Genomic DNA, 55,598 nt, shown 5'->3' with positions numbered 1-55,598 from the left:
TGCACGCGCGGGTCGCTGTGCGAGGGCGCGGCGACGAGCTCATCGAGGGGCACCCCGTACACCCGCGCGAGCGGCAGCAGGTGCTCGAGCGAGGGCCGAATCCGGGCTCTCTCGAGCCGCGACAGGGTGCTGGGCGTCAGTCCGGTCTGCTCGGCCAGCTGCGTCAGCGTCAGGCCCGCCACCTGCCGAAACGTGCGCAGCCTCGGCCCCACCCTCTCGACGATCTCCGCTTCGTCCGCCACCACTCCCCCGATTTGCAGATGTGACACGAGCTTTGCCCATCCGCATGACGCCCCGCAACGATCGAGGGATGACCCCCACGAGAGGAGAACCGGATGCCACACCCCCACGTCGATTCCGGATTCACGACACGCGACGACCTCGACACCCGCATCGAGCACTACCGGCAGCTCATCATCGGCAGTCTCGACGGCCTCTCTGACGACCAGGCCCGCGCCGTCGTCGTCCCCGGCAAACCGTCGCTGCTCGGTGTCGTCCGTCACACGGCCTACGTCGAGGGCGTGTGGTTCGGCGAGGCCATCACGGGGCGACCCCGCTCGGAGCTGGGACTGCCCGTCGCCACGGCGAACTCGTGGAAGACGCGCAAGACCGACACCGTGGCATCCGTCATCGAACACTGCCAGCGGATACACCAGCACTCGCGCGACAACCTGGACGGCCTCGACCTCGACGACGTCGTCTCGGGGCGCGGTCGCCGCACGGTGCTCAGCCTGTGCACGCACGTGCTCAGCGAACTGGCGTGGAACACGGGCCAGCTCGACATCCTGCGGGCGCTGCACGCGCGATGAGGCGCCCGTCCGCCGGGGCAGAGGCGCCCGGGGGAAGTCGCCTCAGGCGGCGCGCAGGGCGGTGGCGAGGATGGCGGCCGCGAGCTCGGCCGGGGCGTCGATCGGGACGATGTGGCCGCTCGACGCGATCTGCGTGGCGACGACCACCTCGGCGACCCGCTCGAGCTGCCGAGCGGGCGCATCGCCGACCGTCGATGCCCCCACGGCGCTCGCCGGCAAGGAAAGCGTGTGCTTCTCGGCCCATCGCCGATTGGCTGCGGCGTTCGCGGGCATCACGCGGTAGTGCGCGAACGCCGCGCGCAGCCGCTCGTGCCCGGTGTACGCCTCGACGAGGTGGTCTCGCAGATCGCGGGGGACGCCCGTTCGCGCCCCGGCCGCGAGGAAGAACTCGATGTACCGCTCCTCGCTGCCGGCGACGACGTCTTCCGCGAGTCCGCCGGGCGCCTGGTGGAATCCGAACCACCACGGGACGCCCGCCGAGAAGAAGTCCTCGGCGCCGTCAAGACCGCCGATGACGGCCTCGACGATCGTGAGGCTCAGGACCCGCTCCGGATGCCGCGTCGCCATCGCGAACGCCGGCGCAGCGCCGAAATCGAAACCCACCACATGGGCCCGCGGTAGACCGAGCGCATCGAGGAGGCGCACCTGATCGATGGCGAGTGTGTCGGCGTCGTATCCGTCCAGAGGGATCTCGGTGGCGCCGATCCCCCGCAGATCCACGGCGATCGCCTCGTAACCCGCCCCCGCGAGAAGAGGCACTACCTCTCTCCAGATCTCCTTGGTGTGCGGAAACCCGTGCAGGAGCAGAATCGGCGCGCCCGCGCCCGTTCGCTCGATGGCCACGCGCAGGTCGGGCAGCTGCACGAACTGCTGCGTCTCGTCTCGTGGCATCCGGTATCCCATCGTTACAGTTGGCTACCTGGTAACGATAGGAGAGCGCCTATGACCGCGGAAGAAGGCACTTCAGCGAAACAGGGGCACTCCGAGGAAACCTCACCGAGGGGCGATCTCTTCGACCCCACGTGCCCGACCAGAGGGCTGCTCGATCGGGTCGGCTCGAAGTGGACCGTGATGACCGTGCTGCTTCTCGCCGAGGCGAGCGACCTGCGTTTCTCGGAGTTGCGTCGTGCGATGGCCGGGGTGTCGCAGAAGATGCTGTCGCAGACTCTCCGCCAGCTCGCACGGGATGGACTCGTCAGCCGACGCGTCGACGCCGACATCACTCCCCCCGCCGTGCACTACGCGCTCACCCCTCTCGGACGCTCGCTCGTGCCGGCGCTCACAGCCCTCAGGTCGTGGGCGGAAGAGCACATGCGCGAGGTCGACGACCACGGCGCGCGAGCGGGCTCGCGCTGATCGAAGACCGGGTCGGTGGGGTACGGGATCTGCCCCCATCAGCCCGACCCCCGGCACGCGTGATCACCCCGCAGGGGCACGTCCGGACCACTGTCGAATGGGTGCCCCACACCTCTGCCGAGCGGAGGTCACGGGCAGATTTGGTAGACGTAGTCCGCGTCGTCGGGCGTGGTGAGGTCGTGGTCCCGCAGGATCATCACGGGCGGGCGCTGGGGGTCTGCGCAGGCATCGACGAAACCGTCCTCGCCGAGTTCGTCGGTGTACTCGATGTCGAGCACCACGGGATACTCGTCGGTGTAGGCCGCGCACTCCTGGAACTCGTAGCAGGATTCGGTCACCGCGAAGTCGTACCCGAGGGCGCGAAGCGCGGACACCTGGTCGGCCGTGTTCTTCTGCGCGATCGCGAGCCCCGCGGCGTGGGCGCGCTGTGCGTAGGTCGCGGCGAGATCGAGATTGTTCTCGGCGGTGAGAGCGCCATCGGAGCGCGTGTACGAATCGAGATTGTCGATCTCGACGGCCGCGAACCCGTCGGCCGCGCATTCGTCGATCCACTCCCCCACCAGGTCGGCGAGCGCGGCACGTTTGCCAGGGGTCGAGGTGTCGAGGATGTACTCGTCGGGCCACCCCTCGTCGACGAGCGGACCGGAGCTTGTCTGCACGACCAGGTCGGGGTGGGCCGCGGCGAAGCCCTCGGACTCGCCAGGCTGGGTCTGAAAGCCGTTGACGTAACAGATGTCGTATCCCGCGCTGGAAGGCTCGACCGTCCGATCCCGCTCCACGACGGTCACACCGGACGGGGGCGGGTAGGGTCCGCCGAGCTGGTAGTCGAACCCGCCGGACGTGTCGGGCAGGCGCACGGACGCGCGCGCATCACCCGTCGACCCGTCAGCGACGGGGTCGCCGCTCGGGGACGAGCAGGCGGCCAAGAACAGAACCAGTCCCAGCACAGCGACGGCCCGCACCAGGGGCGGGCGGCCGGTCATGGCATCCCCTCTGTCCGTCGGCGCCGACGTCGCGGTGATCGGTCGCCCCCGTGTCACTGTGGACCAAACCGATGCAATGGGTCGAGATTCTCGCCGAGAATCGCGGTGATGCGCGAGAGGTGGGCGAGATCCTCCGGCGAGAGCGCGTCGATCACGAGCCGGCGCGCCGTGGCGATGTGTCGAGGCGTCGCGCGGATCAACTCCCGGCGACCCGCCGCGGTCAGGGTGGCCATGCTGACGCGGCGATCGGCGGACGAGATCGACTTCTCGACCAGCCCGCGCCCCTCCAACCGACGGCACACGTGCGACACCCGCGGGAGAGTGGCGTTGGTGGCCTCGGCGATCTCGCTCATGGATGCCGTCGACTCGGGCATCGCTCGAAGGTACGACATGACGGCGAACTCGTAATGCGTCATCGCGGAGTCGCGCAGCAACTGCGCATCGAGCTCGCTCGGCAGCAGGTTGCTCACGCGCAAGAGCCCGAGCCAGGCTTCGCCCTCTTCGGGGGTCATGCGCGGAACGGCGTAGGTCATGAGGTGCTCCGAACGTCGTGCGGAGGAGCGCGAGGCGGTTACCGCGTCTTCACGCTACCCCGAGGTCGAGGTGGTGCCCGGTGTGATCGCGCTTCGCCTGCAGATAGCGAGCGTTCGCCGCGGTCACGTGCACCCCGGTCGGCACGACGCCGTGGACGGTGATCCCGAGCGCCGTCAGCTGCGCGACCTTGTCGGGGTTGTTCGTCAGAAGCCGGATGCCACGGAGCCCGACCGCATCGAGCATCTGCGCGGCCGCCGTGTAGTCGCGTTCATCCTCCCCGCGTCCCAGGGCGGTGTTCGCCTCGTAGGTGTCGAGGCCCGCATCCTGCAGCGCGTAGGCGTCGAGCTTCGCGTAAAGCCCGATGCCACGACCTTCCTGCCGCAGGTACAGCAGCGCTCCGCCCTCGACCGACAGGCGCTCGACGGCTTCACGCAGCTGAGGGCCGCAGTCGCACCGTTCCGAACCGAACACGTCGCCCGTGAGGCACTCGCTGTGCATCCGGACGAGAGGCGCCTCCTGGCTTCTCGACGTCCCGTCGAAGGACAGCAGCAGGTGCTCGGCGCCGTCGGCGAGGTGACGGAAGGTCGACACACGCGCGTTCGCCTCGAAGCCGTCGGCGAAGCGCAGCGGGATCCGCACCTGGGTGCGGACCTCCGCGCGCGGCACGACAGAGATGGCCGCGTTCATGCCGCGCCCTCTTCCGGCGTGACGGTCAGCAAAGTTCCCCAGGGGTCGCGGAGCCGGACACTCCGGCCGTCGTCCTCGGCGAGGATGCCGCTGTGGCGGGCACGATCGGCGAGGGCGAGCACGTCGCCGCGCTCCGGCATCCGGAGACGTACGTCACCCAGGCCGAGCGACACCGCCCGGGGGCCCGCTCCGGCGCTGTGCCACGTGTTCATACCGATGTGGTGGTGATAGCCACCGGCGGAGATGAACAGCGCGGACCCGAGATCCATGACGACGTCGAAGCCCAGCGTGTCGACGTAGAAGCGGCGCGCGGTCGGGATGTCGCCGACCTGCAGATGCACATGACCGATCGTGGCCTCGCCCGTCCTCTCGCGCGACGGGTCGAAGTACTCGCGGAGGAAGGCGTTCGGGTCGATCGCCACGTTCTGCGGCATCCATCCGGCGGGCTTGTTCTGCCAGACCTCGACCGGCAGATCCCAGTAGAGCTCGATGCCATTTCCCTCCGGGTCATGGAAGTAGAAGGCGTTGCTGAACGTGTGATCCGTCGCGCCCTCGTACAGGTGCCCCGCCTGCCGGGCCATCGACATGACCGCCGCGGCGAGCGCCGTCCGATCGGGGAACGCGATGGCCGTGTGGTAGAGCCCGGCGTCGTGGCGGCGGAAGGGCGGCAGGTCGGGCGTGTGGGTGAGGGTCACGATCGGGATGCCGTCCCGCCCGAGGGTCGTGCGCGGGCCGGACTGGTCGAGCACGTCGAGAGTGACGGCGCGGCGGTAGAACTCCGTCTGCGCGTCGAGGTCTCCGACGAGGAGTTCGACGGTGTCCATGCGCGTGGCGTCGGCCGCGGCACCGGCGGTGTGGAGAGGAGACGGACGCCAGGTCAGCGTGGGAGCGGTCATCGGACTCTTCCTTCGTCCTGCGGAGCGGACGGTCCGCCCGCAGTTAGTTGACGCAACAACCAATCGGCCGATGTCATTCCTCGACCTCTCCTCGTCGTGTCGCTGTCGCCTCACGCGAGGTCACGCGCCCGTCCGGGGCCCCGCCGTAGCGCGCAGATTATGGACTCATCCGTCGTGATAACGTCGGCGCACTGCGTGTCCTATCAACCATGACGCTTCGCGACAGGGCGGGGACTGCGGCGATACCCATCGTCACATTTCCCACCGGAGGTCGTTTCATCATGTCCAGCGTCGTCGACAAATCCCAGGCCGGTCTCACCGCGCGTCAGTACCACATCGGCATTGCGCCCGGTGAGGTGTCATCCGTCGCCCTTCTCCCCGGAGATCCTTTCCGCGTTCCCTTCGTGGCCGAATTCCTGACCGACGTGAAAGAGGTCGCGCACAATCGCGAGCACCGCACGATGACCGGCTGGTACAAGGGCCGTCACATCACCGCCACCTCCACCGGAATGGGGTGCCCGTCGACCGCGATCGCCGTCGAGGAGCTCGCCCGCGTCGGCGTGACGAGCTTCATCCGCGTCGGCAGCTCCGCGGGCCTGCAGCCCGGTATCGCCCCGGGCGACCTGCTCGTGAGCGAGGGGAGCTTCCGCAACGACGGCACGACGGATGCCTACGTGCCCAAGGGGTTCCCGGCTGTTCCGGATGCCGCGCTCACCCTCGCCCTGACCCGCCACAGCACCCGTCTCGCCGAGGCGTCCGGCACCACCGCGCACGCGGGAATCAGCGTGAGCGACGACGCCTTCTACGCCGAGACCCCGGACTGGATCGACCAGCTGCACCGCATGGGCCTGCTGAACGTCGAGATGGAGGCATCCGCTCTGTTCGTCGTGGCGCGACTCCGCGGGCTCCGCGCCGGCATGGTGTGCGCGTGCTCGAGCAACCTCGTCGACGGCGCCTCCCTCTACGACGAAGCGAACACCGCCCTGAAGGACGGATGGATGCGCTCGATCGAAGCTGCGCTGGAGACAGCGGTCGAGCTCGAACTCTGAGGGGCCTTCCGCGACATCTCGATCAGATGCGGCTGCGGGCGGCGCTTCAGCTGCCCGCAGCCGTCTGCTCACGCGCGCTCAGCAGGGCATGCAGCTCCCCTGAGGCGGCGAGAAGCGCGACGCTGCGACGGCTGAGGTCGGCCAGCCGCTCATCGAGAAGCGTTTGCGCGTCCGCCGTCAGGCGGTGCTCACGAAGCTGCTCCAGCACGCGGGAGATGGGCGGGATGCGGTATCCGCCGCTTCGCAGGGCGGCGACGATGCGTGCTTCGGCGATGGCCCGAGCGTTGTAGCGACGGCTCTTGGTCTGGTTGATCCGGTCGGGAGTGACGAGCCCCTCGTGTTCCCAGTGCCGCAGTGCCGACGAGCGAACGCCGAGGGCTTCCGCGAGTTCGCTGATCGTCAGGGAATCGCGGTCGTCGAAGACGTCGGTGGTGTCGGCGAGGACGGCGTCGAGACCGCGGCGTGCTTCGCGAATCCGGTCTCGACTGCGGGCGAGGAGAGCGTGCAGGTCGTCGATCCTTTCCGCGGCGGTCTCGACGGTGTCGTGCAGGAGGGTGGGCATCATCTGTCGCGCCGGGACAGGCCCGATCGCTGCCGCGAGGGCGCGATAGGCGCGCAGCGCGAGGAGGTGGCGCTCGTGGTAGTGCCGGTACCCGTTGGCAGCGCGCTCCGCGACGGGGAGCACTCCGAGCCGTTCAAGGTCGCGCACCTGCTGCGTGGAGTAGCCCACCATCCGCGCCACGGCAGCGGTCGTCCACCCCGGCTCTTGAGACTTCTCCCGCGGCATTCCCACTCTCCTTACGCCGAAGTCCACATATACACGTGAGGGTGACGATTGAGCGATGCAGATGAAAGAGGTCGTCGAAGCCGTCAGCCGATTCGAGGGGGCACTCGTGGTCATACCGGGAGACGAGACCCTCGCGCTGTTGCCCAGTGCACATGGCGCAGCGCGCGCCCGCGCCTCTCGACGTTCCGGCCTGTCGTGATGGCCTCACCGCAGGCGCTGAGCGAGGCAGACCGGCGGGTGGTTGCCGCGTGGGCGGCTGACTGCGCCGAACGCGTGCTCGCGATCTTCGAGTCGGAATCGCCCAGCGATGCGCGGCCGCGCGACGCGATCGCCCGTGCACGAGCCTTCGCGCACGGGAAACTCGATGCGGCGGGTGAGATCCGTCGTCGTTTCGTCGCGGGACGCGCGGCACACGACGTCACGACCCCGCCGGCCATCGCGGCTGCGCGGGCAGCGGCGCAGGCCGCCGGCGTCGCCCACATGGGCGCCCATGCCCTGGGAGCCGCCGCGTACGCGGCGCGGGCTGTGGAACTGTCGCGACCCGGCCAGGCAGACGCCGTCCGCGGCGAGATCCGGTGGCAGCTCGAGCAGCTGACTCCGCGTGCCCGCACGGCGCTGCGGCGGCTGCCTCTCCTCGGTGAGGACACGAGCGGCCCGCTCGGACCGGGCCTCCTCGCGAGAGGCGCTCTCGCCGCGAACATTCGGGCAGTTCAGGCCGGTCTCGCGGGGGTCACTGGGGGTCACTAACATGCTGACCGTGAAACCTGCTCGGCAATGGATCGTGGTCGGTGCTCTCCTGTCAGCCGCGCTGCTCGCGGGATGTGCTCCCCTCGGGTCCGCGACACCCTCAGCTGCGCCAGCGACCGAGGCACCCGATCCAGGAAGTCTGTCCGAACCGTCACAACCCACCGAAGCCGGCGCCGTCCACGCCTTCCCCAAGATCACCAGCTGTGATCAAATCGCCGCGGCCGCGCCCGACTACGTTGCGGGAATGCCTCTCGATGAGGCGAACTCGTTCATCGAGCAAGACGCGATCTCCTGCGTCTGGAAGCCCGCCGAGGGAGATATCTCGGCGCTCACGGACATCCAGATCTTCTCGGTGAGCATCACGGCGGACACGTCGGACGTGCCCGACCCGGCGGCAATGGAGCAGTACGGGATCAAGGGCTACTTCACCGACCCGCGGCTAGACGCGCTCGGGGGCGTCGGACTGTGGCTCGGCACGGAGTCCGCCCCCGTCGACGGGGGCTCGGGAACGGTGATCGTCCCCGGCGTCCACGTCCAAATCGGAGGCGGGCACTGGGGCCAGGACACTCAGCTCGGGAAGGACAGCACGGTTACTCTCGCGCTGAAGCTGCTCGACATGTGAGACCGCAGCGGATCGCGTCGGCGTCGTTCACGCGCCGCAGTTGCAACCGCTACCCGCATACTCACACTGCGGTTGGCAGTTCCGCAAAGAGATGTCCAGGCTGCGCCGGTCGGGGGCCCTCCCCATGGTCGCGAGAACGGCCGATCGGAAAGCAGTTCGACGTCGACTTCCTGCTCCGTGTGGACCTTGGAATGACCACCGCCGCACATGCACCAGGCGAGCCGTCGAAATGGTGGACACCTACATCAGATGATTACATCCCCGGCGCCATATCCGCGAACCGCGAATAGTGGCCCTGGAACGCCACCGTGATCGTGTCGGTCGGCCCGTTACGGTGCTTCGCCACGATCAGGTCGGCCTCGCCCGCGCGGGGGCTGTCCTTTTCGTACGCGGCCTCGCGGTGCAGGAGCACGACCATGTCTGCATCCTGCTCGATCGAGCCCGACTCACGGAGGTCGGAGAGCGCGGGCTTCTTGTCGGCGCGCTGCTCGGCACCACGGTTCAACTGCGACAGGGCGATGACGGGAACCTGCAGCTCCTTGGCCATCAGCTTCAGCGCACGCGAGAACTCACTGACCTCCTGCTGACGCGACTCCACGCGCTTACCGCTGGTGAGCAGCTGCAGGTAGTCGATGACCACCATCTTCAGACCCTCACGCTGCTTCAGCCGACGGCACTTCGCACGGATCTCGACCAGCGTCATGTTGGGGCTGTCGTCGATGTAGAGGGGCGCGTCGTTGATGCGGCCACGGGTCGCGGCGACGGTCGTCCAGTCGCGCGAGTCGAGCGTTCCCTTGCGCATGCTCTGCAGGGGGATCTGGCCCTCGGCGCTGAGCAGGCGCATCGCGATCTCGCTGCGCCCCATTTCGAGCGAGAAGAAGATGCAGGGGGCGTTCGCCCGGATCGCGGCGGCGCGCGCGAAGTCGAGCGCGAGCGTCGATTTACCCATGGCGGGACGCGCGGCGAGCACGATCATCTGGCCCGGGTGCAGACCGTTGGTCAGCTGGTCGAGACCGGCGAAGCCGGTGGGGATACCCGTCATCGAGCCGTCGCGACCGCGAGCTGCTTCGATTTCATCGACGGCGGCATCCACCGCCACCGTCAGGGGGATGTAGTCCTCGGCGCTGTCGTCGCCCGAGACGTTGTAGATCTCGGCCTGGGCGCTGTTGACGAGCTCGGTCGGGTCGCCCTCACCCGCGTACCCCATCTGGACGATGCGGGTACCGGCCTCGACGAGGCGGCGCAGCAGCGCTCGCTCGGCGACGATCGACGCGTAGTAGCCGGCGTTCGCGGCCGTGGGGACGATCGAGGTGAGGGTGTGGAGGTAGTCCGCTCCCCCGGCGCGCTGCAGCTCGCCCGTCTTGATGAGCTCATCGGTGACGGCGACGACATCGGTCGGCTCACCGTGCGAGTAGAGCGTGAGGATGGCCTCGAAGATCAGCTCGTGCTTCGGCACGTAGAAATCGGGACCGCGGAGGGTTTCGATGACATCCGCCACCGCGTCTTTGGACAGGAGCATTCCACCCAGCGCGCTCTGCTCGGCCAGCATGTCGTGCGGCGGGGTGCGCTCCGGGCGCGGGGCTTTTCCGAGACGCTCTTCGGCGATGTCAGCGATCGACACAGGCTCTCCTTCTGTTCTCGGACGCACTCACCTCTCGCGGCTCGAGGTGGGGCGCGATGACGGCCTCGAGAGCATCGAACCAGGGGGTTCCGACATCGACGCGCGCGGGGGAAAGCGGGTGTGCCCGAGGGGCTGCACCCACGTTAAGGACGGCGCTCTCCCCGCGCAAATGACCCTGTGGATAACTCTGTGGAGAGATTGCGAGAAACGCCGTACAGGCTGTGCACAACTTCTGTGGACAACTCGGGGCAGAATGTGGAAAGTCTTCACGGGCGAGCATTCTGACCTGGGGTTTTTCTCTCCACAGGTCGTGGGGAGAAATCCGGGTTGAAGTGGGAGTTGAAGGTTGCACGACTTGACAAGAAGGTGTGCACAAGTCCGGGGATAACTCGGGCACGGCCTATCCACACGACGTCTCGGTGTCAAGTTCACGTGCGCGTGGGCGTGTCGAGCGGTCAGACTCCCGTCACCGTCTGTTCACGCGTCACACGCGTCTCACGAACATCGCTGGTGACGCCGCCACACGCAGATGCCGGGAGCCCCGCACGAGGGGGGCTCCCGGCATCCGGAGTCTCCTCAGCCGTCGTGACGCTCGCGGGTGTCGCTCGTCCAATTGGGGTCGTCGACGTCGGACCGCGGCCCGACGACGCGACGGGACAGCTGGTCGAGCACGCCGATCTCATCCTCCGTGAGCGCGATGGCGGTGGCACCCGCGTTCTCGTCGATACGCGACACACGCCTGGTGCCGGGAATGGGGACGACAGGCAGGCCGAACCGCTCGCCCGTCGCGTATAGCCACGCGAGGGCGATCTGCGCCGGGGTTGCGCCGTGCTCGGCTGCGATGGTCGCGAGCACCGTCACGATGGCCGTGTTCGAGGTGAACGCGTCGCCGCTGAAGCGGCTCAGGCCGGCGCGCCAGTCGCCGGCGAAGGCGGCGGGGTCCGACAACGCGCCGGTCAAGAAGCCTCGCCCCAGCGGCGAGTACGGAACGAAGCCGATTCCGAGCCGCGCCGACGTCGGGACGACGGAGCGTTCGACGTCGCGGCTCCACACCGACCACTCGCTCTGCACGGCCGCGATCGGGTGGACGCGATGCGCCGCCTCGATCTCGTCGGCCGTGACTTCCGACAAACCGAGGTGCCGGACCTTTCCCGCGGCGACCAGGTCGGCCATCGCACCGACGACCTCCTCGATCGGCACCGCCACCTCGCGCCGATGGAGGTAGTACACGTCGATGGTCTCGATGCCCAGTCGAGCGAGGCTCGCCTCGGCCGCTTCGCGCACATAGGCCGGGTCGTTCCGGGCGAACATCGTCTTCTCCGCGATGGAGCCGGTGATCCCGAACTTGGTCGCGATCGTCATCTCGTCTCGACGGCTCCTGGCCACCTCGCCGACGACTCTCTCGCTCTCGCCCCCGCCATAGATGTCGGCGGTGTCGATGAAGGTGACGCCCACGTCGAGGGCGTGGTTCAGCGCCGCGAGGTTCTCGGCGTGGGTACTCTCCCCGTAGACACCCGTCAGGGCCATCGCTCCGAATCCGAGGCGGCTGACGGTCAGACCATCGCCGAGGGGCGTCGTGGGCACACTCATGATTGCTCTCCATCTTTTGCGGTCGGGGGATTCACCGGTGCGGGTCGACCGTCGCAGTCCAGGCCGGCACTGATGAGGAATCGGTAATGCGCCGCCTTCTCTTCGAGCGACGCGAGGTGCTGATCGAGTTCGGCTCGACGTCGGAGGATGCGATCGCGATGCCGCTCCAGAATCTCCAGCCGTTCCTCGTGGGTATCGGCGCCACCGCTCACGAGACGCGAGAACGCGCGCATCTCGTCCGTCGGCATCCCGCTGTCGCGCAACCTCGCCAGCATCTCCACGAGCGCGGCATCCCGACGTGTGTAGCGTCTTCTGCGGTCAGCGCCGCGACTCACCGCGGGCAGAAGGCCCTCTCGTTCGTACCACCGCAGGGTGTCTTGGCTCAGTCCGCTCAGTCGAGCGACTTCGGCAATCCCGAGGCGTGCATCGGGGTCGTCCAGTACCTCGAAGGCGGGCTGCGTGCTCATGACGCAACGGTAAGTCCTGGAGTTCACTCCAACGCAAGAGCCTCCGTACCGCGGCCGTGGAGCCGCGAACCCTCAGCTCGCGTCGACCCGGCGCGCGTGGCGCTCGACGAGATCGAGAGCGAGCTCGCGAACCCGCTCGCGCGCGGCACCCGGAGCCAGAATCTCGATGTGGTCGCCGAACTGGAGCAGCTGACGGACCGCTTCGATCTCGGGATACCCGAGCGTGACGGTGCACCACCCATCGGCGAGAGGCTCCACCGATGTGATGCGGGCACCGAGGATGCGGCGAGCGAGATCCAGCCGACTCGCTCGCAGCCGCGCCGTCACGATGATGTCCCCCGGTGAGTCGGTACGCTGCCGCAACGCGGCCCAGACCGTTCGGAGGGTCTCGCTGTCACGCAGGATGGCGGGGGCGTCGAGCATCTCGTAGCCCGAGAGTCGTTCGAGGGAGAACAGCCGCCCCTCCCCGTCGGAATCGGCGACGAGGTACCAGCGCCCCGCCTTGGCGACCAGACCGTAGGGGTCGACCATGCGCGCCGAGGCAGTGGCATCCGCGCTTCTCCGATACTCGATGCGCAAGCGACGACGACTGCGGAGTGCCCAGGCCAGCTCCGCGACGTCGACCTCCGCCCGAGCACCCGACAGCCACGGGGTGCTGTCGACGAGGATGACGTCGCTCAAGCGCGCGTCATCGGGGGCTCCCGCTGTCGTGGCCTCGCGGGCGGCGATCTTGCGCGCGGCCGCGTGGCGAGCAGCGGTCAGTCCGAGCCGGTCGAGGAGCGCCTCGTCGAGCCCCGCGACGGACAGCGCCTCCAACTCGCCCGGATCCAGGTGCGAGGCATTCAGTCGCGCGCCGGCCACGAGCACGATGCCCCCGGCGCGACCCCGCTCAGCGTAGACCGGCACTCCCGCGGCGGAAAGCGCCTCGACGTCGCGCAGGATCGTGCGCCGGGAGACCTCGAGCCGCTCCGCCAGCTCCGTCGTCGTCACGCGCTGGCGGGTCTGCAGCAAGAGCAGCAGGTGCAGCAGCCGGGATGCCTTCACGGAACAAGTCTGATCGAAAACATGACAGGTTCTGTCGCCATTCGGTGATCGGCTGGATCCGTCCTGTCATTGACCACCGAAGGAGCAGCCCATGTCCGCACCGAACCTCTTCCTCATCTACGTTCAGGATGCCGAGGCGGCGACCGCCTTCTACCGCGACCTCTTCGAGATCGAACCGACCTTCACCAGCCCGCCCTACGTCGCCTTCGAGGTCGCCCCCGGCGTGCTCTTCGCCGTATGGACGGGACGCGCCGAGCACGCCGTCCCCGCCACCCCTCGCACCAGCGAGCTCGGACTGATGGTGCCCGGCGCAGCGTCGGCCGTCGACGACCTCTTCGCGCGCTGGACGGCGAAGGGCGTGCACGTCGTCGAGGAGCCCCACGACGATGTCTTCGGACGCACGTTCGTCGTGGCCGACCCCGACGGGAACCTCATTCGGGTTTCGCCGATCGACTGATCGCGGGACGCTTCCCATCGCTAAGCCATGTGGCTTACAGTAAGCGGCATGGCTGAGGATCTGAGTGAGGTCACCTTCGGGACCTATTACGTCCGAGCGGATGCCGCGGACGAGTTCGAACGCGTCATCCCCGAGAGTTGGGCGGCACTTCATCGACTGGGATTCATCGCCCCCGAGACGCCGCACCTGTTCCGCTCGGTTGCGGAGCCGCTGCGCTACATCGAGCTCGCTCGCTGGCGTCCGGGGGTGATGGGGCCCGCGCACGAGCACCCCGACCTCATCCCGATCTGGACACGGCTCGCGGCCCTGGTCGAGCCGCACACGCCGGCGACCGTGGATCGCGGCCTGGTGTTCGACGAGTTCGTCCCGGTGACGGTGCATGCCGGCGCCTGAGCCGATCCCGGGGCTGGCGGATCTGGATCGCCTCGACGCGGTCTTCGCCGCGCTGTCACACCGAACGCGTCGCGCCATACTGGTGACGCTGCGGGCAAACGGGGGGTCGCAGACGTCGGGGAGGATCGCGGGCCGGATGGACCACAGTTGGCAGACGACGAGCCGGCACCTTCGTCAGCTCGAGGAGGCCGGCCTCATCACCGTGGGGCTTCACGGGCGCGAGCGCGTTTACACGCTCAATGACTCGTTCATGCTCGACGAGCTCGACCGCTGGAGCGAACGGTTCCGATCCTGATCGGCACGCGAGCGGGATGCCGCCGCCAGCCCCTCAGTCCGCGAGGCGCCAGTCCGCGAAGCTGAACCCCGGGGAGACGACACAGCTCACGACGACCTCCTCGTCAGCCGCGAGGCGAGCCGCCTGCCAGATGCCCGCGGGCACCGTGTACTGGAGTTTCTCCCCCGCCGCGAGGTCCGGACCCAGCACCACCGTGTGATCGAGCTCGGGCGCCTCCCCGTTCCCCCCGAGAGACAGCACGAGCTTGCCCGGCCCGTGCCACAGCCAGACCTCGTCGCTCGTCACGACGTGCCATGCGCTCTCCTCCCCCGGCGTCAGCAGGTAGTGGATGCACGTGGCGGCGGGACGCTCCCCTGTCGGCGTCTCGACCGCATAACCGCCCGTCCACATGCGACGGAACCACCCGCCCTCGGCGTGCGGCTCGAGGTCGAGGAGAACAGCGGTGGCGGGGCGGTCATCGGTCATGCGGGGCGCTCCGGTCTGCAGAGGGTCGTCGATTCGGTCAGCCTAGGGCGCGGACGATCGACCAGAGAAACGCAGTCCCCTGCCGCGGCACGTCGCGCCCCGAGCCCCCGACTCGGCCGTCCGCCCCGGAACGCGAAAAAGGCCCCGCCCTGCCGAAGCAGGAGCGGGGCCTTTTCGTGCGTCGCGAATTACTTCGCGGCGACCACCTGGAGGGTGATCACAGCGGTGACGTCGTCACGCAGGCGAACGGTCGCCTCGTGCTCGCCGACCGACTTGATCGAAGAGGTGATCTGGATCTTGCGCTTGTCGAGGTCGCCGAGACCGGCAGCCTTGACGGCGTCGGCCACGTCGGCGGTCTTGACCGAACCGAACAGGCGACCCTCGTTGCCGGCCTTGACGGCGAGCTTGACGGTGTTCGACTCGAGCGTGCTCTTCAGGGCCACGGCCTCTTCGTGGTCGTGGATCGCGCGGGACTCGCGAGCGGCGCGGATCGACGCGACCTGCTTCTCGCCACCACGGCTCCAGGCCACGGCGAAGCCCTGCGGGATGAGGTAGTTGCGGGCGTACCCGTTCTTGACCTCGACAACGTCACCGGCGCTACCGAGCCCGGTGACCTCATTCGTGAGAATCAGCTTTGCCATCGGGTGCTCCTTAGCGGCCGGCGCCGGCGTAGGGCAGGAGAGCCATCTCGCGCGCGTTCTTGATGGCGCGGGCGATCAGGCGCTGCTCCTGCACGGAGACACCGGTGATACGACGGGCGCGGATCTTCCCGCGCTCCGAGATGAACTTGCGGAGGGTTGCGACGTCCTTGTAGTCGATGACGCCGACGCGGATCGCCTTCGCGGGGGCAGCGTTCTTTGCGCCCTTCCGCGGCTTGCGGCGGTCGCCAGTGGCCTTTCCAGCCATGCTTCCTTCTTTCGTGTGGTTCGGATGCCGAGCCGGTCACGCGGACCGGGGTGTGGCATCCGGAATTTCGGGGGTCGTCGCGCCGAGAGGCGCAGCGAAGATCAGAACGGGGTGTCGTCTCCGTAGGAACCAGGAGTGCTCCACGCGTCGGCGCCGCTGTTGCCGCCGTTCGAACCGGGCGTCGACCACGGCTCGTCGTTGGACTGCTGCACCTGCGGGCGCTGACCGCCGCCGCCACCGCCACCGCCGGAAGCGGCACGGGTGACCTGGGCGGTCGCGTAGCGGAGCGAGGGGCCGATCTCATCGACTTCGAGTTCGATGGAGGTGCGGTTGTTGCCCTCGCGGTCCTGGTACGAACGCTGCTTGAGGCGGCCGGTCGCGATGACACGGCTGCCCTTCGTCAGCGAACCGGCGACGTGCTCGGCGAATTCGCGCCACACCGAGGCACGCAGGAACAGCGCCTCGCCGTCTTTCCACTCGTTCGCCTGACGGTCGAACGTGCGGGGAGTCGACGCGATGGTGAAGTTCGCGACCGGGAGACCGTTCTGCGTGTAGCGCAGCTCGGGGTCGGCCGTGAGGTTGCCCACAACGGTGATGACGGTTTCGCCGGCCATCGTCGTTACTTCGCAGCCTTCTCGGCGGACTCGACCTTGCGGGGAGCGGCAGCCTTGCGGGCGGCCTTCTCCTCGGAGCGCTTGGCCTCGGCGGCGACCTGGGCGATCGCTTCTTCGGCGCGCAGGACCTTGGTGCGCATGATCTGCTCGTTCAGCTTCAGCTGACGGTCGAGCTCGTTCGTGGCCTCGCTGGTCGCGACGAAGTTGACGACGGCGTAGATGCCCTCGTTCTTCTTGCGGATCTCGTAGGCGAGACGACGGCGGCCCCAGATGTCGACCTTGTCGATGGTTCCTCCATCGGCCGTGATGACCTTGAGGAAACCGTCGAGCTTCGGAGCGACCTGGCGCTCGTCGACCTCGGGATCGAAGATGACCATGAGTTCGTACTGGTGCGTCACTAACCCACCTCCTTCGGACTAGAACGGCTGACGGGCATTTCCCGGCAGCAGGAGGGTGTGGTGCACGTTGCCTCGGGCTTATACGCGCATGGGCGTCGCCAGACAACCTTCATAGTCTAACGGATGCCACCTCGCTCGGCGGAATCGTCATCGGTAACGTGGAGAACAGCGCGATCGCGAGCCAGACCGTGGGGGGACGGATGCCGGGAATTCGACCGTTCGATGCACGAGCGCTGCTGGATCCGGTCGATCCGGCGGCGGCGAAGGCGTTCACCGCCCGCCTGCGGAACGAGGGGGCGATCCGCGACGGGAACAACGTCGTGGGGATCGTCGTCCTGGTCTTCCTCGGGGTCTTCGTCCTGGGGTTCGCGGGGGTGGCCCTGAGCGTGCTCGTCGTGTTCGCGTCGGTGCTCAAAGAGGGCGCGATCCTGCTCGGCATCCTGTTCCTTCTGCCGATCGGACTGTGCGTCGCCGGGATCGGCGCGGCGTTCTTCCTGGGTCTGCGCGGCAACCGCCGGCAGATGGAGCGGCGCTGGCGCCTCGCGCACTTCTCGCAGGCCGTGGGCATGGAGTACGTGCCCGCGATCAGCGACCCGCCGCTGCCCGGTTCGATCTTCCACCTCGGCTCCGGACGCATGGCCACCGACGTGCTGCGCGGACGCCAGCCGCGCTTCGTCGAGGTCGGCAACCACCAGTACACGGTCAGCAACGGCAAGAACCAGACCACTGTGCGGTGGGGGTACATCGCGATCAAGCTCAACGTGCCGCTGCCGCACATCGTGCTCGACGCCTCGGGCAACGGCATCACCCTCGGCACGTTCCAGCGCGACCAGCACCTGAGCCTCGAGGGCGATTTCGACCGGTACTTCCGGCTGTACTGCCCGCAGGGATATGAGCGCGATGCGCTGTACCTGTTCACCCCCGACGTGATGGCGCGCTTCATCGACAACGCCGCCGTGTTCGACGTCGAGATCGTCGACGACTGGCTGTTCCTCTACTCGTCCGACGAGATGTCGACCATCGACCCCGGCCGCTGGGCCTGGACGTTCTCCTTGATCGCGGCCCTGCTCGACAAGCTCGACCAGTGGGAGAGGTGGCGCGATGACCGGCTGCTGCCGACGGCGGTCGACGCCGGAGTGCCCTGGGTGTCGGCCCCGGCGGGCGCTGTAACCGCCGGATCCGGGATGCCGGGGGCCGTGGCATCCGCTCCCGCCCCGGTCGCGCCCGTGGCGCTGTCGGCACCTCCCGGTGTCGCTCCTCCGGGACGACGCCTGCGCCGAGGGGTGCCCTGGGTGGCACTCGCGATCATCGGGGGCGTGCTCGCCCTCGGCGTCGTGGGGGTGGGCGGGATGATCCTGCTCCCGTTGTTCATGATGCGCTGACGCCGCGACCCGGCGACCGCGGCTCGGTAACCTGGGCGGCGCACGACGAGACCCGCTGAGGAAGGTGAGCCCGTGGCATCCGAGACTCTCCCCTTCGACCCGACGCCCCTGACCGCGCCGGTGGACCGCGCCGAGGTGCGCGCGTTCACCGCCGAATTGCGGCGGAGAGGTGCACTGCGGACGCGGTGGGTCTCGGGAGCCGTGCTGGCGATCATCGGGGGAGGCCTGGTGCTCTTCACAGTCCCGGCGGTGATCGTGACGGCCTCCACGATCACGTCCGGCAGGAACACGGTCAGCCCCGTGTCGGTCTTCGTCGTGCTGTTCTTCGTCACCGTGCTCGCGCTGATCGTCGTGGCGGTGGTGCGCGCTTTCCGTGGACGCGCAGAGAAGCGCTTTCGGCTCGACCGCTTCGCCCGCGCCAACGGACTCGAATGGCGAGGCGACGTCGACAACCCGCTCCACCCCGGAATGATCTTCACGCAGGGACACACCCGCGAGGCGAGCGATGTGGTGAGCGGATACCGCCCGCGGTTCATCGAGGTCGCGAACTACTCGTACCGCACCGGAGGCGGCAAGCACGAGACCACGCACAAGTGGGCGTACGTCGCGATCCGCCTCGACACCCCGCTCCCCCACATCGTTCTGGATGCCGTGGGCAACAACGGCCTGTTCGGGGGGTCGAACCTGCCGATCACCTTCACCCGCGGCCAGCGCCTCGGCCTGGAGGGCGACTTCGACACGCACTTCGCGCTGTACTGCCCCGAGGGGTATGAGCGCGACGCGCTGTACCTGTTCACCCCCGATGTCATGGCGCGCTTCGTCGACAACGCGGCCGCCCTCGACGTCGAGATCGTCGACGACTGGCTGTTTCTCTACGCGCGACGCGACCTCTCCACCCTCGACCCCCGAACGTGGGAGTGGCTGTTCACGACGGTCGCGGCCATCGAGGAGAAGGTGGATCAGTGGGCGCGGTGGCGCGACGAGCGGCTGTCATCGTCGGCCGCGGCCGTGGGCGCGACAGCTCCCCTGCTCACGCCGCCGCCCGTGGGCGTGGCCCCTCCGGGCCGGCGCCTCAAGCGAGGGGTGTCGTGGGTGACGGTCGCGATCGGCGTCTTCGTCGTCGGGTACTGGGTGCTGTCGATCGTGTCGGACATCTTCGGGCGCTGACCCGCGGGGTACCCGTGCCGGTACCGTGGCGCTCGGTTGAGTGTCCACAACACCCGGGGGGCCGCGAGAAACGTCCGGGTGTTGTGGACACTCGATGCGATCGCGGGGTGCCGCACCGCCCGGACCAGCGGTCCCGGGCAACGCCGCGGGCCCCAGACCTCAACGCCGCGACGGGACCTCGGGCTCGCCCAGCGACAGCATGAGGCGGTTCGCCCAGCTGAAGAACGCCGCCCCGTTCACCGCGTCGACGATCGCGGCGTCGTCGAGACCCGCGTCGCGCAGCCGCGTGACGTGAGACGCGGTCAGAGCCGGGGGAGTCGCGGCCAGAGCAGCGGATGCCGCCGCCACGGCGTTCCACTGCTCGTCCCCGAGCTCGGCCTCAACGCCCTCATCGAGCAGGCGCTGCACGTCATCGCGGCGCCCCGACTCGCGCGTCGCGAACGCCGCGTGCACGGAGGCGCAGAATACGCAGCCGTTCAGCCTCGAGGCCGTGGCGGCCGACAGCTCGCGCGCAGCGCGGGGGAGGCCGCCGTCGGGGTTGGTGAAGATGTCGAGGTCGGTGAGGGTCCGTGCCTCGAGGGCATCGGGGTCGCGAGCGAGCAGCCGGAAGTACGGCATCGCCGCGCGCGCCGGCTCGATCAGCGCCTCGAGCTGCCGGGGAGTGAGAGCCTCCCGCTCGACGGGCGCGAGCCACGGCACCCAGCCCAGCCCTTCCTGTGTGAAGGCGTCGGGACGACGGATGCCGTCGTGCTCGGTCACCCACTCCGTCTCGGCCGCGGTGGTGTGCGGAGTACCCGGGGCCTCCGCGTCAGGAGCCGCCCACGGCTCGGTGCCGCGACCCGACACCACCCGGAGCCCCGCGACCGCGCGCAGCTGGAACGCGAGGAACGACACGAGTTGCGACAGCGAGACGATCTGGTCGGCGTTCCATCCCGCGGCGACGAGCCGGCGCAGCGCGTCGGCCGAACTCTCGCGCGGACGGAAGACGAGAAGGTGCGTGTGCTCCAGCGCGGCCGTGAGGCGCTCACCGAGGGCGGGGGCGACGGCATCCGGAACACCGTATGCCTCGGTCGGAATGCTTTCGTCAGCAAGGCCGGGTTCGCGGTACACGCCGACGGGACCCGCCGAACGCCCTGCCGAAGCGGCCGTCAACACCGCTGCCCGCACCGCGTCGTCTTCGTCGGCGAGGAGGTCGCCGTAGAACTGCACGGCCGCGTCGTCGTCATGGAGCGCGGCGACGAAGGTGGCGACCGCGTACCGCTCCGCGAGCGTGAAGCCCCGGTCATCGGTCGGCTCGAGGAGGGCGGCGAAGCTGCGCTGGGCGTTGTCGCGCGCCTGCGTGCGGCGGTGGCGCACGGCATCCAGGGGTCCGTCGGCGGAGAGTCCGGCGAGCAGGTCGATCACGTCGGTCATGCGAGTACTCCTGTGGTCTGAGCGGTGGGGTTCTGCAGCTCTGCGGCGGCCTCGGGGCCGGTGCGCAGACCGAGTCGGGGAGCGACTTCCGTCGCGAGCAGCTCGATCGAGCGCAGCGTGATCTCGTGCGCGGGATCGACCGAGTGCACCTGGAACGCGACGTCGGTCGCGCGACCGAGGGTGAGGTCGGCGGAGAGCGAGGCGACGACCTCGTCGACTGTGCCGAGGTGGGTGTCGGTGAGCCGGGCAAGCTCGCGCAGGTCGCCCGTGGCCTCCTGCTTGAGGAAGGTGCGCGCGAGCCGGCGAAGGCCCGCGTCCGCCGATCGCCAGGCGGTCTCGAGGTCGCCGGCGTCGACGACGACCGCCGTCCGCGACGCGAGGATCCTCGGCTCGACGCCCGCCGGCAGGGCCTCGAGGTACGCGTCGATGATCGGCAGCTGCACGTCGTGCAACGTCTGACCGGGCTCCTTCGGCTGCGTGCGCGAGAGGAGCAACCCGTCACCGTCGAGACCGGCTCGTCGACCGCCCTCGACCGAGAAGGTCGCCTGCCACAGGCGCACCGCGAGGTCGGGCGCGGGCGGGTTGAGGACCGAGGACGTGCCCCGGATGCCACGCCCGCCGAAGGCATCGCGCAGCACCTCCACGTGCTCGGCCTGGATCGCGCGGCGCTCGTCGGAGGAGCGCTGGAAGGCGGCGAACGACGAGGGCGTGCCCCCGGTGCCGATGCCGAGCTGCACACGGCCGCCGCTCAGGGCGTTCACGACAGCGGCGTCTTCGGCGACCCGCACGGGGTCGTCGATGGGGAGGGTGACGATCCCGGTGCCGAGCGCGATGCGCTCGGTCTGCACCGCGGCGGCGGCGAGGAACGGGAACGGCGACGGCAGACCGCCCTCGTCACGGTCGAAGTGGTGCTGAGCGATCCAGAGCGAGGCGAAGCCGTGCTGTTCCGCGGCACGGACCTGCGCGAGGGCTCGACGGTATCGCTCGCCATCGGTCCCGGCATCCAGCAGCCGCGTGAAGAATCCCAGTCGTGCGCCGCTCATCGCGTCGTCTCCGTTTCCGCCTCGTGGGCCGTCTCATCGTTGTATGCCGTTCCCGGAATGGCCGCGAGCAGCTGTCGGGTGTCGTCGGTACGCGGATCGCTGAACACGCGCGCGACGGGTCCGGTCTCGACCTGACGCCCGCGCCGCAGCACCGACACGGTATCCGCGATCTGGCGCACCACGGCGAGATCGTGGGAGATGAACAGGTACGTCAGACCCAGTTCTTCCTGCAGGCGCGCGAGCAGCCGCAGGATCTGCGCCTGCACGGTCACATCGAGGGCCGACACCGCCTCATCCAGCACGACCACCCGCGGATCCAGCACGAGCGCGCGGGCGATCGCCACGCGCTGGCGTTGCCCGCCCGACAGCTCCGCCGGGTAACGCGAGGCGAGCGCGGGGTCGAGGGCGACCTGCTCGAGCTGATGCTGGACGCGCTCGGAGCGCGCGGAGGCGTTCCCGAGCCCGAAGTTGCGCAGGGGCTCCTCGATCGCCCGCCCGACGCGCTGACGCGGATCGAGGGATGCCAGGGGGTTCTGGTACACGAGCTGCACGGTGCGCCGGTAGTCACGCAGGCCCCGGCCCGACAACGCCGTGACATCGATCCCATCGACCCGGACGGTACCCGCGGTGGGGCGCTGGAATCCGGCGACAGCCCGGCCCGTGGTGGTCTTGCCCGACCCCGACTCTCCGACGAGCGCGTGGGTCGTTCCCGCCGCGACCGTGAACGACACGTCGTCGACCGCGACGAAAGGCTCGGCCCCGCGGCGCGCGAACTCCCGACGCAGACCCTCCACCTCGATGAGGGGGCGGGCGGTCGTGGCATCCGGGATCCGTCGTTCGACCACGCTCGACAGCGACGGCGCGTCGGCGAGCAGTGTGCGCGTGTACTCCGCGGTGGGGTGAGCGAGCACCTCGGACGCACGGCCGGTCTCCTGCACGGTGCCGCCGCGCAGCACGACCACGTTGTCGGCCCGGTCGGCCGCCACCGCGAGGTCGTGCGTGATGAGGAGCACGCCGGTGCCGCTCTCACGTCGCAGGCTGTCGATGAGGTCGAGCACGGTCTTCTGCACCGTGACGTCGAGAGCGCTCGTCGGCTCATCGGCGACGATGAGGGCGGGTTCGAGCGCGATCGCCGAGGCGATGAGCACGCGCTGCTTCATCCCGCCCGACAGCTCGTGCGGGAACTGGCGCGCGCGGGTCGCGGGGTCGTCGATGCCGACGCGCTCGAGCAGCTCGAGCACGCGCCGGCGGATCTTCGCGTGATCGCGGTCGCCGTGCACGCGGAAGGTCTCGGCGATGCTCGCCCCCACCGTCCGGACGGGATTGAGCGAGCCGGTCGGATCCTGGGGGACGAGCCCGATGCGCGCGCCACGCAGGGCGCGAAGGCGCCGCTCGGGGAGTCCGAGCAGCTCGAGCTCACCGAGACGGATGCTTCCGGATGCCACCCGCGCCGCGTTCGGCAACAGCCCCAGCACGGCCTGGCCGAGGGTCGACTTGCCCGACCCCGACTCCCCGACGAGCGCAGTGACGCGACCGGGACCCACCGCGAGCGAGACGTCGCTGACGGCGGTGTGACGACCCCGGTCGGTGACGTAGTCGACGCTGAGCCCCTGGATGTCGAGCAGTGACTCGGTCACGGGGTTCCTCCTCGGCGGATGGCGCCGCTCAACCGGTTGGCCGAGAGCACGACGAGAGCGATCACGATGCCGGGAAGCGTCGTGAGCCACCAGGCGGTGGCGATGTAGTTGCGCCCCTCCGACACGAGCAGTCCCCACTCGGGCGTGGGCGGGGGAGCGCCGTAGCCGAGGAAGCCGAGGGTTGCGATCTGCAGCACCGCCGAGCCGAACTGGAGCGCGGCGAGGGCGAGCACCGCGGTGAGGGAGTTGGGCAGGATGTGTCGCCACAGCACCGTCCAGAACGTGCCGCCGCTGCCGTACGCCGCTTCGACGAAGTCGCTCACGCGCACGCTCACCACCTGGGAGCGTGCGAGACGCGCGAAGGCCGCGATCGAGGTGACACCCACGGCGAGCGCCGCGTTGGCGGTGCCGAAGCCGAGCAGGATGATGATGCTGAGCGACAGCAGCAGCCCGGGGATCGCCAGGAGCACGTCGACGCCGCGCATGAGGACGTCGTCGACCGGCCCGGGTCGCGAACCCGCGATGACGCCGACCGCGGTGCCCGCGACGAAGCCCACACCGACCGCGATCACCGCGCCGAGGAGCGACTGCGACGCCCCGTGCACCACACGCGTGTAGAGGTCTCGGCCCGTGGCATCCGTTCCGAACCAGTGCGCGGCGCTCGGCGGCTGCAGGGCTTGCGAGCCGATCCCGGCGGTCGGGTCGCCCGGCGCGAACAGCCCCGGCACGATCGCCCACGCGATCGCGATCGCGAGCACGAGCAGAGAGAGCAGGATGCCGACAGCCGGACGCCGTCGCCGCCGTTCGGCGCGCGCGGGGACGAGGGGATCCGTCAGCAGGGCAGCAGCGGTACCGGTCATCGGCGGGCTCCTCGCAGGCGCGGGTCGAGTACCGGGTAGGCGAGGTCGACCAGAAGATTGATGACGACGAAGGCGAGCGCCGAGAACACGACGACCGCCAACAGCACGGGGGCGTCACGGGCGGCGACCGCCTGGGCGGTGAGCTGGCCGACGCCGGCGCGTCCGAAGACGCTCTCGGTCACGACCGCCCCGCCGACGAGCTCGCCGAAGATGAGCCCCGCCATCGTCAGGGCGGGCAGCACCGCGTTGCGGGCGACGTTGCGCCAGAGCAGCCACGACGTCGACGCACCGCGTGCGCGGACCACGGCGATGAAGGGCTGCGCCCGCACCTCGTCGATGCTGCGGATGAGCACCTGAGCCAGCGGGGCCGACAGCGGGATCGCGAGGGTCGCGACCGGGAGGATGAGCGCCTGTACCGGGCTGGCGTTGATCACAGGGATGAGCCCCAAGCGGAACGAGAACACCTGGATCAGCACGATGCCCACGAAGAACACGGGGATCGAGACGAACAGCGGCGGCAGCGACTGGAAGCCGCGCCGGATGAACCGGGGACCGAAGGTCGCGGCGACGGCGATCCCGATCGCCAGCAGGATCGAGACGCCGAGACCCCACGCCGCGAGGACGAGGGAGGAGGGCAGGGCGGTGGCGAGCAGTGTCGAGACCGCGGCGCCCGACTGGACCGAGTACCCGAAGTCGCCGCGGATGAACGCGAACACCGACTCCAGATAGCGCTGCCACAGCGGCCGGTCGAAACCGTAGGCCTCGCGGATGGCCGCGAGCTGGTCGGGCGACAGGCCGAGCTCGGGGCTGGCGAATCGGGCGACGACGGCGTCGCCCGGCAGCGCCGCCAGCAGCACGTACGCCACGGTGTACGCCAGCAACAACACCAAAACCGCCTGTCCCAGGCGGCGCAGCACGTAGATCATGGGGGTCCTTCGCGGGGAGTGGGGCCGGCCTTGCGACCGGCCCTTCGCGGGAGGGGCCGACCTCGGGTCGACCCGTCGCGGATGGGGCCGGCTCCAGGCCGGCCCCAGGCGCTTGTCAGCGGTCGAGCCACACCTCGGCGAAGCTCGGGCGACCCACCGACTCGGTGTGGAAGCCCTTCACGTCACCACGGAGACCGAACACCTGCGGCTCCTCGAAGATCGGCAGGATGTACGCCTGCTCCGCGAGGTACTGCTGCGCGGCGGCGGAGGCGGCGGTGCGCCCCTCGACGGTCGGGGTCGACGCGATCGCCGCGAGCAGCGTGTCAAGCTCGGGGTCACCCACCGAGCCGTCGGCCGGGTGCAGGTTCAGCAGCGTGTTGCGGTTCTTCGAGAAGTACTGCGACTTGAGGACGTCGAAGTCGGCGCGACCGACCATCGAGTGGTACACCTGCACGACGTTCTCATCGAGCGAGGCGGCGGTCTGCGCGGCCATGTCGCCGGGCACGAGCGACACCTCGATGCCGAGCTTGGCGAGCTGCTCCTGGATGATCGTGACCACCTCGGCCGAGCGCGGCTGGGGGAGTGCCTCGTTGAAGGCGATCGCGAGACGCTGACCGTCCTTCACGCGGATGCCATCGGAGCCCGGCACCCACCCGGCCTCGTCGAGGAGCGATGCGGCCTTATCGGGGTCGTAGGCGTAGAACGAAGAGGTGTCGGTGTAGCCGAGCGCGGTCTTGGCCAGTGCACCGGTGGCGAGCGGGTAGTTCGCGGTGAAGAGAGTGTCGACGATGTCCTGCCGGTCGATGCCGGCAATGATCGCCTGGCGCACGCGGATGTCGTTCAGCAGCGGGTTGCGGAACCGGAAGCTCAGGCCGTTGTTGACACCGTTCGTGGGAGCGGCGACGAGTGCGAGGCCGGGGGCCGCGAACTGCGCCTCATCGGGAGCCTCGATCTGGCGCGCGGCATCCGCCTGCCCCGCCACCACGGTGCCGACGCGCACGCTGTCTTCGGCGGCGACGATCAGATCGATCCCGTCGAGGTAGGGGCGCCCCTGGTGCTCGCGCGACGGGGGAGCCCACGCGTAGTCGTCACGGGCCTTCAGCGTCACCTTCGTGCCGACCTCTTCGGCACCGATGACGAACGGACCCGAACCGATGACGGTGGTCGCGTTGCCCGGGCCGAACGTCTCAGCGGTCTTGGCGAGCGTCGAGTTCGACACGAGACCCGAGTTGATCGTCGACACCGCCTGCGCGAAGCCGGGGGAGGGGGCGGTGAAGAAGAAACGGACCGTGGTCGGGTCGACGACCTCGCCGTGGTCGTAGTTGTTGATCACCTCGGACTGCGTGAGCTTGCGCGACGAGTCGCCCTTGCCGAAGAGGTCGAAGTTGGCGACGACGTTCGCCGCGTCCAGCGGGGTGCCGTCGGAATACGTCACGCCCTCGCGGATCGTGAACGTGTACTGCGTGGCATCCTCGTTCACCTCGGGAAGAGCGGTGGCGATCCAGGGCTGGAGTTCGAGCGTCTCGGGGTCCTGGTAGAGCAGACGGTCGGTGATGTTGTTGACGATGCCCCCGTTGGGGTAGAAGCCCGCGGCCGGCGGGTACAGCGTCGTCCAGGTCTGCGGCTCGAGGTAGGTGAGCGTGCCCCCGGTCACGGGCTCGGAGTTGACGGACTCTCCCGATCCGGTCCCTCCGCCCGAGCATCCGGCGAGCAGGGCCGCGGTGGCGACCGCCGCGGTCGCGGCGAGCGCGAGGCGGCGAAGAGGGCGGGGCAGGGGCATGTCGACTCCCGGTGTGCTGTGGGTGAGGTGTGAGCAAGTCCAGCGCAGGCCGAGAATCGACGCACATTCGGGGCGTCATCCGGCGACACACCTCGTCACATTCCGTGTCACATGCGAGAGCTCGCCCACTCCGCCGCGCGGCGGCGTTCGCTCTCGGGGCGCTCGTTCACGATCGAGAAGCACAGCACCTGCAGGGGGTGCGTCGCCGCGATGACCCGGGCACGCGCGATCACGTCACGCGGCCGGACGCGCTCCAGCGCATCCCATCCGTGCCAGACGGCGAGCGCGGCGATGTCGACGGCTGGATCGCCGGTGCTGGCGAGGTCCCAGTCGATGACCCCGCTGACCACGCCGTTATTCCACAGGACGTTCGAGCCGGCGAGATCACCGTGGACGAGGCCCGCCCTGACCGGCTCGAGAGCCGCGAGGGCATCGGCCGCTTCTCTCGCACGGTCGCGCGTGGCGCGGTCGAGAAGGGGGATGGCCTGCTCGAGCATCACCGCGTGCCAGCGGTCGCCGCCCATGAACGCGTGCGGTGTCGCGAGGTGCGGCTCGCGGGGGCCGACCGGAACCTCGGCGAGCGCGTCCACCAGCGTTCCGAGCGCATCGGGGTCGCCGTGCCCACTCGGGTGCGGGATGCCATCGACCCGGCGCTGCGCGATGGCGACCAGGTCACCGTCGCGGTGGGGCTCGCCGAGGGAGCGTGGGACGGCGAAGGGGAACACGGGCAGGTCGTCGACGAGCTGCTGCGCACGGATGGACTCCGCCGAGGCTGCGGCGGTACGCCCGACCCGCACGGCAGCGGACCCGGCCAGCACCACGAGGTTGGCCGAACCATGCTCGATCCACTGCCACGACGCCGGCGCCGCGTGCTCTCCGGCATCCCGCAGCGCGGCCGCCACGAGGTCCGCGGTCCGGGCGCGATCGGGGGTGACGAACCGCGTTTCGAGCATGCATCGAGCCTAGGCGGGGGCTTGTCGAGTCCCGCGTCAGCGCGGGCTTGTCGGGGCCCCGCGTCAGCGGGTGCTTGTCGGGGCCCCGCGTCAGCGTGCGGAGACGCCGATCGGGTCACCTGTGCGCGCGAGATCGGCCTCGAGTTCGCGCACGATCGGGATGACCGTCTCCCCGAACCGCTCGAGCTCTTCCTGGAAGTGCAGGAAGCCGAGCAGGAACAGGTCGACGCCGCGCTTCTTGTACTCGATGATGCGCTCGGCGATCTGCTGCGCGTCGCCGAAGAGCTGCGTGCGGAAACCGTCGTTGTACTGCACGAGGTCGTCGAGGCTGGAGTCGGCCCACATTCCCTTGCCGTCCTTCGTGGCGGCTCCGGCTTCCTGCACGCTCTTGCGGAATCCCTCGACCGCGCCATCGTCGGCGTGCGCGATGATCTCGCGCAGCTGCGCCTCGGCCTCGGCTCGGCTGTCGCGCTGGATGACGAAACCATTCAGGCCGAAGCGCGTCCGACGGCCGTGCTCCGCCGCGACCCGCGTGACGTCGTCGTACTGCTCGGTGAAGCCGTCGAAGTCTTTGCCGTTCGAGAAGTACCAGTCCGAATAGGCTCCGCCGTTGAAACGGGCGGCGGTCGAGTTGCCCCCCTGGAAGATCTCGGGGTGCGGGCGTCCGGGAACGTCGTACGGGAAGGGCCGAAGCGTGAAGTCGGTGATGTCGTAGTACTTCCCGTGGAACGAGAAGTTCTCCTCGGTCCACAGCCCCCGCAGCACCTGGATGAACTCCGCCGCGCGCTCGTATCGCTCGTCGTGCTCGAGCCACTCGAGACCGAGGTCGGTGTATTCGTCCTTGAACCACCCGCTCACGACGTTGACGGCCGCACGACCGTGCGAGAACTGGTCGGCGGTGTTGATGAACTTGGCCAGGACTGCCGGATGCCAGATCCCGGGGTGGATGGCCGAGATCACCTTGAGCTTCTCGGTGGCCAGCAGCAACGCGAGGCTGATCGAGGTGGACTCGTGCTGCTGCGCCGCGCCGTAGCTCGAGGCGTACCGCACCTGGCTCAGGGCGTACTCGAATCCGACGCGCTCGGCCGTCTGTGCGAGCGTGACGTTGTAGTCGTAGCCCCAGTCGGTGCGCTGCTCGATCGAACTGATGACGAGCCCGCCGCTGACATTGGGCACCCAGTAGGCGAACTTCAGCGGCTCGTGGGTGGAAGTGGTCTCGGTCATGGGGTCCTCCTCGCGGATCGGAACCCGGCTACGGTCGCACCGGCCCGTGCGGTCGTCAACGACATATGACGGAGCGTTTCGCCCCGTGACGCCGAGCGTCGCGCGCCGGGTGAGGATGGAGCGATGACCTCCCCCCAGCGCGTGCGCTTCGGTTACTGGACCCCCATCTTCGGTGGATGGCTGCGGAACGTCGATGACGAACAGACGCCCGTGTCGTTCGCGCACATCGCCGAGATCGCGCACGCGGCGGAGGAGGGTGGGTTCGATCTCACGCTCATCCCGGAGCTGAACCTCAACGACATCAAGGGCGTCGAGGCGCCGTCGCTGGACGCCTGGGCGGTCACGGCGGGACTGGCGGCCGTGACGTCGTCGCTCGAGCTGATGACCGCGGTGCGCCCGGGCTTCCACAACCCCTTCCATACCGCGAAGCAGGCTGCGACGATCGACGAGATCAGTGGGGGCCGTTTCACACTGAACGTCGTGTCGGCGTGGTGGGCCGAGGAGGCCAGACAGTACGAGGGGCTCTTCAGCGCGCACGACGACCGTTACGCCCGCACGATCGAGTGGGTCGAGGTGCTGCGGGGCCTGTGGACGCAGACGCCGTTCGCGTACGAGGGCGAGTACTACCGCACCGAGGGCACGTACACCGAGCCGAAGCCGCGGGTGCTGCCGCGCCTGTACGCCGGCGGCGAGAGTGAGGCCGGGCGGACGGCGATAACGCGCTTCGCGGATGCGTACCTGACGCACGGCGGCACTCTCGAGGAGCTCTCCGTGAAGGTCGAAGACATGCGACGCCGCCGTTCCGAGGCGGGCGCGACGCCGTTCGAGGCGTTCGGCATGGCGGCCTACGCCATCGTGCGCGACACCGAGGACGAGGCTCAGGCCGAGATCGACCGGATCACCGACGTGCGCGGGGGAGCGGCCTACGGGTCGTACCAGGACTTCGTGAGCAAGTCGAAGCTCGACACCCAGGTCGACCTCAAGGAGTACTCGGTGTCGAACCGTGGCCTCCGTCCCAACCTCGTCGGTACGCCCGATCAGGTGGCCGAGCGGATCGTGGCCTTCGCGAACGTCGGCGTCTCGACGCTGCTCCTGCAGTTCTCGCCCCACCTGCCCGAGCTGCAGCGCTTCGCCGCCGAGGTGATCCCGCGCGTGCGGCGCCTGGAGGCGCAGCGCGACGCGTGACTCGCGGTCGCGCCGCGTGACCCGCAGTCGCGGCGCGTGAGCCGTGGGCACTGCGCCGCGCCGCGTCACGCGATGCGCGACACCGTCCGAGCGTCGAGTGTCCAAAACACCCGGACGGTTTCAAAAACAGTCCGGGTGTTTTGGACACTCACCGGGATACCCCCACCCTCGCGAGCGTCAGACCACCGCGCGCAGCGCCTGGTCGAGGTCGGCGATGAGGTCATCGGCATCCTCGAGTCCGATCGAGAGACGGATGAGGCCGTCGCCGATGCCGAGGCGATCACGGGTCTCCTGCGAGAAACCGAGGTGGGTCGTCGTCGCGGGGTGAAGGGCCATCGACCGCGTGTCGCCGATGTTCGTCATGCGACTGAAGAGGCGGAGGGCATCGAAGAACAGCTCGGCGCCGGCGCTGCCGCCTCGCACGGTGAACGAGAACACCGAACCCGACAGTCCGCCGTAATCGCGGACCGCGAGGGCGTGCTGGGGGTGCGAGGGCAGACCCGCATAGTCGACGCTCTCGACCGCGTCGTGGTCGTCGAGCCAGAAGGCGATCGTGCGCGCGGTGGCGAGGTGCTGGCGCATGCGCACCGACAGCGTTTCCATCCCCTGCTGCAGCAGGAAGCCGTTCAGGGGAGAGAGTGCGGGTCCGGTGTCGTTCGCGATACCGAACCGCAGTGAGAACTCGAAGGCGCGCGGTCCGAACGCGTCGATGAATGACGCGCTCTCGGCGATCGGCGTCTCGGTGAGGGCGGGGTACGGACGGGCGGATGCCACCCAGTCGAACGTTCCCCCGTCGACGACGGCCCCGGCGAGGTTCGCGCCGTGACCGGAGAGGAACTTGGTCGCGGAGTGCACCACGATGTCGGCACCGTGCTCGATCGGGCGGATGAGGAACGGCGTGGCGATGGTGTTGTCCACGACGAGCGGCAGTCCGTGACGCCGCGCCACCCGGGAGACGGCATCGATGTCGACGACGTCGTTCTTCGGGTTGGGCAGCGTCTCTGTGAAGATCGCCTTCGTCTCGGGGCGGATGAGGGCGTCCCACTCCGCCTCATCGTCGGGGTTCCACACGTACTCGACCGTGACGCCCAGGCGAGCGAAGGTGCGGTCGAAGAGCACACGCGTTCCGCTGTAGATGCTCGCGGTCGACACGATGTGCTCGCCGGTGCCCGCCAAGGCCAGCAGCGCGATGGTGATGGCTGCCTGACCCGATCCGACGACGATCGCCCCCGAGCCTCCTTCGAGGGAGGCCAGACGTCGCTCTGCCACTTGGTTCGTGGGATTCAGATTGCGCGAGTAGAGATGGCCTAGGTCGGCACCGGCGAACCGATCCTTCGCCTCACGGAACGACGCGAAGCGGTACGCGGCCGACAGATGCACCGGCGTGATGCGCGAGCCGTGCGTGAGGTCTTCGACCTCCCCCGCGTGCACCTGCCGCGTCTGGAAACCGAAGCCGTCCCACTCGGAGTGGGGAGCCGCCACCTCAGCCACGGCTGCGCACCGCTTCCTGAGGAAGGAGCGACCCGAGCCAGCGCGCGATCTCCCTCGGTCCCGAGCGGGGTGCGGTCGCCTCGACGTCGGGGTTGTAGTTCGTGTTGGTGTTCACGTCGTAGGTGACCGTGCGGCCGTCGCGCGTCTCGATGAACTCGATACCGGCGACACCGATCCCTTCCGCGGCCAGGAACGCCAGGTACCGGTCGATCAGCTCCGGATCGACGTCGTCGCGGCGACGGAACATCGGTTCGGGCTCGACCCCGTCGGCGCCCGGGACGGCGCAGGCCTCGGCCGGGCACAGCTCGAAACTGCCGGCGCTGGTGTCGACGCGGACGGCGTACACGAGCGCGCCGGCGACGAACTCCGCGCGGGTGATGAACGGCGCCTTCGCGACGAGCAGTTCTTGGAGCAGCGTGATGCCGTCGGGCGACGGCTCGAACTCGGGACTTTCGATCCACGCCGCGAACTCCTCGACCGAGTCCCAGCGCCTCACACCGAGGCCCTTACCGCCCTGGTTGTGCTTGCTGATGAAGGGGGCACCGAAGTCGGCCGCGCGCTCGACGATCCCCTCGGTTCCGAGCACCGCGACGGTGCGTGCCACCTCGATGCCCGCGTGCTGCAGAGCCACGTGCTGCGCGACCTTGCTCACCTCGAGCTCGAGAACGTCAGCACCGTTGATCACCGTGCGACCCCACGACGCGAGCCAGCGGAGCACGGCACGGCCGTAGTCCTTGCTGTGCGCGCGATCCCGTGTGTGCGCCGACGCGCTCAGCCGTGACCAGAAGATGCCCTCCGGCGGCTCCGTCGAGAGATCGATCTCGCCCTCGGTCAGCAGCCACTCTTCAAGGGGGACCCCCTCAGCCTCGAAGGCCGCCCGGAACGGCGGCAACCACGAGGGATTGTCATGGATCACATACACACTGCCCGACATGCCGCCAGGGTAACCCGACGGTCCGACATGTTCGTCCGTCACTGTCACGCTGCGACACCGGGCCACCCGCGGGCCCCCTCCGCACGCGCGAGATGCCCGCCCAGACAGTCGTGGGTGAACCCTCGGATGAAAGCGCCCCGGGGTTATCCACACCAGCCGTTCGTCAGCCCCGCGGCCTGCCTAGGTTTGCCGGATGCGTTACTCCGTGGATGCCACCGGCGTGGCGGCCGTCATGTCCGATGTGGCCGCGTGCTTCGACGACGTCATCGCAGCGGTGACCCAGACCCTCACTGCCGCCGACGACGCAGCGGCTGCGCTCCGCGCGGATGCGTCCGGAGTGCTCCGGGCCCTCGAGGCCGTGTTCTCGCCACGCAGGCAGAGCGGCCCCGGCATCGCTGCCTACGCCGGCGAGGCGGCGCGAAGGCTGCAGGATGCCACGATCGCCTTCGTCACCGGCGACGACGAGATGGCCGTGCAGACGAACGTTGTCGCGCAGGGGACCCTTCCCGTGACGAGGCGTGGTTTCGGGGCGGTGGCCTTTTGAGCGCCCTCATCGATCCCGCCGAGGTACCGGAGCTTCCGGCCGATCCCACCGCGCTCGTCGCCGCCGCCGACACGATGGCGTCGGCCGCTCTGACCGTACGACAACGCGTCGATGACGCCACCACGAGGTGGAGCACCCTGCCCGATGTCTTCGATACCCCCGACACGGCCTCGGTGGTCACGGGCCTGCACCCCGCCTCCGTGGCGGCGAGCGACTTCGACGACGCATCGGCAGCGGCATCCACAGCCCTCCGGACGCTGGCCGAGAACCTGAGCACCCTCGACTGGACCCGCACTCGATTGATCGACGACATCGCCGCACATCGGTCCACCGTGCTCGCCTACCGGGCATCGGACGAAGCGGCCGACGACACGGACGACCCGCTGGCGGGGTGGGGACCGTACGGCTTCTCCCAGAACGACGAGCTCAAAGAGCGCTGCGAGAGTCTGCGGCGCTCACTGCGCGCCGCCCTCGATGAGTGCGAGCAGGATCTGGGCCGGATCGGCGATGTGGAGCGTGCCTCACCGGTGATGTGGGCCCGGGCGGCTCCGCGATATCTGTCGCCCACATGGGTCCAGCAGAGCGAGATCTTCCGTTCGCGAATCTCGATGAGCATCCTTCACCGGCTCGCCACCCTGGGGGCGGACGAGATGGCTCGAACGGTGGCGGAGCATCCTGATTGGTTGGCAATGCTGCGCGATCACCCCCCGGCCCCGCAAGACGTCGCCGCGTGGTGGCGGAATGTGGATGCCTCTCACGCGGCCGCACTGATCACCGGAGCGTCGCTCATCATCGGCAACCTCGAAGGCGTCGCGTACAAGTCCCGTGACCTCGCCAATCGCACGACATTGACTCACGAGATCGATGAGGCACGTACTGCCATCGAGGCCGAGGTGAACCGTGCGGATCCAGCCTGGGGCCCTGAATACGGCGTAGGAGGCGGGAAAGAGGCGCGGTTGAAGCACCTGAGGGAGCGTCTGGACAATCTGTCGAACATCCAGCGAGCCCTGGACTCTCCATCAGAAGCTCCCGATCGGCAGCTCATCATGCTGACCGACGACCGCCCTCCGCTCGCGGCAATCTCGATCGGTGACCTCGATCAGGCGTCCACAATCACCTACGCGGTACCCGGGATGGGCAACACATCTCGCGACATGACGGGTTGGACCCGGGCTGCGCAGAACATCTCAGACGAACAATCCCACGCCGCGGCCGCTCACAATCAAGCGGTAGTGGCGTGGATGGGCTATAAGACACCGCCCGTGCCTCTTAGCGAAGGCGGCATCGAGGTCATGGGCAATGAGTACGCAGAGGCTGGCGCGCACAATCTCAGCCGTGCCTTGTTGGGATTCACCGCCACTCGTACCGATGACCCCAGGTTGAGTGTCGTCGGGCATTCCTACGGCACGACGACCGCCTCGATCGCGCTAACTCTTCCGGAGACGCCGAGAGTGGATGCGTACGTCGCGCTTGGCTCGGCCGGCCTACCCGCCTCCATCGAGTCGGCGTCAGAGATCAACGCAGACGCGATCTATGCGGGGCAGGCGCGCAACATGATCCCATTTGTGGAAGACGGTCGCGGGGACCAGTGGGCGTGGGTGGGCCGAACGAGCCCCGACCATCCAATCGACCCGAGCGCGGATTCTTTCGGAGCGCAGACCTTCGGGACGGATGGAGACAACGGAATGCACCCTGTGACCGACCACAACGTTCTCGTCGCACCCGGAGAGGGATGGGGATACCTCGACCTGGGAACGGAGTCACTCTTGAATACTGCTCTCGCTACGGGCGGTCAACAAGGACTCACTCCTGCAATACCGAAGAGCGAGACCGCGCTCCAACAGGGTTGGGAAAGCATCGTCAACACACCCGGATTCAGCTTGTGATCGCCCGTGGGCTCCTCGCCGCGGCCACGGCGATCGTCCTCGCGGGAGGCCTCGCGAGCTGCGCCACGACCAAGGAGGAATTCATGAGGCCGCAAGAGGCTCAGCAGCAGGCCGTTGAGATTCTGGAAGGCACCATGCTCGCATCCGGTGCGACCAATTGGGTGCCCGACCGCAAAGGACTGACGATCCCTCAGGAATGCGTCCTAAATGGCCAGAGTGGCGTGACCTTCGGGCACGGCGCCTACACGACGACCTTGGGCCCCGATCCCTTGGCAGACGCGCAACGCGTCGCCGACTATTGGGGAACTCTGGGGATCAAGTCCCGCATCGTCACCGACCCGGTACCCCGAGTCTTCGGAGAGGGCGGACCGGTGAACGCGATCTCGTTCAGCACCGCCCCGACATATGCGATCAGCGTCGGCGGTCCTTGCGTTCCAGGGAACCCATATGACTTCTACGATCAGACCCCGACACCGCGGCCGTGGCCGTAACTCCAGCGCGAACGACGACTACCGCGCCCCATCACCCACGCCGTAGCCCCCCCGAAGACCCGTCGGTCCCCGAATCCGAACGAATCCGAACAGCTACCGACCACGTCGGCACGCCGGCATCCCATTGGATGAAACGGTGGACATTGAACTACTCGACTTCGCGTTCGGCGTCGTCACGACCCTCGCGCTGGGCCTCCTGACCGTCTTCCAATTCGTCGGTGACCACCGTCGTCGGCGATTCGAAGACACGCAGATCGCGCTCGACATCCAGGCCTCCCTCACGACGCGGGAGATCATCGAACTCCTCGCGAAGCCCGCGCTCTCGGCATCCGACCGCGACTTCCTCACCTACGTCCACGGCGTCGCACTCGACCGGCAGAACGCGATGACGGCGTTCAACGACCTGAAGCCCGAGGTCCGCGATGCGGTCTTGGCATCCATCAAACGCGTCTACTCGGTCGTCCAGTCGGATGAGGGTGCCCGCGCGCGGCAAGAGGCCGCCGACGCCACCTTCCACACCAACGTCGTCGACCGCACCAAGTTCACCTGGGGCGACGCCCCCGAGAAGCTCGGCAAGTGGGATGTGCTCGCTCTGGCGGGCGCGAAGTGGCTGCGCGAACACCCCGAGATCACGACCCGCGCCGCGTTCGACGACGCCTTCGGGAACGTGGTCCGACCGGTCATCGAGCCGCTCGCCGCGGGAGGCCAATTCAATCCGCGCCTCCTGCTGCAGCAGGTCGTCCACCCCGGTCAGAAGCCGGCAGAACGGCGCAAGGGCGAACGCTGGCTCGCGTCACACGGCGACGACGGAGTGATCACGCTCGAGGGAGAGAAGCTGCGCACCGGGTGGAGACTCGGTTTCGGCTCCACCAGCGGGGGAGCCGCCCACCTCGCGATGATCGACCACTTCCGCACCGTTCTCGGCTACGACATCCGGCCGGTGGCCTCATGAGCGCGATCGACGGCGGAGGCCCGACGGATGCCGAGAAGCTCGGCGTCACCCCCACGGTCGACGCCGAGCTCGAATGGCAGGCCCTCCGCCTGCAGAAGATCGTCCACAAGAAGTTCGAGGTGTGGGCGATCAGCCGCATCGTCCACGGTCTCGACGACCCCGAGATCGAGTGGGCGACGCAACAGCTCGTTCCGGACCCCGCGAAGGGTCGAATCGCGCTGCTCGACCTGTACTTCCCGCAGTTCCGCTACGCGATCGAGATCGATGAGCTCGGCCACATCGGTCAGGTCCCGGCAGATCGGCTCCGGGAACGCCGTGTGATCGACGACGCCAACGTCCGCTTCTGGCGGTGGGAGATGAAGCACATCAACACGCTCGACGATGCCCGGCGCCGCATCGATGAGCTGATCGAGGAACTCCGCGAGCTCAAGCAGCAACAGATCGACGCGGGCACGTTCGTGCCGTTCCGGTTCGGCCGCACCTACGACGTCGATCAGTGGATCGCGCGTGGGGGGATCGGCATCCGGGATGATGCGCGATTCCGCCGCCACATCGATGTCGGACGCCTCTTCGGTAAAGACCTTCGCGGGCACTACTCGGGAATGATGCGTCTGTCGAAGACCGTCCAGGTGTGGTTCCCGAAGCTGTATCCGAACAGCGACTGGTTCAACGCCCTCCTCGACGACGGCGAACTGATCGTCCAGCGGCCCCAGGCCGAGATGACACTCGGCAGAGTCCCCGCCCCTCTCCCCGAGGGGACCGGCTCGGGCGACACACGACTGGTGTTCGCGCACTACCGCGACGAGTTCGGGCAGATCTACTATCGCTTCGTCGGCGCATTCATCCATACCGGTCAGGTCGGTGACAGCGCCGATTTCCGCCGCGTCGCCACCGGTCTCACGTTCGACGGCGCGGGCACCTTCGACCTCGTCACCTCTTCGACGGAGCACGACGGTCGCCACCCATGACGAACGTCACCCCCACATCGTGACGGGAGTCTGAGGTCGGTCGGTCGCGTGCCCGCCAGCATGAAGACATGACCTCCTCTTCCGTTCCGAACCCCGCCGCGATCGACGCGCGGGGCGTCGTCAAGAGCTTCGGCTCGGTGCATGCCGTTCGCGGTATAGACCTTTCGATCCACCCCGGCGAGATCGTGGCGTTCCTCGGCCCGAACGGCGCCGGCAAGACCACGACGATCGACATGATCCTCGGCCTGACCACGCCCGATGCCGGATCCATCCAGGTCCTCGGCCACACGCCCCGCGGCGCGGTCGCGCGGGGACTCGTCTCCGCCGTCCTCCAGACAGGAGGCCTCTTGAAAGACCTCACCGTCCGCGAGACCGTCGAGCTCACGGCGAGCCTGTTCGCCGAGAAGCGTCCCGTCGACGAGGCGCTCGAGCGGGCCGGCATCCGGAATCTGGCGAGCCGCCGCGTCGGGCTCTGCTCCGGCGGTGAGCAGCAGAGGCTCCGCTTCGCGATGGCGCTCGTGAGCGACCCGGCCCTGCTGATCCTCGACGAGCCGACGACCGGCATGGACGTCGAGGCCCGCCGCTCGTTCTGGAACGCGATCCGGGCGGATGCCGCGCGCGGCCGCACGGTGATGTTCGCGACCCACTACCTCGACGAAGCCGACGAGTACGCGGACCGGATCGTCCTCATGCGCGGAGGAGAGATCGTCGCCGACGGCTCGACGGCCGAGATCAAGAACCTCGTGTCGGGACGCGTGGTGCACGCGACGCTTCCGGATGCCGACATCGCGGCGCTCGCGGCGCTCCCCGGCGTCGATTCCGTCGAGGCCGCGGGCGAGCGCGTCGCGATCCGCACGAGCGACTCCGATGCGCTGGCCCGCCACCTCCTCACCACGACTGACGCCCGCGACGTGGAGATCACGGCGCAGAACCTCGAGAGCGTCTTCCTCACCCTGACCGCCGATACCGACGCCCCCGCCCTGAACGGAGCAGTCCGATGACCGCCATCTCCCTCGACCGCCCCGTTCCCGCGTTCGGTGGCTTCACGCTGACCTACCTGCGCATCGAGCTGGTGCGCAAGCTCCGCAACCCGCGAAGCATCCTCTTCACCGTCGCCTTCCCGGTGCTGATGTTCTTCATCGTCGGGTTCCAGACGCTGGACGTCCCGCTGACCGATACCCCGCTGGCATCCGGTGGCGTGTCGGTGGCCGCGTACATCATGGTCTCGATGGCGATGTACGGAACCATGATGTCGGCGACCCAGACCGGGGCGTCGGTCGCCGTCGAGCGCGCGCAGGGCTGGAGTCGCCAGTTGCGTCTCACGCCGCTCAACCCCGTGGCGAACGTGGTCGTCAAGATGATGGCGGGCATGATGTTCGGCCTCCTCGCGGTCATCGCCACATATGCCGTCGCGGCTCTGGCCGGTGTCACCCTCGCCCCCGTGCAGTGGATCGTGACCGGTCTCGCGGCCTGGCTCCTGGCCAGCGCCGTGTTCACGACCCTCGGCCTCATGGTCGGCTACATGGTTCCCGGCGAGAACGCCGCGCAGATCACGAGCCTCGCGGTCGTGCTGCTGTCCTTCCTCGGCGGGCTGTTCTTCCCCCTGTCGTCGATGCCCGACTTCCTCCAGGTGCTGGGCAAGCTCACGCCCGTCTACGGCATCGGCGAACTCGCGCGGTCGCCGCTGACAGGGGATGCCTTCGACCTCGGCGCCCTCATCAACGCGGTGGTGTGGCTCGCGGTGTTCGTCGCGGGAACGGTGTTCTTCTTCCGTCGCGACACGCGACGTTCGTGAGCCGATCTAGGGTGAACGACATGACCGAAGGAACCGGCTCGCAGGGCACTGTCGCTGCGGGCCGGTCCCGGTTTCAGCGAGGGTGGCTTTTCGGATCCTCGCTGTCGCTGATCTGGACGTTCCCCACCCTCGTGACCCTCTGGGAAGAGCCGAGCCTCGCCGCCCACGTCACCGGCACGGCCATCGTGGTGGTCTTCTCGGCGGTGTTCCTGGCATCCGTTCCTTTCGTCCGTCGTCAGCCGTCGGTCATCGCCCGTCTCGCTCCCGCCGGCATCCTGCTCGTGCTCAGCCTGACGCTGCTGCCGTGGCTGGGCTCCGACGTCCGCTGGCTGTGGACCTTCGTCGGCGTCGCGGTCGCCGTCGCCCGTGTGGGTTATTACCGCATGATGACCGTCGTTCTCGGGCTGAGCGTGGCGTCGTTCGTCTTCGGCGAGATGAGCGGCGCCGACCCGTTCACGAGCGTCCTGAACTCCGCGGTGATCGTGTCGATCTCGATCATGATGTTCAGTTTCATCGAGAACATCTCGACGCTCGAACGTCTGCGTGCCGCGCAGGCGCAGATCGCCGACCTGGCCGCGGAGCGCGAGCGCAGCCGCGTGGCGCGGGATGTGCACGACATCCTCGGCCACTCGCTCACGGTGATCACCGTGAAGGCGGAGCTCGCGGGACGACTGATGGATGCCGGTTCCCCCGCCGCACGCGACGAGATCACGCAGATCGAGCAGCTGGCACGGGGCGCCCTCTCCGACGTCCGGACGACGGTCCACGGGTATCGCGGGGTGAGCATCAGCGGAGAGCTCGCGGCCGCTCGCGCGGCGCTGGAGAGCGCCGGCGTCTCCGCCGACCTCCCCGGAGCGACCGAGCAAGTGCCCGCCGATCGCCGTGAGCTCGCCGGCTGGGTGGTGCGCGAGGCCGTGACCAACGTGATCCGTCACGCGGGCGCGCAGTCCTGCCGTGTGCGTCTCGGCGCGCGCTCGGTGGAGGTGGCGGACGACGGCTGCGGCCCTTCGGCGGCGGCATCCACGGGTTCGGGTCTGACCGGGCTTCGCGAGCGCGTCGAGACCTCCGGTGCCCGGTTGCTCATGGGTCGGAGCGACCTCGGGGGGTTCAATGTGAAGGTGACATGGTGATCCGCTTACTGATTGCCGACGATCAGGCGCTCGTGCGCGGCGCCCTGGCCGCCCTGCTCGGTCTCGAGCACGACATCGACGTCGTGGCCCAGGTCGGCCGCGGCGACGAAGTGGTCGAGGCCGCCCGCGCCTCCCAGGCCGACGTCGCCCTGCTCGACATCGAGATGCCCGGCATCGACGGCATCGCCGCGGCCCTGCTGCGCTCCGAGGTTCCCGGATGCCGCGCCCTCATGGTCACGACCTTCGGACGCCCCGGCTACCTGGCCCGTGCCATGCAGGCCGGTGCCTCGGGGTTCGTCGTGAAGGACACCCCCGCGGCGGAGCTGGCGGATGCGGTGCGGCGGGTATCTCAGGGTCTCCGAGTCGTGGATCCGGCGCTCGCGGTCGAGTCGCTCGCCCAGGGTGACTCCCCTTTGACGGAGAGGGAGACCGACGTGCTCGCGGCAGCGCGCGACGGCGGCTCGATCGCCGACATCGCGCGCACGGTCCACCTCTCGGAGGGCACGGTGAAGAATCATCTGTCGAGCGCGATCGGCAAGACCGGCGGGCGGAATCGGGCGGATGCCGTGCGGGTGGCGGTGGAGCGGGGGTGGCTGTAGCGCTAGGCGCGCACCCCGAACGCCACGCCCTCCTCCTCGGTCAGCATCCGCGACCGGATGAGGAACCGCATCCCCGTCGGACCCTCGACCGAGAAGCCCGCACCACGACCAGGCACGACGTCGATCGTCAAGTGCGTGAACTTCCAATACTCGAACTGCGACTCCGACATGTAGACCTCGATCGGGTCATCCAGCCCGATGTCGATGGTGCCCAACAACACGTCGCTCGGGCCGGTGAGGAACATCCCCACGGGGTAGCACATCGGCGAACTGCCGTCGCAGCAGCCGCCGGACTGGTGGAACATCAGCGGCCCGTGCTTCGCCGTCAGGTCACGCAGCAGCGCGGCCGCGGCATCCGTCACGTCCACGCGTGAGAGTTCTGGCATCCGTTCTCTCCTTCGACACAGGGGAAGGCCCCCGGGAGCACCCGGGGGCCAGGTCGGGACTCAGAAGAAGCCCATCGCCCCCTCGGCGTACGACACCAGGAGGTTCTTCGTCTGCTGGTAGTGGTCGAGCATCTTGAGGTGGTTCTCGCGGCCGATCCCGGACTGCTTGTAGCCACCGAACGCCGCGTGCGCGGGGTACTGGTGGTACGTGTTCGTCCAGACGCGACCCGCCTCGATCGCCCGGCCCGCGCGGTACGCGGTGTCGCCGCTGCGGCTCCAGACGCCCGCACCGAGGCCATAGAGCGTGTCATTGGCGATCGAGATGGCATCGTCGAAGTCGTCGAACGACGTCACCGACAGCACGGGACCGAAGATCTCCTCCTGGAAGATGCGCATGTCGTTCGTGCCCTCGAACACCGTCGGCGCGACGTAGTACCCGCCCGAGAGATCTCCGCCGAGGTCGACCCGCTCGCCTCCCGTGAGCAGCTTCGCGCCGCCCTGCTTGCCGATGTCGATGTACGACAGGATCTTCTCGAGCTGGTCGTTCGAGGCCTGTGCGCCGATCATCGTCTCGGGGTCGAGCGGGTTGCCCTGACGCACCTTCTTCACGCGCTCGAGCCCGTCGCCGAGGAACTGGTCGTAGATCGACCGCTGGATCAGCGAGCGCGAGGGACACGTGCACACCTCGCCCTGGTTGAGCGCGAACATCGTGAAGCCCTCGAGAGCCTTGTCGTAGTACGCGTCGTCGCTGCGGAGGGCCACGTCCTCGAAGAAGACGTTCGGGCTCTTGCCGCCGAGCTCGAGGGTCACGGGGATGAGGTTCTGCGAGGCGTACTGCATGATCAGGCGCCCGGTTGTGGTCTCACCGGTGAAGGCGATCTTGCGGATGCGCTTGTGCTGCGCGAGGGGCGCCCCCGCCTCGATGCCGAAGCCGTTCACGATGTTCACGACGCCGGCCGGCAGCAGGTCGCCGATGATGTCGAACAGGAACAGCAGCGATGCCGGGGTCTGCTCGGCCGGCTTGATCACGACACAGTTTCCCGCGGCGAGGGCCGGGGCGAGCTTCCATGCCGCCATGAGAATGGGGAAGTTCCACGGGATGATCTGTCCCACCACCCCGAGCGGCTCGTTGAAGTGGTACGCCACGGTGTTCTCATCGAGCTGGCTGAGCGAACCCTCCTGCGCCCGCAGCACCCCGGCGAAGTAACGGAAGTGGTCGACGGTGAGGGGGATGTCGGCCGCGAGCGTCTCACGCACGGGCTTGCCGTTCTCCCACGTCTCGGCGACGGCGATCTTCTCGAGGTTCTCCTCGATGCGGTCGGCGATTCTGTTCAGGATGACGCTGCGCTCGGCGGGCGTGGTCTTCTTCCAGCTCGCGAACGCCTTCCACGCGGCATCCACTGCTCTGTCGATGTCGTGCGCGTCACCTCGGCCGACCTCGCAGAAGGGCTTGCCGGTGACGGGAGTGATGTTCTCGAAGTACTCGCCACTGTGGGGTTCGACCCACTCGCCACCGATGTAGTGGCCGTACCGCGAACGGTACTCGGCGACGGATCCTCGGGTGCCGGGGGCGGCGTAGACGCTCGAGACGCCTTCTTCGACGATGGTCATGCGTGTCTCCTTCGACGGTCATGAGTCGCCGCGTCGGCTTCGGGCGGCGATGCGCCGACGGTACGCCGGGGGAGGTTGCATCGGGTTGCACGCGGCCCGAGCGGGCGGCGAGGAAGCACTCATTCGCCGAGACCGCATGAGATTGGGACCGAACGGGTGCGTCCTCGGCAAACGAGTACGTCCTCGGCCGACGGGCGTCCGGGCGCGGCCCACCCGCGCCCCACCGGCACCCGCGCGGCCCACCGACGCCCTACCGGCACGCGCGCAGCAACGACGGATGCCACGACCTCAAGGCCGTGGCATCCGTTCTGCGTCGCGAGCGACTACACGTCGGCGTCAGCCAGCACCGACCGCAGCGGCGGGACGTTCACCTCGTGCAGGTCGACGTCGTCGAGGCGCTCGATGCTGATGACCCGCGGGGCGATCGTGCGGTCGTCGGCGACGATCCAGCTGCCGACGAGGAGGAACCGGTCGTTGCCCGCTGTGATCGGACCCGTGAGCGCGAACGTGTGGTTCGTCGGAGTCGCGAACGTCACGCGGACAGGCGTGCCGTGGGGGAGGGTCGAGGGGTCGACGACGTCGGCCGTGAGGGCGGGCTCGGGAGGCTCGATGCCCACGTCGATCCGCTGGATCTCGGAGCTCGTGCCCAGGATGATGTCGCCGACGAGGGGCTGCCCACCGACGCCGATCCGCACCGTGCCCTCGATCGCGTACAGACCGTAACGGGGAGAGCGGACGATCACCCGGGCGACGTCGCCGGCCTTGACCTCGGCGAGTGCCTCGCGGATGCGCCCCACGTCGCGACGGGCGCGAGCTGCCGAGAAGATGTCGAGCGCTTTTTCGTCCATCTGTTCAGCGTAACGAGGGCCTCCGACATCGGGCACCCCGCGGCGCGTCGCCCTTCCCGCTCAGTCTCGCTCGAGCCGCTCCAGCCGTGCCACCAGACCCGCGCGCTTCGGCGATCGAGCCGGGAGCATTCCCAGGCACAGCCGGAGAACCTCCTCGTCATCGCGCCCGTCCGCCGTGTCCGCGTAGGCGAGCAGCACGTCGACGCCGGCCTCGGCGATCAGTGCTTCGCGTAGCGCCGACCGCACTGACTCTCTGACCTCGGCGACCCCCGGCGCATCCGATTCCGGCAGCACCGGACCCGGATAGGCCGCGAGCGCCACCCGATGTGCTCCGCGATCGAGGAGCGACAGCACGTGCTGCGCGTCGGTCTCGAGGTCTTCGGGAAGTCGATACGGGCGGGATGCCGGAACCAGGCGCGGCGCGACAGGAACGAGCGCCCGGCGCAGACGCACCATCTCCGGTCGCAACGTCTCGACGGCGGCATGACCGTAGACGGCCTCGCTCAACGCCTCGGCGGACATCCCCTCTCGGTGCACGGCGAGCAGGAGCAGGATCTCGGCGTGACGCGCGCTGAGCTCCACCGTCGAGCCACCCGCCCCGAGGAGCGCCCGGTCACGACCGAGAATCCTCAGCAGCGCGCGCGACGATGCCGACCGCTTCGACGGCGGCGCCTGCTGCGCACGGAGCCGCGCGACGAGGATCTCGCTCTCGATCGCCCGCGCCGTGGCATCCACGAGCAGCTGCGCCTGCGGGGTGACGGCCTCGGGACCTCCCGTGACGTCGATCACGCCCAACAGCCGTCGCGACTCGGGGTCGTGGACGGGCGCCGCGGTGCACGACCACGGCTGCACGAGCCGGTTGAAGTGCTCCGCGCCGCGGATCTGCACCGAGCGATCCAAGGTCAGGGCTGTTCCCGGGGCCGAGGTGCCCACGGCATCCTCCGCCCAGTTGGCCCCCGCGACGAACCCCATGTCACCGGTCAGGCTGCGGATGTGACGGTCGCCCTCGACCCACAGCAAGCGCCCCGCCGCGTCGCCGACCGCCACGACGACTCCCGACTCCTCGGCCGTCCCGGGCAACAGGAGCGCGCGGACCATGTCCATGACCCCGGCCAGCGGGTGCGCGCGGCGATACGCCTCGAGTTCGTCGCTGGCGAGGTCGAGCGAGGGGAGCCCCTCCGGTCCGACGAACGAGGCGAGTGATCGCCGCCAGGACTCCTTCACGAGCGGGCGCACGTCGTCCAGCCGCCGGTCCTCGTTGCCGGCGATCAGTTCTTCGTGGGCGCGCGCGATCAGCAACCCCGAGGATTCGGGGGAGATCGGCGGTCGCGACCACGGAGACGGCACGGCACTCCCATCGGCGGTGACGGAGGAGGGTCCCAGTGTAGGTCGGGCGGCGTTCCGACGGGAGGGGTGTACCGTCACGCGGACTTCCCGCGCGACGCGCCGTCACGAGGCCCTGTCGCCGCCGCGGGTGTGCCCGAGGTCCGCGCGACGGCAGCGCCGGACGACATCATCGAAGCGACACGACTCATTACGCACCCCACACTACTACGCAGTGCGTGGTACTGTCCGAGGCAGAGAAGCGAAGGGGGCGCGTATGGATACGACGCAGTTATTGAAGGGTGTGCTGGATGCCGCGGTCCTCGCGGTCGTCCAGCATGACGACGGATACGGGTACGACATCGTTCGGCGACTGCGCGAGGCAGGGCTCGGCGAGGTCGGGGACGCATCGGTGTACGGCACGCTGCGGCGACTCTATTCCGCGGGAGCCCTGTCGAGCTACGTCGTGCCGAGCGATGGGGGACCGCACCGCAAGTACTACGCGATCAACCCTCAAGGCCGGGAACTCCTCGACGCGCAGCGCGCCAGCTGGGCCCAGTTCTCCTCCGCCATGACGACCCTCCTCGATGACAAGACCACGACCACCAAGCTGCGCACGATCGGAGATGCCCGATGATCACCACGCCCGTTCGCGACGACATCCGCGCCTTCGCCGCCGCGGTCCGCACGCACCTCGATGACCTGCCCGTCGACGAGGTCGACGACCTCCTCGATGGGCTCGAGGCCGACCTCTCCGACCAGGCCGCCGAGGCCGGAGACGCCTTCGCGATCCCGGATGCCACGACCTACGCCGCCGAGCTGCGCGCGGCCGCGGGACTCCCGGAGCGCGGCGACATCACCACGGCGACGCGCAAGCCGATCCGCCAGCGCCTCGCTGATCTGCGGACGTCCGTCGACGCGCAGATCCGACGTAACCCGGCCGGGGAGTGGCTGCTCGACCTGGCGGCCTCCCTCCGTCCGATCTGGTGGATCCTCCGCGCCGTGGTGCTGTACCTCTTCATCGCGCCGCTCTTCTGGTCGGGCTACGGCTCCACGTCCGGCGCCGTCGCCTACCTGATCGGTGCGGTGCAGTTCCCCGGAATCGTGCTCCTGGCGGCTCTGCTGTTGCTGAGCGTGCAGTGGGGCCGCGGGCGATGGGCGCCCAACGCGATCGTGCGCGGCATCCGCACCGCGGTCACCGTCGTGACGCTGGTGCTCACCCCCTTCACGCTCGCGGCGATCGGTAGCAGCCTGCAGTCCCTGGTGTGGGATCAATCGAGCTCCGGCATGGCCGCGCCCTACATGTCGGGGCTCTCCCTCGACGGCGAGCGCGTCCGCAACATCTATGCGTTCGACGCCGACGGCAATGCGATCCCGACGGTGCAGCTGTTCGATCAGAACGGCACCGCGCTCACGACCGTCGGCAACGCGAACGGCGAGGCCCCCTTCGACAACTACTTCTACGGCGGGGGAGGTCCCGTGCCCGTGCCCTACACAGCACCCGGTGCCGCCGACGCCTGGAACATCTACCCGCTGCGCGAGATCCCAGCGGGCGTCATGAGCTGGGATTCGGCGGACGACGTCGCGAAGGCCACGGCGCCGACGTTCCCCTTCCTGCGCGTTCAGCCTGTTCCGACCGGCGCGATCCCCACCTCGGCTCCGACCACCGAGGCGACTCCGGGGGCCGCGCCGCCGACGCCGAGCCCGACCGAGACGGCGGTGACCCCGTGACCGAGCAGCCACGCATCGTGAGCATCGACCTCACCCATCTGGTGGTCGCCGCCCTGGAGCAGGCTCGCGACGACGAGGACTAGGCATCCACAACTCGGGGCGTGATTCGGCGGATGGGGGCCGCTCGGATCACGCCCCGTTCGCCGTTCCTGGCGCTCGCCTCCCGCCGTCGAGCGGAGTTCAGCCTCGACACGCCGAGCCGAGCGCCGCGAGAACGGCGAGTCCCTCAGGAACTCCGCACGACGGTCCGCTGCCCCGACCCGCTCCGCGCCTCTGCCAGGCTCAGCTGCGAGCGGCCCACCACTCCCGCAGTCGCCGCTCGGCCTCTTCTTCACCGACGACGCCCTCGTCGAGCCGCAGGTCGAGCAGGAAGCGGTACGCCTCACCGACCTCTCGTCCCGGCTTCACCCCCAGCACCTCCTGGATGCGGTTGCCGTCGAGCTCGGGACGGATCGCGTCGATCTCCTCCTGCTCACGCAGCGAGGCGATACGGGATTCGATGTCGTCGTAGGCGGATGCCAGGCGCTGAGCCTTGCGCTTGTTGCGGGTGGTCACATCGGCCCGCGTGAGGATGTGCAGACGCTCGAGCTCGTCGCCGGCATCGCGGACGTAGCGCCGCACTGCGGCATCCGTCCACGCGCCCTCGGCATAGCCGAAGAACCGCAGGTGCAGCTCGATCAGACGGGCGACGACGGTCGTGGTCGCCGCGTCGAAGCGGAGGGCCTGCAGGCGCTTACGCGCCATCCGCGCGCCCTTGATGTCGTGGTGGTGGAAGGTGACGCCGCCACCGGGTTCGAGACGCCGGGTCGCGGGCTTGCCGATGTCGTGCAGCAGCGCCGCCAAACGGAGGGGCACGTCGGGGGCGGCATCCGGATTCCGCTGCTTCTCGAGCGCGATCGCCTGCCGCAGCACCGTGAGGGAGTGCTCGTAGACGTCTTTATGGTGGTGGTGCTCATCGACCTCGAGCCGCAGCGCGGGAACCTCGGGGAGGAACTCGTCGATCAGGCGCGTCTCGACGATGACCCGGATGCCACGCACCGGGTCATCGGTCTGCAGCAGCCGCACGAGCTCGCTCTGGATCCGCTCTGGGCTGACGATCTGCAGGGTTTCGCGGAGCGCGGCCATCGCGTCGAGCGTGTCGGGATCGATCCCGAACTCGAGCTGCGACGAGAACCGCGCTCCGCGGAGCATCCGCAGCGGGTCGTCGCCGAAACTCACGGCCGGGTCGATCGGGGTGCGCAGGCGACCTGCGATGAGATCTTCGACACCGCCGGTGGGGTCGACGAGGGTACGTGCGGGGACGCGAAGGGCCATGGCGTTGACGGTGAAGTCGCGTCGCGTGAGATCGGCCTCGAGGGTGTCGCCGAACTCCACGCTGGGCTTGCGCGTGACGCCGTCGTAGCTGTCGGCACGATACGTCGTGATCTCGACCTGTTCGCCCTTCACCCGCGCACCGATGGTGCCGAACGCGCGGCCGACATCCCATTGCACAGACGACACGGGCTTCACGAGCGCCAGGATCTCGTCGGGGCGGGCATCGGTGGTGAAGTCGAAGTCGTGGGTGAGGCGCCCGAGCAGCGCATCGCGCACCGGGCCGCCCACGATCGCCAGATCGCGGCCCGCATCGGCGAACACGCGGGCCAGAGTGGCGACCACGGGATGCGCGGCGAGCTCTTCGAGGCGCGCGAGACCCTCGGCCATGTTCAGCATGGGATCGAGCCTATCCGGGGCCGCCGACAGGCCCCTTGCGTTCAGCCGTCGACGAAGTGGAGGAAGCCCGTCACGATGAGCTCACGCACGCGGGGCAGAAGATCCGCGCGCAACTCGTCGGCATCCACGTCCAAGAGCTGAGCGACCGCCCCGACGAGGGGACCCACGGCGAGGTCGCCGTCGCACGCCCCGACGAGGGCCGCGAGAGCCGGGTCGACCTCGATGGTGCGGGCGAATCCGCCGCCCTGACGCAGTTCGATCACGGACGGGGATTCCTCGCCCGGGCGGTGGTGGCGCGCCTCCGTGACATCGGGAGCGACGCGGAGCGTGGCCGCGGCCACCCCGTCGTCGTCGAGCAGAGCCGCACGATCGTGCTCCTCGAGGCACGAGGCAAGGTGCGGACCGAAAGCGTCTTCGCCTCCGCCCGCGATCCGCTCGTAGCGCGCGAGAGTGGGCGCTCCGGCCAGCGGACGGCGGAGGAGGACGTAGCCGAAACCGACCGCGGTGACCCCGCGCTGCGCGAAGTCGTCGAGCCATGCGTCGATCAAACGGGCGTACGCCGGTGTTCCGGGCAGCGTTCCCCCGTCGCGCACCCACAGCTCGGCGTAGGCGAGGGGATCGAGCACCTCCCGTTCGATCACCCAGGCATCGAGGGCGGAGTCCACCCACCCCTTCACGCGATCGAGTCCGCTCTCGCCCTCCCGGTACTCCCAGTTCCCGAGCGACTGCGCCACGCCACCCGGCTCCAGGTGATCTCCGACACCGGAGATGACCGAGGCCACCAGCGCGTCGCCCTCGAGACCGCCGTCGCGGTACTCGTACGCCGGAACCCCGGCGATCCGCGGCGTGATCACGAACGGCGGATTGGATGCCACCCGGTCGAACGTCTCCCCGGCGACGGGCTCGAAGAGCGAACCGAGCCGCGTCTCGATCCCGTCGACACCGTTCACCAGCGCGTTCAAGCGGGTGAACCGCAACGCGCGCTCCGAGATGTCGGTCGCGACGACGCGCGGAACGAGCCTCCGCAGGCGAAGAGCCTGGATGCCACACCCCGTGCCGATGTCGAGAGCCGTACCCGCCCTCCAGGTGAGCTGGAGACGGGCGAGGGTCTGCGATGCCCCGCCGACACCGAGCACGTGATCCTCGGGGAGCGGACCGCCCAGGGCCGCCTCGTCGAGATCGCTGGCGATCCACCATTCGTCGTCGCCGTCGGGATCGGCGATCGCCTGCGGCCGCACGAGAACAGTCGGCGTCACGGTGTCACCGGCCTCGACCGCCAACCCGAGGGCGACGGCGCCCGCGACTCCCGTGGACGGCAACGCCTCCGCGAGCGCGTCGCTCGACACGGGTCGACCGAGACCCCACAACCGGCCGAGCACCGCGAGCGGATCCCGGCGGTCGCCGAGCGCGCGCAGCGCCGGTTCGAGAAGACCGCGCGCGATGGCGTCGTCGGCCTGCGCTCCCCATGCGGTGCGGAGAGCGGCGCTGCCGTACTCCGCGGCCCGCAGATCGTCGGCGAGAAGGCGGCACAGCGTCGGATCGGGTTCGGGGAGCACCGGTCCATTCAACCGTCTCCGCGAGGCTATCGGGGGGCTCCGAGGTGTGCGGCTCTAGACTCGTCGCGGTGCGAGGCCCCCTCGTTCCACTGACGCTCGTATGACCACGACCTCCCAGCCTCCAGGCTCACCCGTGCCGCGGCGCCCCCTCACGCGCCGGCTGCTGGCGACCCTCGCGGCAACCATGCTGGCCGTCGGGCTCGCCGCCCCCGCTGCGGCCCTCGCCGCCCCGACCCCGACTCCGTCGTCCACACCTGCCCCCGCGACCCCGGTCCTGTCCGCCGCGCCCGCGGCCAACGGCATCCTGCGTCCCGGAGAGGCCCTCACGGCCACCGCGACACGGGCGAACCCGGGCAGCACGTCGGCTTCGTCCGCCGGCGCGACCCTGTCGATCGGTGCCCAACCCCTCGCCGACGACGCGGCGCTCACCCGCTGGCTCGACAACGATGCATCGGGAGTCACGCTCCAGCAGATCGCGAACGGCACCCTGGATGCCACGCCCGCGGGCTCCCAATCGACGGTCACGTTCAGCGTGCCCGCGACCGACGCCGCACTGGCCGGGCGTGCCGCCGGTGTGTACCCCCTCCTCGCACGCACGGACGACGGACTCTCCGCCCCCAGCGTCGTCGTCGTCATCGCCGACGGCGCGGCGCCCACCCCCCTCGCGCTCGTCGTGCCGATCACCGCGGCACCACTGACCCGAGGGCTGCTGTCGGCGAACGAACTCGCCGACCTCACCGCGGTCGACGGTCCGCTCTCGGCTCAGCTCGACGCCGTGGACGGGACGCGAGCGACACTCGCCGTCGATCCCGCGATCCCGGCGGCCATCCGTGTGCTCGGCTCATCGGCGCCCCCCACCGCGGTGGCGTGGCTGCAGAGGCTGCTGGCGCTTCCGAACGACCGGTTCGCGCTGCAGTTCGGTGACGCCGATCTGGCTTCGCAGCTTCGTGTCGGCCTGACGAACCCGCTGACCCCGACGTCTCTTCAGTCGTACATGACCGCGAGCGACTTCACCCAGCCTCCCGCCGTCGCAAGCCCCACACCCGATCCTTCCGCCTCGCCGGGTCAGCCCGCCCTTCCCGATCTCACGAGCCTTCTCGACATCGGTGCCACGACGTCGTCGGTCTTCTGGCCCGCCACCGGCTCGGCAGGAGCCGACACGGTCGCCACGCTCGGCGCACTCGGCACACCGGACGCTCCGGCACACGTCCTTCTGCCGTCCAGCAGCGTGGCGGGCGCGGGTGGGTCCGTACCGGCCACCGCGAGCGTCGGGGGAGTGTCGACCCCGGTCTACGACGCGGAGGTCTCCCTCGCCCTCACACGCGCGGCGGGCGAGAACGACATCACCCGTCGGGGCTCCGACCTCGCCGCCGCCCTCGGCTACCTCAGCTTCGCGCGCGCCGCGAGCGCCGACCGTCCGGTCCTCGTCGTCCTCGATCGCGGCACCGACCGCTCGCGCGGGAGCCTCCGGGCCACGATGAGCGCCCTCACCGGCGCCCCCGGATTCACGAGCACGACGCTCGCATCGATCACCGACCAATCGACATCCGAGATTTCCCTCGTCGACCCCCAGGTCGATGGGAGCCGCCTCGACGATGTCACGAACCTCATCGCCGACGAACAGATCATCGACCGCTTCGCCTCGATCCTCGAGGAGCCCGAGCTGCTGACCGGTCGCGAACGCGCTGAGGTGCTCCAGGTCTTGAACGTCTCCTGGACCGGGGATGCCGCCCGCACGGCCGTCTCCGACCACCGGGCGGCGACGCAGACCACCCTCGACGCGGTCGGGATCCTGTCGTCGGACTTCCGACTCGTCAGCTCGAGCGCCCCGCTGCGGCCCTGGGTGCGCAATGACCTCCCCTGGCCGATCTCCGTGGTGCTCGCCGTCCGCCCCGACGATGCGCGCCTGCGCGTGCAGGATCGGACCCCCGTCGAAGCGCAGGCCTCGGCCAACACCCGCGTCGAGGTCCCCGTCGAGGCACGACTCGCCAACGGCGAGGTCAGCGTGGGCCTGCAGCTCTACAGCCCCACGGGCGAGCCCGTGGGCGCTCCTCAGGTGGTCGACGTGGAGGTGCGCGCCGAGTGGGAGAGCATCGGTCTCATCGTCGTCATCGCTCTGGTGGTCGTCTTCCTGAGTATCGGTGTCGTCCGCACCCTCGCCCGTCGCCGGAGGATGGCCGCCGGCGACGCAGACCCGGCCGGCACGCAACCACCGGATGCAGATGAACCGGCCGACGGGCGTGCGCCCGCCGACCCCGATGCCGTCGACCCCGATGCCGTCGATCTGCCCTCCGACGAACAGCCCGCCCCCGAGGAGTCCCGCCCGTGAGCAGTATCGGTCGCGCCAGCGTCCTCATCGGGGCCGGAACCGTCGTCTCCCGACTCAGCGGTCTGCTGCGTCAGGTCGTGCTCGTCGCGATCGTCGGATCCGTCCAGAGCTACGCGGGTGATGCGTTCGGCTTGGCCAACTCGCTCCCGAACAACATCTACGCGGTCATCTCCACGGGTGTCCTGACCGCGGTGATCGTGCCCCAGATCGTCAAGGCCGCGACGCATTCCGACGGGGGTCGCGCCTTCATCTCGAAGTTGTTCACCCTCGGCACGGTGATCCTCTTGATCGCCACAGCCGTGGCCATGATCGCCGCCCCCTGGATCGTGTCGCTGTACACGCCCGCGACGGCCGCCCCCGACCAGATCGCGCTCGCCACGGCCTTCGCCTACTGGTGCCTCCCGCAGATCTTCTTCTACGGTCTATACGCCCTGCTCGGTGAGATCCTCAACGCGCGGAAGGTCTTCGGACCGTACACCTGGGCTCCGATCGTCAACAACGTCGTCTCCCTGGTCGGGTTCGGCGTCTTCCTGCTGATCTTCGGCGGCCCGAACACCGCGGTCTCGCAGTGGACGCCGGCGATGATCGGCCTGCTCGGCGGTGTCGCCACGGGCGGCATCGTGCTGCAGACGGTCGTTCTGCTCGTCTTCTGGCGCCGCGCCGGCCTGCAGCTGCGCCCCGACTTCCAGTGGCGCGGCGTGGGCCTGCGCCACATCGGTCGCCTCGCGGGATGGACCTTCCTCATGGTGATCGTCGGCCAGCTCGCCGGCATCGTGCAGAGCCGTGTGCTGTTCGAGGCATCCGGGAACGGCCCCGCCGTCCTCGCCTCCCAGAACGCCTGGCTCGTGTTCATGCTGCCCTACTCACTGATCGTGCTGTCGATCGGGACGCCGTACTTCACACAGCTCAGCGAGCATGCGACGGCGGGACGTGACGATCTCGTGCGTGACGACATCGTGCGCAGTATCCGCGTGCTCGGGCTCTTCATCGTCGCCGCCACCGCCGCGCTCGTCGCCGCTTCCGTCCCGGCGTCGCGGATCTTCACCAACGACGCCGACGAAGCGGTGTCCGCGGCACCCGTTCTCCTCTGCTTCCTCGTGTGTCTGCTCCCCCTGGCGGTGCTGTTCGTCATCCAGCGGACCTTCTACGCCTACAACGACACCCGCACTCCGTTCTTCTTCACGCTCGTGCAGGGCGTCCTCGTCGTGCTCACCGCGCTCGGGGCCGCGTGGGCGCTGGGTGCCGGACTCCTCCCCATCACGCAGCTCACTGCCGCGGTCGCCCTGGGCCAATCGCTCTCGAGCATCGTGCAGGTCATCATCGCGACCGCGATCCTGAACCGCCGGTTGGGTGGGATCGGCATCCGCTCCTGGCTCGTCCCGCTCGTCCGGTTCGCGCTCGCCGGGATCCCCGCGGGAGCGGCGGGATGGGGCGTCGTCCTGCTGTGCGGAGGACCGGAAGGGTGGCTGTCCACCGACCGATTGACCGGCGTTCTCGGGTCCGCACTCGTCGGCGGCGTCGTGCTCGCGGTGTATCTCGGCATCCTCGCCCTGTTCCGAACCCCCGAACTCGTTCCGGCGCTCGCGCTCGGTCGACGGTTCCTCCCCAAGCGCTAGCCCTGTGGCCGCGGAATACCGCGCGGCTAGCATGGGTTTCATCCGACGGAATCAACGAGAGGAAGGCGCAATCGTGCGTCACGTCATCATCATCGGGTCGGGCCCTGCCGGCTACACCGCCGCCATCTACGCCGCCCGAGCCAACCTCGAGCCCCTCGTCGTCGCGAGCTCCGTCGAAGCAGGCGGCGACCTCATGAACACGACCGAGGTCGAGAACTTCCCCGGGTTCCCGGAGGGCATCCAGGGCCCCGATCTCATGGCCAAAATGCAGGCCCAGGCCGAACGGTTCGGTGCCGAGGTGCTCTACGACGACGTCGTATCGCTCGAGCTCGACGGACCCGTGAAGAAGATCACTCTCGGGAGCGGAAAGGTCGAGGAGGCCGTTTCGGTCATCTACGCGACCGGCTCGGCGTACCGCAAGCTCGGGCTCGAAGGCGAGGATCGCCTGTCGGGCCGCGGGGTCTCGTGGTGCGCGACCTGCGACGGATTCTTCTTCCGCGACCGCACCATCGCCGTCGTCGGCGGTGGCGACTCCGCGATGGAGGAGGCGAACTTCCTCACCAAGTTCGCGTCGAAGGTCTACATCATCCACCGCAAGGACACGCTTCGCGCCTCGAAGATCATGCAGGAGCGCGCTTTCGCGAACCCGAAGATCGAGTTCATCTGGAACAGCGCGGTCGACGACATCCTCGGTGACGAAGCCGTCAGCGGCGTACGCCTGCGTTCGACCGTGGATGACACCACGCGTGAGCTCCCGCTCGACGGTCTGTTCGTCGCGATCGGCAACGACCCCCGTACCCACCTCGTGCACGACAAGCTGCAGCTGACCGACCAGGGCACCATCTGGGTCGACGGTCGTTCCTCGCGGACATCGGTCGACGGTGTCTTCGCCGCCGGCGACGTGATCGACCCGACCTACCGCCAGGCCATCACCGCTGCGGGCAGCGGCACGGTCGCCGCCCTCGACGTCGAGCACTTCCTCGCCGCGCGTGGTGAGGCCGGCGAACCCGCCGTCGCCGACAGCCTCATCGAAGGACTGCCCGACGCGGCCGTGGTCTGAGGAACAAACACACGCCTGACGGCGTTATCACTCACTGACGCTCTCATTAAGGAGAAAACCAAATGACCGCCAAGGCGACGACCTCCGCGACCTTCGAGCAGGACGTCCTGCAGGCTGACGGACCCGTTCTCGTGGACTTCTGGGCCGAGTGGTGTGGACCGTGTCGCATGGTCGCCCCCGTGCTCGACGAGATCCAGTCCGAGAACTCGGACAAGATCACCGTCCTCAAGCTCAACGTCGACGAGAACCCCGACCTCGCGATGAAGTACCAGATCACCTCGATCCCCGCGATGAAGGTGTTCCAGGGTGGTGAGGTCAAGACGACCATCATCGGAGCCAAGCCGAAGT

Annotated in this window: 58 protein-coding genes (2 of these 58 only partly in view); 26 read left to right on the top strand and 32 right to left on the bottom strand. The window is 69.0% G+C overall.

Going from position 1 to position 55,598, the window contains the following annotated elements; translation table 11 throughout:
* Positions 1–269 carry the 5' end (the start) of a helix-turn-helix domain-containing protein gene (locus PIR02_05905; protein ID WZH38200.1) on the bottom strand. Its footprint begins 337 nt before the window's first position, so only the first 269 of its 606 coding nucleotides appear in the window; the start codon lies at positions 267–269; the stop codon falls past the left edge of the window.
* 66 nt (positions 270–335) lie between these two features.
* Between PIR02_05905 and PIR02_05900 the strand changes: the two genes are divergently transcribed.
* Positions 336–809, top strand: a complete 474-nt coding sequence (locus PIR02_05900; GenBank protein WZH38199.1) for a DUF664 domain-containing protein — start codon at positions 336–338, stop codon at positions 807–809.
* 42 nt (positions 810–851) lie between these two features.
* Here PIR02_05900 and PIR02_05895 read toward each other — a convergent pair whose 3' ends face one another.
* Positions 852–1,700, bottom strand: coding sequence for an alpha/beta hydrolase (locus PIR02_05895; protein ID WZH38198.1), 849 nt, complete (start codon positions 1,698–1,700; stop codon positions 852–854).
* A gap of 51 nt (positions 1,701–1,751) precedes the next feature.
* On the opposite strand from PIR02_05895, the gene PIR02_05890 reads away from it, so the two are divergent.
* A complete protein-coding gene (locus PIR02_05890) occupies positions 1,752–2,165 on the top strand; it encodes a helix-turn-helix domain-containing protein (protein ID WZH38197.1) in 414 nt (137 codons plus the stop codon).
* A gap of 128 nt (positions 2,166–2,293) precedes the next feature.
* Here the strand turns inward: PIR02_05890 and PIR02_05885 are convergent, their stop codons facing one another.
* From PIR02_05885 to PIR02_05870, 4 genes are read right to left on the bottom strand one after another with little or no spacing between them, the layout of a single operon-like run.
* Entirely contained in the window at positions 2,294–3,148 is an 855-nt protein-coding gene (locus tag PIR02_05885) for an endo alpha-1,4 polygalactosaminidase (GenBank protein ID WZH38196.1), read from the bottom strand.
* Between the two features lie 53 nt (positions 3,149–3,201).
* Entirely contained in the window at positions 3,202–3,681 is a 480-nt protein-coding gene (locus PIR02_05880; protein ID WZH38195.1) for a MarR family winged helix-turn-helix transcriptional regulator, read from the bottom strand.
* A gap of 49 nt (positions 3,682–3,730) precedes the next feature.
* Positions 3,731–4,369: a GTP cyclohydrolase II gene (locus PIR02_05875; GenBank protein ID WZH38194.1), complete on the bottom strand. Its 639-nt coding sequence runs from the start codon at positions 4,367–4,369 to the stop codon at positions 3,731–3,733.
* Complete coding sequence (locus PIR02_05870) at positions 4,366–5,265, bottom strand: VOC family protein (GenBank protein ID WZH38193.1); 900 nt, start codon at positions 5,263–5,265, stop codon at positions 4,366–4,368. Before PIR02_05870 ends, PIR02_05875 begins: the two co-directional genes overlap by 4 nt.
* Positions 5,266–5,546: 281 nt before the next feature.
* On the opposite strand from PIR02_05870, the gene PIR02_05865 reads away from it, so the two are divergent.
* Positions 5,547–6,314, top strand: a complete 768-nt coding sequence (locus PIR02_05865; protein ID WZH38192.1) for a nucleoside phosphorylase — start codon at positions 5,547–5,549, stop codon at positions 6,312–6,314.
* A 46-nt stretch (positions 6,315–6,360) separates the two neighbouring features.
* Here PIR02_05865 and PIR02_05860 read toward each other — a convergent pair whose 3' ends face one another.
* Positions 6,361–7,101 carry a MerR family transcriptional regulator gene (locus PIR02_05860; protein WZH38191.1) on the bottom strand — a complete coding sequence of 247 codons (741 nt, stop codon included), beginning with the start codon at positions 7,099–7,101 and terminating at the stop codon, positions 6,361–6,363.
* 198 nt (positions 7,102–7,299) lie between these two features.
* On the opposite strand from PIR02_05860, the gene PIR02_05855 reads away from it, so the two are divergent.
* Positions 7,300–7,848 carry a hypothetical protein gene (locus PIR02_05855; GenBank protein WZH38190.1) on the top strand — a complete coding sequence of 183 codons (549 nt, stop codon included), beginning with the start codon at positions 7,300–7,302 and terminating at the stop codon, positions 7,846–7,848.
* Positions 7,849–8,092: 244 nt separating this feature from the next.
* A complete protein-coding gene (locus PIR02_05850; protein ID WZH38189.1) occupies positions 8,093–8,470 on the top strand; it encodes a hypothetical protein in 378 nt (125 codons plus the stop codon).
* 253 nt (positions 8,471–8,723) lie between these two features.
* Here the strand turns inward: PIR02_05850 and dnaB are convergent, their stop codons facing one another.
* The 4 genes from dnaB to PIR02_05830 form a co-directional block, all read right to left on the bottom strand.
* Positions 8,724–10,091: a replicative DNA helicase gene (gene dnaB / locus PIR02_05845; protein ID WZH38188.1), complete on the bottom strand. Its 1,368-nt coding sequence runs from the start codon at positions 10,089–10,091 to the stop codon at positions 8,724–8,726.
* A gap of 576 nt (positions 10,092–10,667) precedes the next feature.
* Positions 10,668–11,681, bottom strand: a complete 1,014-nt coding sequence (locus PIR02_05840) for an aldo/keto reductase (GenBank protein ID WZH38187.1) — start codon at positions 11,679–11,681, stop codon at positions 10,668–10,670.
* Positions 11,678–12,148 carry a MerR family transcriptional regulator gene (locus PIR02_05835; GenBank protein ID WZH38186.1) on the bottom strand — a complete coding sequence of 157 codons (471 nt, stop codon included), beginning with the start codon at positions 12,146–12,148 and terminating at the stop codon, positions 11,678–11,680. Before PIR02_05835 ends, PIR02_05840 begins: the two co-directional genes overlap by 4 nt.
* Positions 12,149–12,220: 72 nt before the next feature.
* Positions 12,221–13,192: a WYL domain-containing protein gene (locus PIR02_05830; GenBank protein ID WZH38185.1), complete on the bottom strand. Its 972-nt coding sequence runs from the start codon at positions 13,190–13,192 to the stop codon at positions 12,221–12,223.
* Between the two features lie 91 nt (positions 13,193–13,283).
* Between PIR02_05830 and PIR02_05825 the strand changes: the two genes are divergently transcribed.
* From PIR02_05825 to PIR02_05815, 3 genes are read left to right on the top strand one after another with little or no spacing between them, the layout of a single operon-like run.
* Positions 13,284–13,649, top strand: a complete 366-nt coding sequence (locus PIR02_05825) for a VOC family protein (GenBank protein ID WZH38184.1) — start codon at positions 13,284–13,286, stop codon at positions 13,647–13,649.
* Between the two features lie 48 nt (positions 13,650–13,697).
* Positions 13,698–14,042 (top strand): hypothetical protein, encoded by a 345-nt coding sequence (locus tag PIR02_05820; protein WZH38183.1) that lies wholly within the window; start codon positions 13,698–13,700, stop codon positions 14,040–14,042.
* Positions 14,029–14,337, top strand: a complete 309-nt coding sequence (locus PIR02_05815) for a metalloregulator ArsR/SmtB family transcription factor (protein WZH38182.1) — start codon at positions 14,029–14,031, stop codon at positions 14,335–14,337. The genes PIR02_05820 and PIR02_05815 overlap by 14 nt, the downstream gene beginning before the upstream one ends.
* Before the next feature lie 33 nt (positions 14,338–14,370).
* Here the strand turns inward: PIR02_05815 and PIR02_05810 are convergent, their stop codons facing one another.
* The 5 genes from PIR02_05810 to rpsF all read right to left on the bottom strand — a co-directional run bounded on the left by PIR02_05810 (position 14,371) and on the right by rpsF (position 16,720).
* Positions 14,371–14,802: a cupin domain-containing protein gene (locus PIR02_05810; GenBank protein WZH38181.1), complete on the bottom strand. Its 432-nt coding sequence runs from the start codon at positions 14,800–14,802 to the stop codon at positions 14,371–14,373.
* 188 nt (positions 14,803–14,990) lie between these two features.
* Complete coding sequence (rplI, locus tag PIR02_05805; protein WZH38180.1) at positions 14,991–15,443, bottom strand: 50S ribosomal protein L9; 453 nt, start codon at positions 15,441–15,443, stop codon at positions 14,991–14,993.
* A gap of 10 nt (positions 15,444–15,453) precedes the next feature.
* Positions 15,454–15,708, bottom strand: a complete 255-nt coding sequence (rpsR, locus tag PIR02_05800; GenBank protein WZH38179.1) for a 30S ribosomal protein S18 — start codon at positions 15,706–15,708, stop codon at positions 15,454–15,456.
* 101 nt (positions 15,709–15,809) lie between these two features.
* Positions 15,810–16,322: a single-stranded DNA-binding protein gene (locus tag PIR02_05795; protein ID WZH38178.1), complete on the bottom strand. Its 513-nt coding sequence runs from the start codon at positions 16,320–16,322 to the stop codon at positions 15,810–15,812.
* A 5-nt stretch (positions 16,323–16,327) separates the two neighbouring features.
* Positions 16,328–16,720 carry a 30S ribosomal protein S6 gene (rpsF, locus tag PIR02_05790; protein WZH38177.1) on the bottom strand — a complete coding sequence of 131 codons (393 nt, stop codon included), beginning with the start codon at positions 16,718–16,720 and terminating at the stop codon, positions 16,328–16,330.
* Positions 16,721–16,878: 158 nt separating this feature from the next.
* Here rpsF and PIR02_05785 point away from each other — a divergent pair, with 158 nt between their 5' ends.
* Positions 16,879–18,102, top strand: coding sequence for a hypothetical protein (locus PIR02_05785; GenBank protein WZH38176.1), 1,224 nt, complete (start codon positions 16,879–16,881; stop codon positions 18,100–18,102).
* 72 nt (positions 18,103–18,174) lie between these two features.
* Positions 18,175–19,269: a hypothetical protein gene (locus PIR02_05780; GenBank protein WZH38175.1), complete on the top strand. Its 1,095-nt coding sequence runs from the start codon at positions 18,175–18,177 to the stop codon at positions 19,267–19,269.
* A 159-nt stretch (positions 19,270–19,428) separates the two neighbouring features.
* Here PIR02_05780 and PIR02_05775 read toward each other — a convergent pair whose 3' ends face one another.
* From PIR02_05775 to sfnG, 8 genes are all read right to left on the bottom strand, one after another.
* Positions 19,429–20,682, bottom strand: coding sequence for an alkylhydroperoxidase domain protein (locus tag PIR02_05775; GenBank protein ID WZH38174.1), 1,254 nt, complete (start codon positions 20,680–20,682; stop codon positions 19,429–19,431).
* Entirely contained in the window at positions 20,679–21,725 is a 1,047-nt protein-coding gene (locus PIR02_05770) for a putative FMN-dependent luciferase-like monooxygenase (protein ID WZH38173.1), read from the bottom strand. Before PIR02_05770 ends, PIR02_05775 begins: the two co-directional genes overlap by 4 nt.
* Positions 21,722–23,362: an ABC transporter ATP-binding protein gene (locus tag PIR02_05765; GenBank protein WZH38172.1), complete on the bottom strand. Its 1,641-nt coding sequence runs from the start codon at positions 23,360–23,362 to the stop codon at positions 21,722–21,724. Before PIR02_05765 ends, PIR02_05770 begins: the two co-directional genes overlap by 4 nt.
* The gene (locus PIR02_05760; GenBank protein ID WZH38171.1) at positions 23,359–24,222 is read right to left on the bottom strand and encodes an ABC transporter permease; all 864 of its coding nucleotides are present in this window, start codon (positions 24,220–24,222) and stop codon (positions 23,359–23,361) included. The genes PIR02_05765 and PIR02_05760 overlap by 4 nt, the downstream gene beginning before the upstream one ends.
* On the bottom strand, positions 24,219–25,148 hold the full coding sequence (locus PIR02_05755) for an ABC transporter permease (protein ID WZH38170.1): 930 nt from the start codon (positions 25,146–25,148) through the stop codon (positions 24,219–24,221). The genes PIR02_05760 and PIR02_05755 overlap by 4 nt, the downstream gene beginning before the upstream one ends.
* A gap of 115 nt (positions 25,149–25,263) precedes the next feature.
* Entirely contained in the window at positions 25,264–26,928 is a 1,665-nt protein-coding gene (locus PIR02_05750) for a TIGR04028 family ABC transporter substrate-binding protein (protein ID WZH38169.1), read from the bottom strand.
* Between the two features lie 107 nt (positions 26,929–27,035).
* A complete protein-coding gene (locus tag PIR02_05745; GenBank protein WZH38168.1) occupies positions 27,036–27,881 on the bottom strand; it encodes an aminoglycoside phosphotransferase family protein in 846 nt (281 codons plus the stop codon).
* 90 nt (positions 27,882–27,971) lie between these two features.
* Positions 27,972–29,105, bottom strand: a complete 1,134-nt coding sequence (sfnG, locus tag PIR02_05740) for a dimethyl sulfone monooxygenase SfnG (protein ID WZH38167.1) — start codon at positions 29,103–29,105, stop codon at positions 27,972–27,974.
* Positions 29,106–29,228: 123 nt separating this feature from the next.
* Here sfnG and PIR02_05735 point away from each other — a divergent pair, with 123 nt between their 5' ends.
* Positions 29,229–30,290, top strand: a complete 1,062-nt coding sequence (locus tag PIR02_05735; GenBank protein WZH38166.1) for an LLM class flavin-dependent oxidoreductase — start codon at positions 29,229–29,231, stop codon at positions 30,288–30,290.
* A gap of 177 nt (positions 30,291–30,467) precedes the next feature.
* Here PIR02_05735 and PIR02_05730 read toward each other — a convergent pair whose 3' ends face one another.
* Both PIR02_05730 and PIR02_05725 read right to left on the bottom strand, forming a co-directional pair.
* On the bottom strand, positions 30,468–31,781 hold the full coding sequence (locus PIR02_05730; protein ID WZH38165.1) for a PLP-dependent transferase: 1,314 nt from the start codon (positions 31,779–31,781) through the stop codon (positions 30,468–30,470).
* The gene (locus tag PIR02_05725; GenBank protein WZH38164.1) at positions 31,774–32,715 is read right to left on the bottom strand and encodes an alpha-L-glutamate ligase; all 942 of its coding nucleotides are present in this window, start codon (positions 32,713–32,715) and stop codon (positions 31,774–31,776) included. The genes PIR02_05730 and PIR02_05725 overlap by 8 nt, the downstream gene beginning before the upstream one ends.
* Positions 32,716–32,908: 193 nt before the next feature.
* Here PIR02_05725 and PIR02_05720 point away from each other — a divergent pair, with 193 nt between their 5' ends.
* The 9 genes from PIR02_05720 to PIR02_05680 all read left to right on the top strand — a co-directional run bounded on the left by PIR02_05720 (position 32,909) and on the right by PIR02_05680 (position 41,080).
* Positions 32,909–33,259: a DUF6507 family protein gene (locus tag PIR02_05720; protein WZH38163.1), complete on the top strand. Its 351-nt coding sequence runs from the start codon at positions 32,909–32,911 to the stop codon at positions 33,257–33,259.
* On the top strand, positions 33,256–35,145 hold the full coding sequence (locus PIR02_05715; GenBank protein ID WZH38162.1) for an alpha/beta hydrolase: 1,890 nt from the start codon (positions 33,256–33,258) through the stop codon (positions 35,143–35,145). Before PIR02_05720 ends, PIR02_05715 begins: the two co-directional genes overlap by 4 nt.
* Positions 35,146–35,228: 83 nt before the next feature.
* Positions 35,229–35,636, top strand: a complete 408-nt coding sequence (locus tag PIR02_05710; protein ID WZH38161.1) for a hypothetical protein — start codon at positions 35,229–35,231, stop codon at positions 35,634–35,636.
* Between the two features lie 136 nt (positions 35,637–35,772).
* Positions 35,773–36,588: a hypothetical protein gene (locus PIR02_05705; GenBank protein WZH38160.1), complete on the top strand. Its 816-nt coding sequence runs from the start codon at positions 35,773–35,775 to the stop codon at positions 36,586–36,588.
* Positions 36,585–37,556 carry a hypothetical protein gene (locus PIR02_05700; GenBank protein ID WZH38159.1) on the top strand — a complete coding sequence of 324 codons (972 nt, stop codon included), beginning with the start codon at positions 36,585–36,587 and terminating at the stop codon, positions 37,554–37,556. Before PIR02_05705 ends, PIR02_05700 begins: the two co-directional genes overlap by 4 nt.
* 68 nt (positions 37,557–37,624) lie before the next feature.
* Positions 37,625–38,557, top strand: coding sequence for an ABC transporter ATP-binding protein (locus PIR02_05695; protein WZH38158.1), 933 nt, complete (start codon positions 37,625–37,627; stop codon positions 38,555–38,557).
* On the top strand, positions 38,554–39,351 hold the full coding sequence (locus PIR02_05690; GenBank protein WZH38157.1) for an ABC transporter permease: 798 nt from the start codon (positions 38,554–38,556) through the stop codon (positions 39,349–39,351). The genes PIR02_05695 and PIR02_05690 overlap by 4 nt, the downstream gene beginning before the upstream one ends.
* Before the next feature lie 20 nt (positions 39,352–39,371).
* Positions 39,372–40,481, top strand: a complete 1,110-nt coding sequence (locus PIR02_05685) for a histidine kinase (protein WZH38156.1) — start codon at positions 39,372–39,374, stop codon at positions 40,479–40,481.
* Positions 40,478–41,080, top strand: a complete 603-nt coding sequence (locus PIR02_05680) for a response regulator transcription factor (protein ID WZH39083.1) — start codon at positions 40,478–40,480, stop codon at positions 41,078–41,080. Before PIR02_05685 ends, PIR02_05680 begins: the two co-directional genes overlap by 4 nt.
* A 2-nt stretch (positions 41,081–41,082) precedes the next feature.
* Here PIR02_05680 and PIR02_05675 read toward each other — a convergent pair whose 3' ends face one another.
* The 4 genes from PIR02_05675 to PIR02_05660 form a co-directional block, all read right to left on the bottom strand.
* Positions 41,083–41,466, bottom strand: coding sequence for a DUF779 domain-containing protein (locus PIR02_05675; GenBank protein WZH38155.1), 384 nt, complete (start codon positions 41,464–41,466; stop codon positions 41,083–41,085).
* A gap of 60 nt (positions 41,467–41,526) precedes the next feature.
* Positions 41,527–43,077, bottom strand: a complete 1,551-nt coding sequence (locus PIR02_05670; protein ID WZH38154.1) for an aldehyde dehydrogenase — start codon at positions 43,075–43,077, stop codon at positions 41,527–41,529.
* Between the two features lie 323 nt (positions 43,078–43,400).
* Positions 43,401–43,925 (bottom strand): hypothetical protein, encoded by a 525-nt coding sequence (locus tag PIR02_05665; GenBank protein ID WZH38153.1) that lies wholly within the window; start codon positions 43,923–43,925, stop codon positions 43,401–43,403.
* 60 nt (positions 43,926–43,985) lie between these two features.
* Positions 43,986–45,272 (bottom strand): GAF domain-containing protein, encoded by a 1,287-nt coding sequence (locus PIR02_05660; GenBank protein ID WZH38152.1) that lies wholly within the window; start codon positions 45,270–45,272, stop codon positions 43,986–43,988.
* A 253-nt stretch (positions 45,273–45,525) separates the two neighbouring features.
* Here PIR02_05660 and PIR02_05655 point away from each other — a divergent pair, with 253 nt between their 5' ends.
* Both PIR02_05655 and PIR02_05650 read left to right on the top strand, forming a co-directional pair.
* A complete protein-coding gene (locus PIR02_05655; protein WZH38151.1) occupies positions 45,526–45,885 on the top strand; it encodes a PadR family transcriptional regulator in 360 nt (119 codons plus the stop codon).
* Positions 45,882–46,979, top strand: a complete 1,098-nt coding sequence (locus tag PIR02_05650) for a hypothetical protein (GenBank protein ID WZH38150.1) — start codon at positions 45,882–45,884, stop codon at positions 46,977–46,979. The genes PIR02_05655 and PIR02_05650 overlap by 4 nt, the downstream gene beginning before the upstream one ends.
* Before the next feature lie 282 nt (positions 46,980–47,261).
* Here PIR02_05650 and PIR02_05645 read toward each other — a convergent pair whose 3' ends face one another.
* Both PIR02_05645 and PIR02_05640 read right to left on the bottom strand, forming a co-directional pair.
* A complete protein-coding gene (locus tag PIR02_05645) occupies positions 47,262–48,689 on the bottom strand; it encodes a CCA tRNA nucleotidyltransferase (protein WZH38149.1) in 1,428 nt (475 codons plus the stop codon).
* 41 nt (positions 48,690–48,730) lie between these two features.
* Complete coding sequence (locus PIR02_05640) at positions 48,731–50,245, bottom strand: methyltransferase (GenBank protein WZH38148.1); 1,515 nt, start codon at positions 50,243–50,245, stop codon at positions 48,731–48,733.
* 100 nt (positions 50,246–50,345) lie between these two features.
* Between PIR02_05640 and PIR02_05635 the strand changes: the two genes are divergently transcribed.
* The 4 genes from PIR02_05635 to trxA all read left to right on the top strand — a co-directional run.
* The gene (locus PIR02_05635; GenBank protein ID WZH38147.1) at positions 50,346–52,574 is read left to right on the top strand and encodes a DUF6049 family protein; all 2,229 of its coding nucleotides are present in this window, start codon (positions 50,346–50,348) and stop codon (positions 52,572–52,574) included.
* Positions 52,571–54,190 (top strand): murein biosynthesis integral membrane protein MurJ, encoded by a 1,620-nt coding sequence (gene murJ / locus PIR02_05630; protein ID WZH38146.1) that lies wholly within the window; start codon positions 52,571–52,573, stop codon positions 54,188–54,190. Before PIR02_05635 ends, murJ begins: the two co-directional genes overlap by 4 nt.
* A 73-nt stretch (positions 54,191–54,263) precedes the next feature.
* Positions 54,264–55,250, top strand: coding sequence for a thioredoxin-disulfide reductase (trxB, locus tag PIR02_05625; protein ID WZH38145.1), 987 nt, complete (start codon positions 54,264–54,266; stop codon positions 55,248–55,250).
* Positions 55,251–55,312: 62 nt separating this feature from the next.
* Positions 55,313–55,598, top strand: partial view of a thioredoxin gene (gene trxA / locus PIR02_05620; protein ID WZH38144.1) — the 5' portion only. Its footprint extends 38 nt past the window's final position; 286 of the gene's 324 nt are visible here — the first part of the coding sequence; it begins with the start codon at positions 55,313–55,315; the stop codon falls past the right edge of the window.

It is taken from the genome of Microbacterium enclense, assembly GCA_038182865.1.
Classification (GTDB): domain Bacteria; phylum Actinomycetota; class Actinomycetes; order Actinomycetales; family Microbacteriaceae; genus Microbacterium; species Microbacterium enclense_B.
Note: the sequence above shows the minus strand (reverse complement) of the source record. Positions and strands in the feature narration are given on the sequence as shown.

What these genes read in the sequence shown, in the direction of transcription:
- PIR02_05645 (WZH38149.1), bottom strand. Translation starts at nt 48,689, where the DNA reads ATGCTGAACATGGCCGAGGGTCTCGCGCGCCTCGAAGAGCTCGCCGCG.
- PIR02_05700 (WZH38159.1), top strand. Translation starts at nt 36,585, where the DNA reads ATGAGCGCGATCGACGGCGGAGGCCCGACGGATGCCGAGAAGCTCGGC.
- PIR02_05735 (WZH38166.1), top strand. Translation starts at nt 29,229, where the DNA reads ATGACCTCCCCCCAGCGCGTGCGCTTCGGTTACTGGACCCCCATCTTC.
- PIR02_05825 (WZH38184.1), top strand. Translation starts at nt 13,284, where the DNA reads ATGTCCGCACCGAACCTCTTCCTCATCTACGTTCAGGATGCCGAGGCG.
- PIR02_05725 (WZH38164.1), bottom strand. Translation starts at nt 32,715, where the DNA reads ATGTCGGGCAGTGTGTATGTGATCCATGACAATCCCTCGTGGTTGCCG.
- PIR02_05880 (WZH38195.1), bottom strand. Translation starts at nt 3,681, where the DNA reads ATGACCTACGCCGTTCCGCGCATGACCCCCGAAGAGGGCGAAGCCTGG.
- rpsR (WZH38179.1), bottom strand. Translation starts at nt 15,708, where the DNA reads ATGGCTGGAAAGGCCACTGGCGACCGCCGCAAGCCGCGGAAGGGCGCA.
- PIR02_05875 (WZH38194.1), bottom strand. Translation starts at nt 4,369, where the DNA reads ATGAACGCGGCCATCTCTGTCGTGCCGCGCGCGGAGGTCCGCACCCAG.
- PIR02_05860 (WZH38191.1), bottom strand. Translation starts at nt 7,101, where the DNA reads ATGCCGCGGGAGAAGTCTCAAGAGCCGGGGTGGACGACCGCTGCCGTG.
- PIR02_05650 (WZH38150.1), top strand. Translation starts at nt 45,882, where the DNA reads ATGATCACCACGCCCGTTCGCGACGACATCCGCGCCTTCGCCGCCGCG.
- PIR02_05820 (WZH38183.1), top strand. Translation starts at nt 13,698, where the DNA reads ATGGCTGAGGATCTGAGTGAGGTCACCTTCGGGACCTATTACGTCCGA.
- PIR02_05900 (WZH38199.1), top strand. Translation starts at nt 336, where the DNA reads ATGCCACACCCCCACGTCGATTCCGGATTCACGACACGCGACGACCTC.
- PIR02_05710 (WZH38161.1), top strand. Translation starts at nt 35,229, where the DNA reads ATGAGGCCGCAAGAGGCTCAGCAGCAGGCCGTTGAGATTCTGGAAGGC.
- PIR02_05695 (WZH38158.1), top strand. Translation starts at nt 37,625, where the DNA reads ATGACCTCCTCTTCCGTTCCGAACCCCGCCGCGATCGACGCGCGGGGC.
- PIR02_05665 (WZH38153.1), bottom strand. Translation starts at nt 43,925, where the DNA reads ATGGACGAAAAAGCGCTCGACATCTTCTCGGCAGCTCGCGCCCGTCGC.
- PIR02_05865 (WZH38192.1), top strand. Translation starts at nt 5,547, where the DNA reads ATGTCCAGCGTCGTCGACAAATCCCAGGCCGGTCTCACCGCGCGTCAG.
- PIR02_05760 (WZH38171.1), bottom strand. Translation starts at nt 24,222, where the DNA reads ATGACCGGTACCGCTGCTGCCCTGCTGACGGATCCCCTCGTCCCCGCG.
- PIR02_05745 (WZH38168.1), bottom strand. Translation starts at nt 27,881, where the DNA reads ATGCTCGAAACGCGGTTCGTCACCCCCGATCGCGCCCGGACCGCGGAC.
- PIR02_05720 (WZH38163.1), top strand. Translation starts at nt 32,909, where the DNA reads ATGCGTTACTCCGTGGATGCCACCGGCGTGGCGGCCGTCATGTCCGAT.
- PIR02_05750 (WZH38169.1), bottom strand. Translation starts at nt 26,928, where the DNA reads ATGCCCCTGCCCCGCCCTCTTCGCCGCCTCGCGCTCGCCGCGACCGCG.
- sfnG (WZH38167.1), bottom strand. Translation starts at nt 29,105, where the DNA reads ATGACCGAGACCACTTCCACCCACGAGCCGCTGAAGTTCGCCTACTGG.
- PIR02_05675 (WZH38155.1), bottom strand. Translation starts at nt 41,466, where the DNA reads ATGCCAGAACTCTCACGCGTGGACGTGACGGATGCCGCGGCCGCGCTG.
- PIR02_05655 (WZH38151.1), top strand. Translation starts at nt 45,526, where the DNA reads ATGGATACGACGCAGTTATTGAAGGGTGTGCTGGATGCCGCGGTCCTC.
- PIR02_05775 (WZH38174.1), bottom strand. Translation starts at nt 20,682, where the DNA reads ATGACCGACGTGATCGACCTGCTCGCCGGACTCTCCGCCGACGGACCC.
- PIR02_05850 (WZH38189.1), top strand. Translation starts at nt 8,093, where the DNA reads ATGCCTCTCGATGAGGCGAACTCGTTCATCGAGCAAGACGCGATCTCC.
- PIR02_05895 (WZH38198.1), bottom strand. Translation starts at nt 1,700, where the DNA reads ATGCCACGAGACGAGACGCAGCAGTTCGTGCAGCTGCCCGACCTGCGC.
- PIR02_05635 (WZH38147.1), top strand. Translation starts at nt 50,346, where the DNA reads ATGACCACGACCTCCCAGCCTCCAGGCTCACCCGTGCCGCGGCGCCCC.
- rplI (WZH38180.1), bottom strand. Translation starts at nt 15,443, where the DNA reads ATGGCAAAGCTGATTCTCACGAATGAGGTCACCGGGCTCGGTAGCGCC.
- PIR02_05755 (WZH38170.1), bottom strand. Translation starts at nt 25,148, where the DNA reads ATGATCTACGTGCTGCGCCGCCTGGGACAGGCGGTTTTGGTGTTGTTG.
- PIR02_05840 (WZH38187.1), bottom strand. Translation starts at nt 11,681, where the DNA reads ATGAGTGTGCCCACGACGCCCCTCGGCGATGGTCTGACCGTCAGCCGC.
- PIR02_05815 (WZH38182.1), top strand. Translation starts at nt 14,029, where the DNA reads ATGCCGGCGCCTGAGCCGATCCCGGGGCTGGCGGATCTGGATCGCCTC.
- PIR02_05810 (WZH38181.1), bottom strand. Translation starts at nt 14,802, where the DNA reads ATGACCGATGACCGCCCCGCCACCGCTGTTCTCCTCGACCTCGAGCCG.
- PIR02_05685 (WZH38156.1), top strand. Translation starts at nt 39,372, where the DNA reads ATGACCGAAGGAACCGGCTCGCAGGGCACTGTCGCTGCGGGCCGGTCC.
- PIR02_05855 (WZH38190.1), top strand. Translation starts at nt 7,300, where the DNA reads ATGGCCTCACCGCAGGCGCTGAGCGAGGCAGACCGGCGGGTGGTTGCC.
- PIR02_05795 (WZH38178.1), bottom strand. Translation starts at nt 16,322, where the DNA reads ATGGCCGGCGAAACCGTCATCACCGTTGTGGGCAACCTCACGGCCGAC.
- PIR02_05835 (WZH38186.1), bottom strand. Translation starts at nt 12,148, where the DNA reads ATGAGCACGCAGCCCGCCTTCGAGGTACTGGACGACCCCGATGCACGC.
- PIR02_05670 (WZH38154.1), bottom strand. Translation starts at nt 43,077, where the DNA reads ATGACCATCGTCGAAGAAGGCGTCTCGAGCGTCTACGCCGCCCCCGGC.
- PIR02_05885 (WZH38196.1), bottom strand. Translation starts at nt 3,148, where the DNA reads ATGACCGGCCGCCCGCCCCTGGTGCGGGCCGTCGCTGTGCTGGGACTG.
- PIR02_05690 (WZH38157.1), top strand. Translation starts at nt 38,554, where the DNA reads ATGACCGCCATCTCCCTCGACCGCCCCGTTCCCGCGTTCGGTGGCTTC.
- PIR02_05870 (WZH38193.1), bottom strand. Translation starts at nt 5,265, where the DNA reads ATGACCGCTCCCACGCTGACCTGGCGTCCGTCTCCTCTCCACACCGCC.
- PIR02_05890 (WZH38197.1), top strand. Translation starts at nt 1,752, where the DNA reads ATGACCGCGGAAGAAGGCACTTCAGCGAAACAGGGGCACTCCGAGGAA.
- PIR02_05770 (WZH38173.1), bottom strand. Translation starts at nt 21,725, where the DNA reads ATGAGCGGCGCACGACTGGGATTCTTCACGCGGCTGCTGGATGCCGGG.